Below are 57,671 nucleotides of genomic sequence, written 5' to 3'. Positions count from 1 at the left end.
TAGTGAGTAGGTTCCTTCATTTGGAAATGATTTTGAAATTTTAAAAACAGACATAGCAAAATCAAATGCTTTTTGGTACGCTATTAGTTTTTTAAAATCCATTTACTAATGATTTCGTGATTAAAATATTAAAACACTGCTTACTGAGACTGAAAAATGAGACTAAAAACTACCTCATCCCTTTCATAGCCTGCATCATGGCTTTTCCTTTGCCTCCTTGCATCATTTTCATCATCTTGCTCATTTGATCAAATTGTTTTAACAACTGATTCACTTCTTGAACAGAGGTTCCAGACCCTTTTCCAATACGTTTTTTTCTGCTGGCATTAATAACCGACGGGTTACTGCGCTCCAAAGGTGTCATGGAATGGATAATGGCTTCAATACCTTTAAAAGCATCATCGTCTATATCAATATCTTTCATCATTTTTCCAGCTCCAGGAATCATCCCAATAAGGTCTTTCATATTCCCCATTTTCTTGATTTGCTGGATTTGCTTCAAGAAATCGTCAAAACCAAATTGATTTTTAGCAATTTTCTTTTGGATTTTTCTTGCCTCTTCCTCATCGTATTGCTCTTGAGCTCTTTCCACAAGGGACACAACGTCTCCCATGCCCAGAATTCTATCTGCCATACGAGATGGATAAAACACATCAATAGCTTCCATTTTCTCGCCAGTACCTATAAATTTAATAGGCTTATTAACTACAGATTTAATGGAAATTGCAGCACCACCACGAGTATCACCATCTAATTTAGTTAATATAACACCATCAAAATTCAAGACATCGTTAAAAGCTTTGGCTGTGTTAACGGCATCCTGACCAGTCATGGAGTCGACCACAAACAGTGTTTCCTGAGGCTGTATGGCTTTATGAATGTTGGAAATTTCGGTCATCATGACTTCATCTACAGCCAAACGACCAGCCGTATCTATAATCACAACGTTATGACCATTGGCTTTGGCATGAGCGATACCTGCTTGAGCAATTGCCACGGGATCTGTATTTCCTTTATCGCTATAAACCTCAACATTTATTTGCTCTCCTACTACATGTAATTGATCGATTGCTGCAGGACGATACACATCACAAGCTACCAGTAGAGGTTTTTTTGTTTTTTTGTTTTTAAGGTAATTGGCCAGTTTTCCAGAAAAAGTGGTTTTACCTGAACCTTGCAAACCAGACATTAAAATAATGCTAGGGTTACCAGATAAATTAAGACCAGCTGCATCGCCACCCATAAGTTCGGTTAATTCGTCTTTAACGATTTTAACCATTAACTGTCCAGGTTGAAGGGTAGTCAATACGTTTTGTCCAAGTGCTTTTTCTTTTACTCGAACAGTAAATTCCTTGGCTATTTTAAAGTTAACATCGGCATCTAAAAGCGCTCTACGAACTTCTTTTAAGGTTTCGGCAACGTTTACTTCTGTAATGCTTCCGTGTCCTTTAAGTACGTGTAAAGCTTTATCTAATTTTTCACTTAAATTATTAAACATAGTCTTCTTTCTGTTTTAAGAGGCACAAAAATAGCAATTTCAAGCGTATTTATAAAGTTTAGTTTAGAATTAATTCCATAAAAAAAGCTGCCTTTATAGACAGCTTTTTAACTCTGTTAATCTTATCAATTAACTCAAAACTAAATTTTTAACCACAATCCTTATCCAATACCAGTTCATTATCACTATTGGTAACATCATGCAAAATTAACTGATTGCTGGTACATTCCACTACCAAATAGGTGCCATTGATAATTTGCACATTACCTCCAGAAACATTGGATATGATAACTTCTACGGCATTATTTCCTTGCGATACAGACCAGTTTGCAGTATATTCCTCTGTTCCGTTTGGCATAAAGATCACTGCTTCATTATTGGTGTTAAAAGCAATATTAAACATACTGAAATCACTTCCTGCATAACTTGTAACTGTCCATTCGCAATCTAAAAGCATGCCTTCCACATCTCCTGGTGTACACATACCAGTGTTGTTGCACTCACGTTCCATAACCATGGTATTGGAATTGTTTAAAGCTTCAAACTCCAAACGGCCTTCTTGACAATCAACTACCAACCATTCTCCAGTAATGGCCTGAATGTTTGGTGCTGCAACATTTATAAACTCCAATATTACCCCATTGGCAGACTGAGATGTGGTATAATTTACCGTTATGGTCATGCCATTTCCAGTGATAACCACTTCGGAATCTGAAACAAAATCAAACTCGTACATGATTAAATGGTCGTCTCCATTAAAATTAACCACATACCATAAACAGTTTTGTAAAAAGGCATCCACATCTGCTTCAGAACATCCTGTAGGATTACAATTTTCCACAAACAAATCTATGGTGAAAATATCAAAGTTTGATGGGTTGCTTATAAGCTCTACTCTTACATAAATCATTTCAGCTGGAACAGACATGTTTAAATAAGCCTCTGGATTTGCTATGGCATTTACATTGGCCTGCGCATTCGTTTCGCTTACATGATAGCTTACATTAAATTGATTTGGGCTCTCGCAATTGGCATAAACCGTAGTTAAATTAAACAGTCCTACGCCATTATTCGGGATGTTGTCTGTACTATCGCAAACAGTTAATATAATATTGGCATTAATCTCTTCAACATCTTCAAAACACTCAAACGGGTTTGGTTGGGACGAGCAATCTTGTTCCAAGACCATTTCTACGGTTTGATTGGCTGTTTCCTGAGTTAAAACATAGCGATCATCATCACAATCAACTACCATCCAATCTCCTTCTAATTCTGTAAAATCGGTTAAGCCACTAATTGTTACCACAACAGTTCCATCAACTTCTGAAGCATACCATTCCCCTCCAACAGTTACAGAACCTGTACCAAATATAATTTGCAATAAATTATTATCATTAAAATAAAAATGGTAGCCTAAATAGTCATTATTTACATTATGGGCTGCAATTACCCAATGACATTCCTGTAAGTTTTCTAACACATCCTCTAAGTCACAATCATCCTCACAATTTTCATCAGCAGCATTAATGGCTTCTTCTAAAGCTTGGTTATTGTTTACTTCAACCGTTGAACCATTTGCATATGCTATGGTAACTGGAAAATTCAAACTAGCTAAAACAACGCCATTATCATCATCATCCAAGCCTTCCAAAAAGATATAAAGTTCGTAATCGTTGTCTATTACCACAGTATCTATCACTTGAAAATCCGTATTGTAAATAGAGAATGAAATAGGGTAAACAAAATCGGCACATTCAATAATGTCTTCATCGCTAATGCAGGTTTCAATAAAATCTTCCAAAGCATCAACAGTTTCAATATTCACTTCTGTATAATCGTTTAAAATAATAGTGATCGGGAATAAAAATTCCAGATCATCGTCGTCTGTATTGCTGGCATCAAAAATAGCCTGCAACACATTCAAATCGTCTAAAGTTTCAATGGTAAGGGTTATGCCATTGGCCACAATGGTAACGGGTAAATTAACTGTAAAGCAATCGCTATTATCCAAAAGATCATCAACACTTCCGTCATTGGCAGAAGTATATCTCATAAGATTCGCCAAATTGGATTCTGGCTGAATAATTTCTTGTTCGTTAGGAGGTGTTTCTTCAATTACTTCATCTTGACAAGAAGTAAAAGTAAAAAACAAAACTCCAATAAGTAGGTAGAAAAATTTGATTGGTGCTCTCATAATATATATTTTAATTAAACTCATTTCTTATAAAACAGTTTAAATTTAAAAACTCCTACCTTACCATTGGTTTTTTTATACATTTATAGGCCGAAAATTAAAAAAATGCCCAAAGATCTAAACAATCATATTTGCAATGAAGCGCTTTTTGCAAAGCTATTTAAAACACATGCCAAGAACTTGCATGACTTTTTATATTATAAGTTTGGGGAACGTTTAAATCCTCAAGACAAAGTCCAGGAGGCTTTTATAAAACTTTGGGAAAACTGTAAAAATGTGGAGCCTTCCAAGGCAAAATCGTTTTTGTTTACAGTTGCGAACAATTTAATGCTCAATGCTGTGGCTCATGAAAAAGTGGTGCTGAAATTTCAGGAAACCAGACCCAAATCGTTTACCAATGAGACCCCTGAATTTTTATTGGAAGAAAGTGAATACATGCATAAGCTCCAAAAGGCCATTGCCAATTTAACAGAAGCCCAACGTGTGGCTTTTTTACTAAACCGAATAGAAGGCAAAAAACATAAAGAAATTGCCGATATGCTGGACATTTCCACCAAAGCTGTGGAAAAACGTATTTACGGAGCCTTAAAACAATTACGAAAAGACATTGAAGATATTTAAAACCAAAGGTAGGAAAAACAAGACCTTACTTGTTATATATATGAATAGCTGATTTATGACTAAAGACAAACTCATACAGAAATGGTTACAAGACGACTTGAACCCTCAAGAACTGGAGGCTTTCAAAGCGTTGGAAGATTATGATGCTCTCATGAAACTATCTGAAGGCTTAAAGCATTTTAAGGCTCCAAAGTTTGATGAGAAAGGTGTGTTTGAACAAATTTCCAAAACCATATCACAAAAACCTGTTCAAAAACCTAAAACCTCCTGGTTAAAACCTGTCTTGCGCATAGCTGCCCTATTGGCTATATGCTTTAGTGTTTATTATTACACAACTACCTTAACCACAGATGTCTCAACTTTAACTACCGAAAAAACAACCATAACGTTGCCAGACCATTCAGAAGTGACTTTAAATGCCAAGTCCCAAATCAGCTATAAGAAAAAACAATGGAAAGACACGCGTAAGCTAACATTGGAAGGGGAAGCTTATTTTAAGGTTGAAAAAGGATCCAAATTCAGTGTTGAGACCTCATTTGGAACCATAACCGTTTTAGGCACCCAGTTTTTAGTTGAAAACAGGAACGGTATTTTTGAAGTGATTTGCTACGAAGGCTCCGTAAAAGTAACTTCAGGTATTGCTGATAAAATTTTAAAACCAGGCGACCAATTTTTAGTCCTGGATGGAAAGTTAATAACCAAAGAAAAAGAAGAATCCTCGGCTCCTGCTTGGTTACAAAATGAAAGCGTGTTTAAAAGCATGCCTTACAAATACGTGCTAAACGAGCTGGAAAGACAGTATCAAGTAAGGTTTGATGCACAAAACATAAATAGCAACAGGCTATTTACTGGTAGGTTTGTACATAATGATTTAAATTTGGCCCTAAAGGCTATTACCATTCCTTTAAATATTGAGTACACAACTAAAAATGGCTTGATTGTATTGCATGACAAGTAAACATATTCTTATTTTTTGGTGTTTTTTCCTGAGTGCTTGTAGTTTTCTTCAAGCTCAAAAAACCTATAAGACCAAAGAGTCACTTGCTATCGTTCTCAAAAACATAGAACAAGAATACAACCTGTCTTTTTCTTATGCCGATGCAACCATTGCCAATGTAAAACTCATACCTCCAGCAAAGGACCTTTCGCAAGACAAATTGATTACCTATCTAGAAACCGAAACCCATTTGGTTTTTGAAATCTTGGATGCTAAAAATTTTGCTATAAGACCCATGGCATTTGCCGACATTACCAAAACCCAATATCTGGAAGAAGTGTTACTTACCAATTATTTAACCGAAGGGATTTCTCTACAAGCCGATGGAACCTCTCACGTGAACCTGAAGACCTTTGGTATTTTGCCTGGTTTGATTGAACCCGATGTTTTACAAACCGTTCAAGCTTTACCCGGAATAACCAGTATAGACGAACGCGTCTCCAGCTTGAACATACGTGGTGGCACCAACGATCAAAACCTCATTCTTTGGGATGGGGTTAAAATGTATCAAACCGGTCATTTTTTTGGGCTTATTTCTGCTTTCAACCCTGCACTTATCGATCAAGTGGTAGTTTCAAAAAATGGGTCTCGTGCCCAATTTGGAGATGGTGTTTCTGGTATAATAGACATGCAAACATCTCATGAGGTTTCACAAGAGTTTACTGGAAGCCTTGGCGTCAATATGTTGGCAGCCGATGCTTATGCCATGATTCCCGTATCAGAAAAAATAAGTCTTCAGGTGGCTGGACGACGCGCCATTACAGACTTTTTCACCACACCAACTTACAAACAGTATTTTAAACGCATTTTTCAAGATTCCGATTTAAACAACCCCAACGAAACTGTTATAACTAATAGTGAAAACTTCTACTTTTACGATATTTCCGGTAAACTTGTTTACGATGTTACTAAAAACGATAAAATTGAAATAAGCTTCCTGTCCATTGATAATGCTTTGGATTACGAAGAAACGGCCAAGATTAATAACACAAGCTCTCTAAGCAAGAGCCAATTAACCCAGGGAAGCTTGGCACTAAACACCAAATATACCAGAAATTGGAGCGACAAACTTCAGACCATAGTTCAAGCGTATTTTTCAAGCTACGATTTGTATGCAACCCATCAAGACCTAAGTAACAATCAAAAACTTATTCAAGAAAACGAAGTTACAGATGGAAGTTTTAAAGCTCACTTACGTTACAATGTAGACCCTCAATTAAATTATGAAGGTGGTTACCAATATTCTGAAATTGGCATTGGCAACCTGGAAGACGTTAGCAATCCAGATTATAGGCGCTACATTAAAGAAGTATTGCGAACACATGGTTTTTTTAACGAATTATCTTTTAAGTCAAAATCCGGAAACACAAGGGCTAGATTTGGGTTTCGTGCAAATTATATTGAAAAGTTTTCCGAGATTTATTTTGAACCTCGTGTGAGTTTCAATCAAATTTTTGCTGAAAACTTTAGAGTGGAAGTTCTTGCCGAACTAAAAAGCCAAACCACTTCTCAAATTATCGATTTGCAAAACGATTTTTTGGGCATCGAAAAAAAACGTTGGGTATTAGCCAACAACAACAATATTCCTGTAATTAAAAGCCAACAGTTTTCTACTGGCATCCATTATAACAAAAACAATTGGCTACTCAGTCTGGAAGGTTATCTTAAAAATGTGGACAACATCACGTCCAGAAGCCAAGGGTTCCAAAATCAGTTTCAATACTCCAACAGCATTGGTTCCTACAGGGTTACTGGACTGGATTTTTTAATAAACAAGCAATTTAAACACATCAGTACCTGGTTGGGTTATTCTTTCAGCAAAAACAACTACAGTTTTACCAATTTAAATCAAGGCGAAAAATTTCCAAACAATGTGGATATAAGACATCAATTAAATGCCTCAGGCACTTACACAATAAACCGATTAAAACTGGCTTTAGGCTTTAATTGGCATACTGGAAAACCAACCACTTTCATAGATGTGTCAGCTTCTGAAGCAACAAACAGTTTAATCTATGGTCAACCCAACGCAAACAATGTATCGGATTATTGGCGAACAGACATTTCTGCCATTTATGATATTTTGATTTCAAATCATACCAAAGCACAGATTGGGGCTTCTTTCTGGAACATATTTAACACCAAAAACATCATAAACAGTTATTATGTTATGGATGCCAACAACCAAGTGATTCATGTAGAAAATGTGTCGTTGGGCTTTACTCCCAATGTATCGTTACGTGTCATATTTTAAGAAATTACTCTTTATTTTTATGGTGTTTGTTTTTTTGATGTATTTTACCCGCAAAATAACCTAAGGCAAACGGAAGGAACAAGAGCACAGTAAACAACAAAACCACATACAATAAAATGGTGCCAGTTAGGTCCTTAACATGAATCATGGCTTCATCTACAATTCTTACAGAAATCTGCCCAGCTTCGTCTGCCACTGCTTGCCGTTCCCTTAAAATTATATTATCCAGAGCAATGCGCTCACGTCTTATAATGGTATCTATGGCTTGACGCTCTAAGGCCATGCGTTCACTAACAAAAGCTATTTCCTTGTTAAGCTGAAAAAACAAAAAACGCATATCGTTTGAAAAAGATTTCAAAGCATCGTTTAATTTATCTGGAGTGTTTTCGGCAATATCGCTCAAACGATCCACTTTCATTTCTATGGTTGTCATTACCTCCTTTATTTGCACAGAATCAAACCCCTTTTCTTTCATTAGCAACTAGGTGTTCCATTTAAATTGCTTGCCAGCAGCATCTGTGGAATAACTTAATTTATCGGAAAAATTAGACATTACTTCCGATAGCGAACCAACCGTGGAAAATGCCAAACTATCTGGCACTTTTAAAAACGCGACATAGTCGCTTCTTACTGAATTGTGTTTTAAATTTTGTGCAGATAATGGGTGTTCTTCTGCGTATTGCAAAGCAAATTCTTTATGTTTTTGAAAGATTTCAGGTTTAAAGAACTGGCTGGCTTTGCGTTCTATGTCTTCCACATTGTTCTGAGAGACTTGCAAGACATAAGTGGTATAAGTTCCAAAATAATCTTGCGCTTCGGGAGTTTCCATAAAATTACGCACCTGCAACATATAGGTCCAAGTATCCATTAAAGACAATTTGGGTGAGCTTTGAAACGCAGTGTTTTTAAAGGTGTTTAAGGTTTCTATTTTCCAACGGTAAGCGTGTTTTTGCAAGTCGGTACTGGTTGTGGTTAGAATAATACTATCAGCAGCAAATTCCACTCTATTGGTTGCTTCCTGCACCAAAGACTGAGTAAGCAACCTAATGTTTAATTCTTGCCTGGAAAGTGGCTCTTGGGCAGTTTCTATTTTTAGCAAGGAACAACTGTTCATGGAAACACCTAAAATAGAAACAAAAAGAGCTTATTTAAGAAATTTGTAAGTACTTGTTTGACCACTAAAAACCTTTTTAGTTATAAATATAACAACTAAAAAGCTAATATTTAACAACCAATTCAAAAAAACCAAATAGAGAAATTGATTTTTTGGGTAGATTAAAAAAGTAATTTAATGTTTGCGTAAGAATTTTCCAAGGCTTTTAAGGCCTCTTCCTTGTTTAACCATGCCACTTTGGTAATCCCTTCTGTTTCTTCTGGCTCCAACTTGCCACTATAGGATGTTTTCATTTCAAACCAATAAGTTATTTTAATCCTATTTCTGCCATTGCGTTTAAAAATATGATAAGTGGTTTCCAAGGGTTTAACAATTTCCAGGTTTTTAACACCTGTTTCCTCTTCTACTTCCCTTAAAGCTGTTTTTTCTATGGACTCCTTTTTTTCGGTTTTGCCTTTGGGTAAATCCCATTTATCGTTTCTGTAAATAAATAAAATATCCCCTTTTTCATTAAAGGCCTTTCCTCCTCCTGCAACGACGTTTGGAAGTTTTTTTAGAAATTTTTTCAATAGCTTTTCTTCGTTTTCATGAATTAGCCTAACTTCTTTCAAAGAGGTTTTGTTAAGCTCTTTAACCACCTTGTTCAGGTTAACCGTTTTTAAAGAATAGTTTTTAAACCCTTTTTCTTTTTCAACTTTGGTAGTTAAAATAATAGGCTTATCGTTTACAAAAACTTTGTGCATAATGTGTTTAAAGCTATTATGAAATGTAAAAATAAAAACTTTTAGTTCATAACAATAGATTTCATTAGTAATTATAAATACAATTTCAAATTAAAAATTTAATTAAAAAAGTGTAATTTTGCGCCTATGATTTTTAACAAACATACCGCAAGAAAAACAGCTGAAGTTTTATTGCAAATAAACGCTATTAAGTTAAGCCCAAACAATCCATTTACATGGGCTTCAGGATGGAAATCGCCAATATATTGCGATAATAGGATTGTATTGTCTTATCCTACCATTCGAAATTACATTCGTGAAACCATGGCGAAACAAATTGAAAAACAATATGGCAAACCAGACGTCATTGCCGGAGTGGCTACAGGAGCCATAGGTATTGGCATGTTGGTTGCCGAATATTTGGGAGTTCCTTTTATTTATGTGCGTCCTGAGGCAAAATCCCATGGAAGAAAAAACCAAATTGAAGGTCATGCAGAAAGCGGCCAAAACGTTGTGGTTATAGAAGATTTAATAAGCACTGGAAACAGCAGCTTGAATGCCGTTAAAGCCCTTAAAGAAGCACAATTGAATGTAAAGGGCATGATTGCCATTTTTTCTTATGGTTTTGATGTTGCTGTAAAAAATTTTGAAACCGAAAACATTCAACTACACACTTTAAGCAATTATGAAAGCCTGTTGGAACAGGCTCTGGAAACCAACTACATCACACAAAAAGAACTACAGACATTATCTGATTGGAACGCCAATCCTAGTGAGTGGAACGCTAATTGATATAGATTAATGTGACGTTTAAAAGTTGTTAGACACATACTCAAAATAATATTTTATTGAACCATAACGACCAAACGACACACAAAAACAACAATAACATGAATTTAGAATCACCAACAGTTACAGTAGAAAAATCACCTGAAGCCGTTTTTAATTTTTTATCTAACATTAAAAACTTTAAAAAGCTCATGCCTGAAAACATTAGCAAATTTGAGGTTTTAAGTGACGACACCTTCCTGTTTGCTTTAAAAGGCATGCCAGAAATAGTCTTAAAAAAGAAAGAGCTAATAGCTCCAAACAAAATTGTTTTGGGAGCAGCTGGTGGAAAAATAGATTTTTCTTTAACTGGTTTAATTACTGAACTAGGCGAAGAAAAAAGTGACGTACAATTGTTGTTCCATGGCGAATTTAATGCCATGATGGCCATGATGATAAAAGGACCTATTTCAAAATTTATTGAAACCTTAGCCAGCAACATTCCTGGGTCTATTTAATACAGTAGACTTATTTCTTTTAAATCGAATTCCTTTACAACATTGTCTTCCAACAAGACCTGTAAGTTCCCAGAATTTGAAACCGATTTAATAAAACCTGAAAACATGGAACCTTCAGCATCTTTAAATGTTGAAGGTTTGTCTTTTCTAAACAGTAGCTTTTCGTAAGCATGTTTTATCTCTTGATATTTTCCAGCTTTTAGGGCATCAACATATTCTGTAAGCTGTGCAACAATTTCAAGCATGAGCTCGTCCAAAACAAAAACCTGTCCTGAAATCAAACGCAAAGAAGAGGCTTTTGGCAAATTGGAAAACCCTGTTTGGTTAACATTCAACCCAATGCCTATGATGGTACTATTCAATTGATTTTGTTTTATGACATTTTCAATTAAAATACCACATACTTTCATGTTTTCTGACAAAATGTCGTTAGGCCATTTAATCCTTAATTTGGGTATTGAAAACCGTTCCAAAGCCTTGATTATAGACAACGCAGTTACCATGCTTATGTAAAAACCTTTATCGGCATGAAGCCAAGAAACATCCTTTAACACACTAAACATAAGGTTTTTAGAACCTTCAGACTGCCAAACGGTTCCCATTTGCCCACGACCTTGGGTTTGGTAGTTTGCAACCACAATGGTATTATCAACCAAAGCCTCTTCCATACTTAATTGCTTTAAATAACTATTTGTGGAATCGATGGCATTAAGTTTGATTATACGCATAATAAATGGTTATATTCGTACTGAAAAATCTTATGAAAATTTTAAAGTATAAAGAACTAAAAAATAATAACTTTGCACAAATTAAAAATCATTAATGGCGAAAAAAGAATCTAACGCAGACTTGCTTATAGCAACTATCTTAAGTGGAATTGAAGATGTAAAAGGAGAAGATATCAACATTCTGGACCTTAGGGATATTGAAAACACGGTTTGCGACTACTTTATCATTTGCGAAGGTAACTCTAACACACAAGTTAATGCCATTGTAAATTCCATTCAGAAAAAAGTAAGTAAAGAATTAAAAGACAAACCTTGGCACATAGAAGGCGAAGACAATGCCGAATGGGTATTAATGGATTATGTGAATATTGTTGTACATGTGTTTCAAAAACACATTAGGGAATATTACGACATAGAAAGCCTTTGGGGAGATGCAAAGACAACAGTAGTTGAAACAAAATATTAAAATATATTAATGGCAAATAACAAAAAAGTAAATCCTAAAAAACCAAAATTCAGTCCATACTGGATTTATGGCATCATCATAGTCATTTTCTTAACTATGCAATTATTTAGTGGAAGTAGTTTTCAAGATGCTAGCTTGACAACACCTTCACAATTTATGACCTATTTAAGAAATGGAGATGTTGAAAAAGTAGAAATTGTAAATAGGCGCGAAGCTAAAGTATATTTAACTGCCGAAGCTGAACAAAAAGAGGTTCATAAAAAATCCAAACCTACTTCCTTATTACCATCTGCTACTCAATTACCAAATTATAAGTTTGAATTTGGCGACCTTCAAAATTTTGAAGACGATATTTCCAAAGTTATTGCAGAAGAAAATTTAGATCCACAACCTAAAATTGAATACAAAACCGAACAAAACCTTTGGGGAGATTTCATTATAGGCTTACTTCCTTTTATACTTTTAATAGGCGTTTGGATCTTTATCATGAGACGTATGTCTGGTGGTGGCGCAGGTGGTGCAGGTGGCCAAATTTTCAATATAGGGAAATCACGAGCTAAACTATTTGATGAGAACACAGAGGTTAAAACCACTTTTAAAGACGTTGCTGGTCTGGAAGGTGCCAAAGAAGAAGTGCAAGAGATTGTGGATTTTCTTAAAAACCCTGAAAAATACACCTCTTTGGGAGGTAAAATCCCTAAAGGCGCTTTACTAGTAGGACCTCCTGGAACTGGAAAAACCTTATTGGCAAAAGCTGTAGCTGGAGAAGCCAAGGTACCTTTTTTCTCGCTATCGGGATCAGACTTTGTTGAGATGTTTGTTGGAGTTGGAGCTTCGCGAGTTCGAGACCTATTCAAACAAGCAAAAGAAAAATCACCAGCCATTATATTTATTGATGAGATAGATGCCATTGGTCGTGCTAGAGGAAAAAACAATTTTTCCGGTTCCAACGACGAAAGAGAAAACACCCTTAACCAGCTTTTAACAGAGATGGATGGGTTTGGCACCAACACCAATGTAATAGTTTTGGCTGCCACAAATAGAGCAGATGTGCTGGACAAGGCATTAATGCGAGCTGGGCGTTTTGACAGACAAATATTTGTTGACCTACCAGATGTTCGTGAACGTAAAGAAATTTTTGAAGTCCATTTAAGACCTCTTAAAAAAGCCAAAGATCTGGACATTGACTTCTTAGCCAGGCAAACCCCTGGATTCTCTGGTGCAGATATAGCAAACGTTTGTAACGAAGCAGCTTTAATTGCCGCTAGACAAGGTAAAAAAGCAGTGGACAAACAGGATTTCCTGGATGCTGTAGATAGAATTGTAGGTGGTCTTGAAAAGAAAAACAAAATCATGACCGTTGCAGAAAAAAGAGCCATTGCTTATCACGAAGCTGGTCATGCAACTGTAAGCTGGATGCTGGAGCATGCTGCTCCTTTAGTAAAAGTGACCATAGTACCTCGTGGACGTTCCCTAGGTGCTGCCTGGTACCTGCCAGAAGAACGTTTAATTGTCCACCCAGAGCAAATGCTGGACGAAATGTGTGCTGCTTTAGGTGGTCGAGCTGCCGAAAAAGTGATGTTTGATAGAATCTCTACAGGAGCATTAAGCGATTTGGAAAAAGTAACCAAACAAGCTAGAGCCATGGTTACCATATATGGCTTAAGCGACAAAGTAGGAAACTTGACCTATTATGACTCCTCTGGACAAAACGAATATGGTTTTACAAAACCTTACAGCGAAAAAACAGCTGAGTTAATAGACCAAGAAATCTCTAATATTATAGAGGAACAATATCAAAGAGCAGTAAAGCTTCTTGTTGAAAATAAAGATAAATTAACGCAACTAGCAGAAGTACTCCTTGAAAAAGAAGTTATTTTTAAAGACAACTTAGAAAAGATTTTTGGCAAACGTCCTTTTGAAAAAGAGGAACTTGTTGAAAATAAGAAAGAAACTGTTAAAGAAAACAAAGAACTTAACAAAACAGAAGAAGAATAAAATATCTCTTATATATTTGTTAAGGTTAAGCAAAAATCTTAAATTGACCCTATGGTTAATTTAAGATTTTTTATATTTGAAAAAAAGCCTACTATGCTTAGATTAATAGCTAAAACTTAAATGAGTCTTTTTAGAAAAATTTTTGGTTCCAAATCTGAAAAATCAGAAGAAGAATTAAAGTCCAACGAAAGAGGCAAATACATGCCGGAAATAAAACTACCCGTAGATGAGAGGTTTACCATAAACTTCAAGGCTAATGGTGGCAAGTTTTTGTACTGCGAAAATTTGGATGAGATTTACCATACTCTCAACAACATTATTCAAGAAAACAATTGGGAAGAGAAAAAAGTACTTCTATTTGATTCTAATTTAAAAGATAGATTTAAAGATTTTAATTTACCCACTTCCACTTATACACAAGAGGCCACTTATTTTTTAACCACCTGCGAGAATTTAATTGCAGATGATGGTTCTTTGCTAATCTCTTCTAACCAAATAGCAGAAAAAAGATTGAAAGAACTTCCAGAAAACTTTATTGTTTTTGCTACAACCAGCCAAATAGTTGAAAATATTGGTGAAGGGCTTAAAGGCATTAAATCCAAAAACAAAAAACAAATACCTACAAACATTACAACCATAAAACATTTTAAATCTCAAGAAGAAAAAGACTTTATGTCCTATGGTAGTAGTTCAAAAAATTTATATTTGCTCTTATTAGAAGATTTATAACAAACCAACCCTATTCTAAAAATTAAACATGCTTTTAAACATCTTCTTTTTTTTAGATAGTAAAACAACTACAACCATATGAAAGAAATTCTGGTAAGATCCTTTTCTGGGCTTTTATATGTTTCTTTGTTGGTTTTTTCACTTTACAATAAACATGTTTTCATCCTGTTGTTTTTTCTCTTTGGTTTAATCTGTTTAGCCGAATTAAAAAAACTCATTCAATACAAATCGTTTGTTCCTTTTATAGTCTTTACCGTTTTGTATGGTGTTTTTGGTTACTGGCAATTTGTAATGAAATCAAACGATGGCTTAATAGAAGCCACACAAATACTTCAGGTCATTACCATATTTGTGCAACTGTTTTTAATTAAGGATCTGTTTACAGAAAAGAACATCCCTTTGTTCATTTCAAAAAAAATAATCATTACCACTTTTTATCTTTCCAGTGGATTTGTGTTTTTGGTTTTAATTGCCAATTACCATCAAACCTTTAGCCCATTAATTATTTTGGGAGCCTTTATTTTGGTTTGGACCAACGACACCTTTGCCTATTTGGTTGGAAAAAATTTTGGCAAACAAAAATTGTTTCCAAGCATCTCTCCAAAAAAAACAGTTGAGGGATTTTTAGGAGGATTGTTTTTTGCTAGCGTAGCAAGTTATTTTATTGCTACCTTTACAGAAACTTTAAGTTTTAACCATTGGTTGATTTTAAGTATCATCATAAGTGTCTTTGGAACCCTTGGCGATTTAATAGAATCCAAGTTTAAACGCCAGGCCAATGTTAAGGACAGCGGTATAATCATGCCAGGACATGGTGGTTTATTAGATAGGTTTGACAGTATTATTTTTGCTGCGCCTTTTATATATTTGTTTTTACGTATTATAAATTATGTTTCATAAAGAAGGTCATAAAATCATTTTAGTAACACTTATTGTAATCGTTGCCTTATTTCTACTAACGGATAGTTTTGTAACTATTCCTTGGCTGAGTACGCTATTAATGATTGTTTTTTTAGTTTTTCTAATTTTAATTCTACAATTTTTTAGAAATCCCAAACGTTTTACCCATAGAAATGACGATACAGTTGTGTCTCCTGTAGATGGCAAAGTGGTGGTTATTGAAGAGGTGTTTGAAAAAGAATATTTTAATGACAAACGCTTACAGGTAAGCATATTCATGTCTCCAATCAATGTTCATGTTACGCGTTATCCTATTGGTGGAAAAGTATTGTTCAGCAAATACCATAAAGGGAAATATTTGGTTGCCTGGCATCCTAAGGCAAGCGAAGAAAACGAACGTACCACAGTAGTTGTTGAAAACGCAAGCTTTGGAAAAGTGCTTCATAGGCAAATTGCTGGCGCATTAGCCAAGCGTATTGTAAATTACGCCAAAATAGATCAAATGGTCTTGCAAGGTGAAGATTCTGGGTTTATAAAATTTGGCTCAAGAGTAGATGTGTTTCTACCTTTGAACACAAACATTAAAGTACAATTAAATCAAAAAGTTCGTGGTGGTGAAACCATCATTGCTGAAAAATAATGACTTCAGAAGAATTAGATATTGAATTTAAAGAAGCTGTAGATCTCATCAACGAATATACAGAACCTTTTCCAGCAGATTTTTTGTTGCGTTTATACGCATACTACAAAAAAGCCACAAACGATTACAGCAGACCTAGTAGTAGCAAGCCTTTAATTACGGCTTTTAAGACAAACGCGCTTTTTCAAACGCAAAACATTACTCCAGAAGAAGCAAAAAAAGCCTATATAGAACTTGTTAAAAATTATTTTCTGTACAGAAAGTAACCAATTCCTAAGGCTTAAGACAAACTTAACTTAGTTTTTTAAAACAAATTCCAAAGGCATACCTATGGAACCATTAGGAAAACTAATACCCAACAACGCAGACATGGTTGGAGCTATATCTACAATTTCGGTTCTTTGTAAGGTAGAGCCTTTTATAATGCCTTTACCATAAAACAACAAAGGCACATGAGTATCGTAGTTTAAACCAGAACCATGCGTGGAACCTGTTTTACTGTAGGATATAAAAGCAGGATCGTATACAACCAATACATCTCCAGAGCGCTTTTGGTTATAACCTTTTTCCAACAAATTCTCAATGCCATCCACATAGTTGGATGCTGTTAGCTGGGAAGACGTATATACTTTATAGATATGAGGATACTGAATTAACTCTTGAGCGATGCGCTCTTGCACATGAGCAATATCAAGTCCTAATAAATCTATTTTATCCTTATTTAGGAAAATCTGAAAATTACTCACATTCTCAATCAAATCTGAGGCTTGGTACGTTTTAACCATAAAATCATTTAAACGCTCTTTATACATGTCATTATCCACATATCCTGCAGGTATTCCAGTGCTTTTAAGATAAGAAGGCACGTCTACAGCTGCATGATCTGCTGTTAAAAAAACGGTATAAGCATTTTTTCCTACTTGGGTATCTAAAACGTTGAAAAGACGTTCAAGGTCTTTATCCAATCGAATATAGGTGTCCTGAATTTCTTTAGAGTTCACACCAAAATTATGTCCAACATAATCTGTACTGGAATAGCTTATTGTTAACACATCTGTTATCGCATCCTGTCCCAGCTGTTCTCCATTTATGGCTGCAATTGCAAAATCTGTAGTCAAGGCATTTCCTTGAGGTGTTGCTTTTAAAATATCATAACCTTTATTGTCCTTACTCAAGGCCTTTAAATCGTAGGGAAACGTAGCTGTATCTTTACCTTTAAAACCTCCTTCAAATGTATTTAAATCTGGTCCACTTTCTGTATAACTATCAATATCATAAAATGTGTCCCAAGTAGTTAAATATGAAGCTGCCTTGTTAGATGCATTAAATTGTTTTACCCAATCTGGTAATGTTTCAGTATAAAACGAGCTGGTAATCCAGTGTCCTTCATCTTTTCCCTGAAACCAAAAAGCCATGTTTGCTGTATGGCCAGCTGGTAAGATGGCACCTCTATCTTTTATGGCTATACCTATGGTCTTTCCTTGCATTTGAGTAAAAAGTCTATTTTCATCTGCAAAGGTTGTTGTAGTCATTCTATGTGGAGACATTTTTCCTGCTTTAGATTCTGTTCCAATAGAATTTACGGTAGAATCTCCAGCGCAATATACATAGTCCTTTAATTCTTTATCGTACCAACTGTTTGCTATAATACCATGATATTTTGGAGTGGTTCCTGTATATATGGAAGCATGTCCAGGTCCAGTAAAAGTAGGTACATAATTGTAATGATTGTTTTTACAATTAAACCCTTCACGCATTAGGCGTTTAAATCCACCTTCAGAGTACTTGTTATAAAAACGCGTTAAATAATCGTAACGCATTTGGTCTACAACAATCCCAATGATTAACTTTGGATTGTCTTGAGCAACCGGAATTTTATTGTTTAAAACAACCGTTTCATTTTGAGACTTACATGCAATGCTTATTATTGCGAGACTAAGTACAAGAACTATTTTTTTCATTACAGGAATTCTATTTAAAGTTCAAAAATAGGCATTTTAAAACATCATAATTTAAAATTAAGGTTAAAAAAGTCTTAGTTTTTTATACTTTAGCAATTACAAATTAAAATATGAAATACCTACACAATATTGGTGCTTATTTTATAATGATTAAAGATATGTTTCGCAAGCCTACCAAATGGTCTGTTATGAAAACACTTATCTTTAAAGACATAGACGATTTAATTATCGGCTCGTTAGGTATCGTGGCCTTTATCTCGTTTTTTGTTGGAGGCGTTGTAACCATACAAACAGCTTTAAATATCACAAGTCCCATTATTCCAAAATACTTGGTTGGTTTTGCTACCAGACAATCCATTATTTTAGAGTTTGCCCCAACTTTTATTTCCATTATCATGGCTGGTAAGGTAGGTTCTTTTATAACCTCCAGCATAGGTACCATGCGTGTTACCGAACAAATTGATGCCCTTGAGGTTATGGGGATTAACGCCATTAACTACCTGGTGTTTCCAAAATTCATTGCTTTGATGCTGTATCCTTTTGTAATTTCCATTGCCATGTTCTTGGGGATTATTGGAGGGATGGCTGCCTGTATTTATGGAGGGTTTAGCACTTTAAACGATTACATTACTGGTATTCAGTTGGATTTTATACCATTTCATATTACCTATGCCTTTATTAAAACCATTGTTTTTGCTTTTATATTGGCAACCATTCCGTCCTATCATGGTTTTTTTATGAAAGGAGGTGCTCTGGAGGTAGGTAAAGCTAGTACCACTGCCTTTGTTTGGACAAGTGTGGTTATTATCCTTTTAAATTATATTTTAACCCAACTCCTGCTAAGCTAATGATAGAAGTAAACAATGTCCATAAATCTTTTGGCGATGCCCATATTTTAAAAGGCATATCAACCACGTTTGAAAAAGGAAAAACCAGCTTGGTCATTGGGCAAAGTGGTTCTGGTAAAACCGTGTTTTTAAAATGTTTGTTAGGTTTGTTCCAACCCGAAGAAGGCAGTATTTCTTACAATGGTAAAATATATTCTGAATTGGATGCCGATGAAAAAAGAAACCTTCGTTCCGAAATGGGAATGGTTTTTCAAGGCAGTGCCTTGTTTGATTCCATGACAATTTTGGAAAATGTTATGTTTCCGTTACGTATGTTCACAAAACAAAGTAAAAGTGAAATGCAAGATCGTGCAGATTTTGTACTAAAACGTGTAAATCTTGCCGATGCACACAACAAAATGCCCAGTGAAGCTTCTGGAGGTATGCAAAAAAGGGTTGCTATTGCTCGAGCAATAGTTAACAAACCCAAGTATTTGTTTTGTGACGAACCCAACTCTGGATTGGACCCTAAAACTGCCATTGTTATAGACGATTTAATTCATGAGATTACAGACGAATACAACATTACAACCATCATTAATTCGCATGACATGAACTCTGTGATGCAAATAGGTGAAAAAATTGTGTTTTTAAAAGATGGTCTAAAAGCCTGGGAAGGCTCCAAAGAAACCATATTTAAAACCGATAACGAAGTGGTAACCGATTTTGTTTACTCCTCTGAACTTTTCAAAAAAGTACGCCAAATGTATTTAGAGGAAAGGCAATAAACCTTAATTGACTTTTTATAAATGAATGGTGTTTATCTCTCTAAACCTCCAACCAACTAGTTGGTACGTTTAACCACCAAAGTATCCAGTTTTAATTTAACTTTTAACCAACGTTCCAGTTTGTCTTGCTCTTTGGCTATGTCCTTTTCTTTTAATTTTTCACTGTCCCAAGCCACTAAAAATTCTGGAATGGTATCAACGGTTTTAAAATTGGTCCTAATTAAATTGGCATAACTAAAGGCTGAAATATTCTCGTAATTTATTTTCACTTCTTGAACCACATCATTAAAAGGGATGGTGTTTTTTTCCAATGCAGATAGCGTTTTGACACGGTTCTCCAGGAATTCAATTTTTTGGGTTTGGGAAATTAAATCCACAGAATCCCTGTATCTAATTTGCTCCATATATTTCAAATTGTCGAATTGATCGCCTCTACTTTGATTGAAAACTATCCTGGTGTTTGCCAAAGCCGGATAAGCATTTTTTCTATGTTTTAGCAAATCGATGGTTGACTGTGGCATTTCGTTCAAACCATAGGTGTTAAAGACTATATAAGGTTCGTTTTTGTCGTATTTATAAATAATGTTCTTTTTTATGTACTCATAATCTGGCAAACCACTTAACTCTTTATCCACATAATTTCTGGCGTCGGCATAAAAATTACTTTCCTTTAAAACTTCCACAAAGGTCCATACAGCAGGAACCATAACTATAATTGCCAAAACAGACGCAATTCTTGCTATACGTTTTCTTTTTTTGGAATTGGCATATTTTAGCATTGGAAAACGTAAAGCTTTTAAAATAATAAACGTTGCCAGAGCGATAAATATGGTATTGATAATAAACAAATACATGGCTCCAAAAAAGTAAGGCCAATTTGCCTTTGCCAAGCCATAACCTGCTGTACACAAAGGTGGCATTAAAGCTGTTGCAATGGCTACACCAAAGATGGCAGAAGCAATGGTACCTCTTTTTGTTTTAGCAATTATCAATGCCGAACCACCAAAAAAGGCAATTAAAACATCTCGTATGTCTGGTTTTACCCTTCCTAAAAGCTCAGAAGTATCTTCACTTAATGGAAACAACCAAAAAAACAAAAATGCTGTTAACAAACTCAACACAATCATGATGGCCAAGTTTATCAACGACTTTTTCATGGTATCAATATCGTTAACGGCAACCGAAAGACCAACACCCAAAATAGGACCCATTAATGGAGAAATTAACATGGCTCCAATAACCACTGCAGTAGAATTGGCATTTAAACCTATGGAAGCCACAAATATAGAACAAACCAATATCCAAGCTGTTGCCCCTTTAAAAGAAATGTCCTTTTTAATAGCTTCAATAGTTTCATCTCTATCTGTATCGTCCCTAAAATCGAGAAGTTCATTTAAAAACTTTTTAATATTCTGAAACAGTCCTTTAGCATCTTTTCTTACAGCCTCTTTAGAAGCTTCAACAGCTTGATCTTTTTTAGCGTGCTCTGAAGTTTGATTTTTATTAGCTTCTTCTTCAGAAAAATTAAATTTGTTTTCTTCCATGTTTTGTTAGTTAAAACCTCTATACAAGATGTAAATATATATTATTGAAGCATATATTTTAATATTTTCTTTTAGGTATTTTTTATGCTTATCCCAGAGAGTTCCCAAAGATGTTTTTTACTTTATTGAGCACAATTTTAATATCTTGTTCCTTGGCTTTTGGGTAAATAAGCAACACTTCGTCCTTATCAACTATGATATAATTGTTCAAGCCATCCACTACAACCACTTTGTTTTTTTGGGTCCTTATCATGTTTCCTGAAGCATCTTCCAATAAAGTTCTGGCATTTACAATGGCATTTTGGTTTTGGTCCTTTTCCAATTTATCGTATAAGCTTCCCCAAGTTCCCAAATCGTTCCAATCAAAAGTGGCTGGAATAACATACACATTTTTTGAAGCTTCCATAATGGCATAATCAACCGAAATATTCTCTGCTTTTTCATAATTTTCATTAATAAAATGAACTTCATCTTCGGTATTGTATACAGGAATTCCTTTTTCAAAAAGTTTATATAACTGCTCTTGGTTCTTTTTAAATGCATCTACCACATGTTTTACATGCCACATAAAAATACCTGCATTCCATAGGAAATTGCCTTGTTCCAAGAATTTTTTTGCAGTTTGGTAATCTGGTTTTTCCCTAAACTGTTTTACTTGTTTTATGTCTGTTTCAAAAGTGGTATTGTATTCTATATACCCATAACCAGTATTTGGAAAAGTAGGTTTAATACCCAAAGTCATTAAGGCATCATTTTTTGAGCAATAATCAAAGGCTTGTTGCACATTATCAGTAAAGGCCTGCTCGTCTTCTATCCAATGGTCACTGGGTGCCACAATCATTACAGCATCTGGATTTTCTTTCTGTATTTTTAATGCAGCATATAAAATGCATGGTGCTGTGTTTCTCATGGCAGGCTCCAAGACCACCTGACGCTTGGTAACCTCTGGCAGTTGCTCAAAGACCAAATCGTTATAACGTTCGTTGGTTAATATAAAAATATTCTCTTTTGGAATAAGCTTAGATAAACGTTGAAAGGTTTTTTGAATGAGTGTGTCGCCAGTTCCCAGCATGTCATGAAACTGCTTAGGAAACTCTTGTGTACTAATAGGCCAGAATCTAGAACCGACTCCTCCTGCCATTAAGATGGCATAATAATTTTTATTCATTGAATATGTTATTTTCATTCCCTTAAACCTTGTCTATTGACAAAATGTAAAGGATTTGTTTTATAAATCCATTAACTCCACTTCAGCATTCGGATTGAAAAGATACAATTTTCCGCTATCTATCTCAATACATTCTATGCGTTTTGTTCTTGTATTTCCCTTTTTAAAAACTTTACCGTTGTACAACTTAAACAAGGCGCCATTTGGGACTTCAAACACAAAGGTTTTATCGTTTGGAGCATCGTACTGTTTCAAAGCTAGGGATAAAGCTGCATCTGTATCGCTACTTGCTTTAGGGTTTTTAAAATGTTTGGCCAAAAGCGGCAATAAATCCTTAGGAAAGGTTTGAGGATTCAAAAAAGGGAGCATCAACCTTTGAAACGTATGCTTCCACTCTTTTCCATGTGGTTTAATCCATTTGCCATAAGTATTAAAAGCTTCAAAATGAGCAATCTCATGTATTAAGGTGATTAAAAACCGATGCGAATTTAAATTGGAATTAACCGTAATTTCATGATTTCCGTTGGGCAAACGCTTGTAATCTCCATGTTTGGTTTTTCGTTCACTTTTTACTTTAACCGTTAAACGATCGTGGTTTAAAAGTTTTAAGACTTGTTCAAAAACATGCTCGTTTATATACGGTTTAATAGGATGCTGCATGAGGCAAAAATAGTATTTTATTCCAAAGTTATTGAACTAAGTCCAGTGATAATATGGAAAATGATATGATGCTGAAAAAACAGATTTGACGAAGCTTACACAGTAAATATCAGATTTTTATCGACATTTTTATTTGTCAATAAAACATTTTTACTATTTTCACTTTTCCAAACATCATAATCATACTATGAAACAGCTTCTTTATTTTGCAACCATTAGCTTATTTTTCCTGTCTTGCTCCGATGAAGCAGACGATACAATATATTCTCCAATACCACCAGAACCAACACCTGAAGTCGTTCCAGAATTTTTGCCTAATTTATCTGAACTTAATTTGTTTACTGAAAACTTAAACGATTTAACACCAAGCGATCGGGCTTTTGTGTACAACCTAAACACAACCCTTTTTACAGATTATGCCCATAAACAAAGGCTCCTGGCGCTTCCTGAAGGCACATCCATGGAATATGTGGATGATGGTTTCCCTATCTTTCCAGATAACACGGTTATGGCAAAAACATTTTATTACCTTAACGATGAAAGAGATGCAACCCTAGGAAAACAACTTATTGAAACCCGTATTTTAATCAAGAAAAATGGTGTTTGGGAATTGGGCAATTATAAATGGAATGCCGAGCAAACCGATGCCGTATTAGACAATACCACCAGCAATGTACCTGTAAACTATTTAGATGCTAACGGAAATACTCAAACTGTGGATTATGTTATCCCTTCGGCGCAAGATTGCATAGATTGTCACAACAGCAGCAATGTTATTACACCTATAGGCCCCAGACTTAGAGCTTTAAATGGTAATAACCAATTGGAAAATTGGATTTCCAACAATTACCTAACTGGTTTAACCGATGCATCTCAAGTTTCTGTGTTACCAAATTGGGAAGATGCTGTAAATTATACTTTGGAAGAACGTGCCAGAGCTTATTTTGACATGAATTGCGCACATTGCCATAGCGATGGTGGTTTTTGTGGCGACCAATCTTACTTAAGACTCTCTTATGAGACCCCTTTTGCCAACTCTTATATTTTTGAATCCAAATTAAATATTGATGCAAGAATGTCCATGTATTTCAGTGGCGTTAGCATGCCTTTAATTGGCACTACCATGATGCACCCAGAAGGCTACGATTTAGTGAGGGATTATTTAAATACCTTATAGGTTTTAAAATCTCTCTTTTATTTTATTATTGGAACTATCTTTTAGGAAGCAAATTTCTAAAGGAATTAAACCATTTTGTGTTTTAAGAGTCTTATTATCATAAACATAAAAAATAATTAAAATGAAAGCAATCGCATTTATCACATTGGTATTCATAGCAAGCCTGACACAAGCACAAGAAAAAATGCTGAGCAAACAAAACATGCAGGATTACACGCCTGAAGAAATAGCTCAATTACAAACCAAGCAGCTTACGTTAGATTTAGATTTAGATGAATCTCAACAAAAACAAGTGGAACAATTACATCTTGAAAATGCCAAAGCAAGAAAAGAAAAGCAAGAGCTAAGAAGAAATGAAAATAAAGGCAAGGCCTCTAAAAAAGAATGGACCAAAGAAGAAAAACTTCAAATGAAAAACGACATGCTTGACAAGCAGATTGAAATGAAGAAAAAAATGAAAGAGATTCTTAATGAAGACCAATATGCTAAATGGGAAAAAATGAGCAAAGAGAAAAAAGAACATCGAAAAAAAAGAATGCACAATAAAAAGAAAGCTAGCATGAACGAGCAAAAAAACAATTAAAAAAAAAGCTATCTAAACAAATTAGATAGCTTTTTTTTATAGCTCACTGCATACCTTATCACATGCAACAATGGTTTTATCTAAGTCGTCGTAAGTTAAAGCATCTGTAATAAACCAAGTTTCAAAAGCACTTGGTGCTATATAAACTCCTTGTTTTAACATGCCATGGAAAAAAGCTTTAAAGCGAGCGTTGTTTCCTTCGGCTGCCGTATCAAAATCAACCACTTCAGTTTCAGAAAAATGTATGGAAATCATGGAACCAACACGATTTATGGTATGTGAAATGCGATGTTTTTTCAAGACTTCGGCACATCCTTTATGCAAATATGCGGTTTTGTCAGCCAAACGGGCATATATATCTTTATCCTGATTTAATTCCGAAAGCATGGCGAGTCCAGCTGCCATAGCCAATGGATTTCCACTTAAAGTTCCAGCTTGATACACTGGCCCCAAAGGTGCTAGATGATCCATAATCTCTGCTTTCCCTGCAAAAGCACCAACAGGCAAACCTCCTCCTATAACTTTTCCAAAACAAACAAGATCTGCTTGAATCCCATAGAGTTCTTGAGCACCACCTTTTGCAAGTCTAAAACCGGTCATGACCTCATCAAAAATCAACAGTACATCATGTGCTGTACATAGGTCTCTCAGTTTTTTTAAAAACCCATCTTTTGGTGGTACACATCCCATATTTCCTGCAACAGGCTCTAAAATCACACAGGCAATTTCACCTTTATTAGCTTCCAAAAGCTCTTCAACATGGGCAATATTATTGTAGGTTGCCAACAAAGTATCTTGAGCTGTACCTTTAGTAACGCCAGGACTATTTGGGCTTCCAAAAGTAACGGCCCCACTTCCTGCTTGAATTAAAAACGAATCGCTATGACCATGATAACAACCAGCAAACTTTATTATTTTGTCTTTTCCAGTATAACCCCTGGCCAGCCTTACGGCACTCATACAAGCTTCGGTTCCGGAGTTTACAAATCTAATTTTTTCAATATTTGGAACCATGGACACAGCCAATTGAGCAATTTTTGTTTCTATTTCCGTTGGAGTTCCAAAGGAAGTCCCAAGCTTTGTTTTCTCAATAACTGCATCCACAACCGGTTTGTGAGCATGACCTAATATCATGGGTCCCCAAGAATTTATATAATCTATGTATTGATTGTCATCTTCATCAATTAAATAGGCTCCCATTGCTTTTTTTATAAAAATTGGAGTTCCCCCAACAGCTTTAAAAGCCCTTACAGGCGAATTGACACCTCCTGGAATAACCGTTTCTGCTTCGGCAAACAAAGCACTGCTTCTTTTGTATAACATATGTACTATTAATTGGATTTTACTATTAAGACCTCGCCTATAGTTAAATCATTACTGGTTAAATTGTTTAATCTTTTTAGTTCTTCGACTGTTGTTTGATATCTTTTGGACAAAGAATACAAGGTGTCACCCTTAATGATTATATGGGTATCTTCTGCTTTAACAGCTACTCTAGAAGCTGTTTGGCCAGTAACCACTTCATCGTATTTGTAAAGTTGATAGCGTTCTATCAAACTGATAAGTTTTTCTGGATACCTTCTATCGGTAGCATAACCTGCTGCACGCAATTCTTTGGCCCAGGATTGATAATCGTTAATATTTAATTGAAATAATTTTTGGTAACGGGACCTTCCTGTTAAAAACAATGAATGGTCCCTGTACGAATATTTAGCGTCGTTGTATTTTCTAAAACATTCTTGAGAGGCATCGTCATCATGATAAATTCTAGCTCCAGTCCATTCGTGACATTTAATCCCGAAATGATTGTTGGCTTCCACAGCCAAACGCCCTTTACCAGAAGCAGATTCCAAAATTCCTTGAGCCAAGGTTATACTGGCAGGAATACCATATAAACGCATTTCTTCTTGAGCAATAGGAGCAAAAATGGCTATATAATCATCTGTGGAAGTAGGAACTCTCTCTGGAGTTTTTTCAATTACCACTGTTTCTTTGGGTGTTTCTTTTGGACTATTTGGTTTGGTCCTGGTATCTTTTACAACCCGTTCCGTTTTTGTACTGCCTTTAACACGCTTGGAACTTGTTTTTTTACTTGAACCACAACTAAACACAAACATACTAACAACCAAAAGCCATATAATTTTTTTCATCAATCTTTAATTAAGTATTGGTAATTTCTTTTTTCTTAATGCATCATTCATTCCTTGAATTCCTTGCAAGCCACCTGTATGAATGGCTAAAATTTTAGCTCCTTTCGGAAAATATCCTTGACGCATCAAATCGAAAACGCCATACATCATTTTTCCAGTATAAACCGGATCTAAAGGCAAACCATATTGAGCTTTGAATTCATTAATAAAACTGATTAATTCGGTATTTATTTTGGCATAACCTCCAAAATGATAGTCCGAAATTAAATCCCAATTGGGATTATTTGCAAACTTACTAATTTCTTCTTTCAAAAATTCACCTTTAAGAGCAGGAAAACCAAGAATTTTCTGCGAGGAACCACTTGAATTTATAAGACCGCTAATAGTACCTCCAGTTCCTACTGAACAACATATGAAATCGAAATTTTTATCATTCTCTGTTAATATTTCTTCACAACCTTTTATAGCCAATGTATTGGTGCCTCCCTCTGGAATAAGGTAAAAATCCCCAAACTTGGATTTTAGTGACTCAATAAAATCATTTGTAGCTTTAAGTCTGTAGGATTCCCTTGACACAAAATGAAAGTGCATCCCTTGCTTTTTTGCAAAAGACAAGGTTGGATTGTCAGCGACTTTAGCTACCAATTCTTCACCTCTAATAACTCCTATCGTTTTAAAACCAAACTCGGATCCAGCAGCTGCCACTGCAGCAATATGATTGGAATAAGCGCCACCAAAAGTTAATAATCTTGTTTTTTGAAACCGTTGTGCTTCAAGAATGTTATATTTTAACTTTCTGTATTTATTACCCGAAATAAATGGATGGTTTAAATAATCTGGTTTAATAAAAACCTGTTCCCTAACATGAATGTTCTCTTGATCTTTAATGAAATACACCTATAGCTTAACTTTAAATTTTACCAATTACAAATATAGCAATAGCTAATTGTTAAATCAGGGTTTACAAAATTGATTTTATTTTCATTAATCAACCCATCTTGTCTTGTTTTTAGTACATTTTATCGAAAAGGCCCTTGGTTCATATATTGGCTGAATAAAATATTTATTTTTATGTTAATAATTATTTAATAAAAACAAGATATCATTATTGATTTCAACATTTTAAATGTTAATTTTATGCGTAATCAATATTTATTTTGTAAAAATATATTGAATAATACATTATAAAGATTTCCCAGAATCTACACGCTCAATTTATGTTATTAACAAGAAGCACTTAAGTGCGACTTTATGTTCCCTAACTAATAATAAAACAAGTAAAACATACTTGTTAAGAAATTAATAGCATATGAAAAAAAAAGACACTCTGCTTGGCTTATTGTCATTAGTTAAACCCTTCAAGGTTTTTTACTTAATAATTTTTATATCACTGTTTTCATTAGAAGGATTTGGGCAGACACAATCCAATGCAAAAGAGTTTACTATTAAATCTGAAATGATAGAAATTGAAAACTCTAAAATTAAAGATATTGAAATTACTTGGGATTATTCAGCTTATTCCTACAGAACCAATACAAAATTAGAAATTGAAATTCAACCTTTAAATGCATGCTGGAATGGTCTTGATGGTACTGATCGTTCTGAAAAAATTTTAAAACCAATTAAAGATATTTCAAAACACCCTATTGGAAAACTCCACTTAACATTTGCCGAATACAACACCAAATGCTTTAAATGGCGAGTTAAAACAACCAATACTGTAAATGGTATTGAAAGTTTTACAGACTGGCAATTTGCTAGTTTTCTGTAATTATGAATCCCTCTAATGAATTAATTAAAATGAAAAAAATCATACTCTTTATTACTTTCTGTATCTTTATAAGTAAAAATTATTCACAAGGCATAGATGTATTATCTGCTGAACAGTTTTGCTCTGGAACATCTCAATTATTGTTTCCAAATGTCTATGGAGGAACTAGTACAAGTCCTGTAGGATGTCTAGGCTCTACACCAAATGCCGCATATTTCTTTATGCAGATTGATAACCCTGGCAATCTTATTTTTACAATATCTCAGGAAAATACAGCTGGAACACCCATTGATGTGGATTTTATAGCTTGGGGACCTTTCATAGATATAAACGATGCCAATGCTAATATATCTTTTACAGACTGTCCAACTTGCCCTAACAACACTACAAACCCAACGTTTTATCCTTATGCTCCAGATCAGATAACTGATTGTAGTTTTGATATTGCCCCAACAGAAACCATGTCCATTACAAACGCACTACAAGGACAGATTTATGTCGTTTTAATAACTAATTACAATGGTACACAAGGCAATATCACTTTTCAACAAACAGGTGGAACTGGCACTACAACTTGTGAAAATTCACCTATTTGTGGAAGTAATTTTTATGACACTGGAGGCATAGGAGGCAATTATAACAATAATGAAACAGAGACAACTACTATTTATCCTTACTTTGCAGGTGGAACTGTTACCGTAGATTTCACTACTTTTAATGTTAATACTGGTGATATTTTAACAGTTTACAATGGTCCCAATGCATCTTTTCCAGTATTAGGAACAGTTACTGGAGCTCCTTCTTCTTTCTCTTCTACTAATGCTCTTAATCCATCTGGAGCGTTAACTTTTGTATTTACCAGTAATGCCTCTGGTGTTGCAAGTGGATGGGCTAGTGATATTTCATGTACACCTCCTCCAACACCTCCAACATGCGGTCTTACCTTCTATGATAGTGGTGGTGCTGGTGGCAATTATTCTAACAACGAGTTTCAGACCACAACATTTTTCCCAGATACAGCTGGTGATGCTGTTACTGTTACTTTTACACTATTTGATGTAGAATTTGCTGACGATTTATACATATATAATGGACCTGATGCAGCATCGCCACTATTAGGTGTTTTTAATGGTACAACCATTCCTGGCCCATTTACATCTACACATGCCACTGGCGCATTAACATTCGTTTTTGATAGTGACTTCTCTGTAACTCATGCCGGTTGGGAAGCTAGTATATCATGCGCACCTTATGTTCCTCCTGCCGTTTGTGGTACTACATTCTATGATAGTGGTGGTGCAACAGGAAACTATTTCAATAATCAAAACCAAACAACAACACTTGTTCCTGATATTGCAGGCACAACTATTACTGCAACTTTTACGGCTTTTGATATTGAATCTTGCTGTGACTCTTTAACTATTTATGATGGCCCTAACACAGGCTCGCCTCTATTAGGGGCTTTTACAGGAAATACACTCCCTCCCACCTTCACATCAAGCGACCCCACTGGCGCTCTAACATTTGTTTTTACAAGTGATGGCTCTATCACTCGTCTTGGTTGGGCTGCCGATATTACTTGTGCTCCCATCTCTCCAACTTGTGGTGATACATTCTACGATAGTGGTGGTGGCGCAGGAAATTATGGAAACAATGAAAACGAAACAACTGTTATTGCTCCAATTAACATTGGTGATGCAGTAACTGTTACTTTTAGTGATTTTAACACCCAAGCTAACAACGATGTGCTTTTAGTTTACAATGGTCCTGATGCAACTGCGCCGCTTTTAGCCACGCTTTCAGGAAACTTAACAACTGCTCTGCCTGGACCATATACTTCAACAGATCCTTCTGGCAGTTTAACCTTTGTTTTTACAAGTGATGGAAGTGTTAGAGAAAGTGGCTGGACAGCAGATGTTACCTGTAATATTTTGTGCAATATGTCTATTACCCAAACTCTAGACCCAATTGGTGCAGATAATTGCACATTAAATTACTCTCAACTTTTAGCGAGTTCTTCTGGAAATCCTGGAAGTACAGCTACAATATTCTCAGAAAATTTTAATGGTGCCTCTTTTCCAGCAGGTTGGAATATAGTAAATGGTGCAGCAAGTGCACAATGGATAATATCCAATTCAAATAATGCAGGCGGAACAACAAATGAAGCCATGTTAGATTGGACAACCGGAAGCAATATTACTTCATGGTCTCTTTCATCTCCAGCTATACCAATTACTGGTTATACAAATCTACAGTTAAGCTTTAAACAGGATTTATGGCAATTTGGAACAGATTTTACAATATTTTTGGAAACGTCATCAAATGGGACAACATGGACACCACGATATACTTATGCAAACCCACCTGATTTAACTGAAACTCGAAATGTTGATGTTTCAGCTGAAGATGGTAATAATACGCTTTATTTTAGGTTTAGGTTTACTGGAGATTCATTCGATTTGTTTAGTTGGTCGATAGACGATATTATTATTACTGGAGACTCACCACCTATAGCACCTCAAATAACCTGGTTACCAATTGCTGGTCTATACACTGACCCAGGACTTACTACTGCATATATATCGGGAAGTTTTACAGATACCGTTTATGCAGCTCCAAATGGCACAGTAACTTATACAGCTACAGATCAAAATGGCTGCGCAGCAGATGTAACTGTTACCAGAAACAGAAAAGTATGGAGAGGAACCGTCAATACAGATTGGTATACTCCTGCCAACTGGTCCGATAACGCCATACCTACCTCATCGGATTGCGTTATTATTCCAGACTTAAATACAACGAACAACAATTCTCCTATTGTTATTGGTGGGCCACCAACCCCTCCACCTCCTGGACTTGCCAGATCTTTGAGGGTCATGTCAAATGGCTATTTAGAATTAACTTCTGAATCAAATTTAATTGTAACAGACAATATTTATATTGAAGATGCCATAGCTCCTTATGGTAAGATCATTATTAGGGACGACGGAAATTTAATTCAGATAAACAACTCGCCTCCTAACAATAATGTAGGCAACATACAAATGCAACGAAATGTAAATAGCCTTACCAATTTAAACTATGTGTACTGGTCTTCTCCTGTAAATGGTTTTAACGTCACCAATGTTTCACCAGGCACAAACAATAACCTAATTTGGAACTGGATTCCTACTGTTGCCAGCAATGGCATCGGTCATTATGGCACTTGGCAAAACACTACCGAAGTAATGTTACCAGGAAAAGGGTATATTGTTAGAGGTATTTCAGGAACATCACCAGAAACAACTCCTGCTTTAAACACTGTCGAATTCACTGGTATTGCCAGAAATGGCATTATTTCTCACAACATTACACATGGCAATTATAGTGGAGGTGATTACCCAGGAGCTGGAAATACCATGGCAACCGAATTGGATGATAACTGGAACTTGGTAGGAAACCCATATCCTTCATCCATTTCTGCTACCAAGTTTATAACTCAAAACGCCAGCATTATCAGTACAGACAACCCAAATCCTGCCATCACAGGCACAATTTATTTGTGGAACCATCTTAATTTACCAAGTAATTTAGTCAATGACCCTTTTTATGGTGATTATGTGTATAATTATAATCCAAATAACTATATAGCATTTAATAATACAGGAGCTAATCCTCCAGGTTTTAACGGCAACATAGCTTCTGGACAAGCCTTTTTTGTACTTATGGACCATAATGCATCAACAACTGGGTCCAGTGTCGTTTTCAACAACAACATGCGTTACGACGATACAGATCCACTGAATCCTTCTCCTTACGCAAACAATGAATTTTTCAGAGTCATGCAAAGACCAAAACCTCATGTAAACAGAAATACTATTGAAAGGCACAGGATTTGGTTGGATTTAATTGCACCTAACAATCATGCCAATTCCATTTTAGTTGGCTATGTTGAAAACGCCACCAATGGTGAAGATAGACTTTTTGATGGTTTTGATTTAAGTAAAACTTCCATCAGATTCTACTCTTTAATCAATGAAGACAAAATGTCCATTCAAGGTCGAAGTCTTCCTTTTGATGTAAGTGATACTGTTCCTTTAGGACTGGTAATTCCTGAAAACGGAAACTATACCATTGCCATAAATTCAATAGATGGTTTATTTAGCAATACTAACCAGGACATCTTTTTAGAAGACACTTATTTAAACATCATTCACGATTTAAGAAATACCCCTTACAGTTTTAATTCAAACATTGGGACTTTCAACAATCGATTTATTTTACGATACACCAATAATGCTTTAAACATTACAGAAGAAACCCTGTTGAATGGCTTACTCATTTCAGCACCAAATAACAATTTTATTAAAGTTACTTCTGAACTGGAGCAAATTAAAACCATTTCTATTTTTGATGTCTTAGGTCGTATCCTGTATCAAGATATGAGTGTTAACCAAAAGGAACTTATTATAAACAACCCTTCATTCTCCAATGGCACTTATATTGTAAGGGCCACTTTAAGCAATGGTCTCCAAAAAACACAAAAAATTATATTAAAGTAAAGATTACAAATAACCAACAAAACCCCAAAAAGACCTTGACTCCATATAGTTAAGGTCTTTTTCATTTGTATAGGCTTCCCGTTCAAAAGAAATATTTTTATAAGCTAAATAACAAGACCTATATTGTAGGAACCTCCAAATAAACTCTAAAACATAAAACACAAAAAAAGGAAAAATCAATAATTCCAGTTGCTGCCTTAAATGAATCCGTTCATGATTCATTAACAAAACATCTTCTTTTAAGCTGGCATGTCTTAAAAACACAAAAGGGAACAGGGCAATTCCAGTAAAACCTCTTGGTACTATATATTTTGAAACTACAACCATATTCGAACCATTTAATCACAAGAGCTATTCAAAGCTATAAAAAAATAAATTTCCAATTATAAAACATCTGCTAGAAACCAAACAAGTTACTTTTAGCTTAATACACGATAACTTTTCTAAAATACATTATCTTTGCAACATGAAAAAATTTGTTCCAATAGAAGAAGGCGATTATTACCTAACACCTGAAGGTTATCGCTGTTTTACAGAACAATATCACCTAAAAAGAGGCTATTGTTGCGAGAGTGGCTGCAGACACTGTCCTTATGGATTTAACAATAAAAAACATTGATTACTGAATACTGAACCTATGACATTTAAAGACCAAATACTTGAAGGTATCCCAGAAAACTTACCAAAAGAAAAAGCATACAATCCAAATATCAACCATGCACCAAATAGAAAGAACATTCTAACGGTTGAGGAAAAAAAATTGGCACTTAGCAATGCCCTTCGCTATTTCGATAAAAAACATCACGAAACATTACTTCCTGAATTTAAAAACGAATTAGAAACTTACGGTAGAATTTATATGTATCGGTTTCGTCCTGATTACGAAATCTACGCTAGACCATTAGACCAATATCCTGCAAAATCCAAACAAGCAGCAGCCATCATGCTCATGATTCAAAACAATTTGGATCATGACGTAGCACAACATCCTCATGAGTTGATTACCTATGGTGGGAATGGAGCTGTTTTTTCAAATTGGGCCCAATACAGGCTTACCATGAAGTATCTAGCGGAAATGACAGATGAACAAACTCTTGTTATGTACTCTGGTCACCCAATGGGATTGTTTCCAAGCCATAAAGACGCTCCAAGGGTTGTGGTTACCAATGGCATGATGATCCCTAATTATTCCAAACCAGATGATTGGGAAAAATTCAATGCTTTGGGTGTCACACAATATGGACAAATGACAGCTGGAAGCTATATGTATATTGGTCCTCAAGGTATTGTTCATGGAACAACCATAACCGTTTTAAATGGGTTTAGAAAAATTAACAAACCTCCTAAAGGACATTTGTTTGTAACTTCTGGTTTAGGTGGTATGAGTGGTGCACAACCAAAAGCTGGTAATATTGCTGGTTGTATAACGGTTTGTGCCGAAGTAAATCCTAAAATAACCCAAGTGCGCTTGGATCAAGGATGGATAGACGAAAAAATAACAGATTTAAACACTTTAGTTAATAGAGTTAAAAAAGCAAAAGCTGAACAAGAAACAGTTTCCATCGCCTATTTAGGAAATGTTGTGGATGTATGGGAAAAATTCGATGAAGCAAATATTAGCATAGATTTAGGTAGCGACCAAACTTCACTTCACAACCCTTGGGCTGGAGGCTATTACCCTGTTGGTCTATCATTTGAAGAATCCAACCATATGATGGCAAACAACCCAGAACTTTTTAAAGAAAAAGTTCAGGAGACTCTACGCAGACATGCCAAAGCCATTAACAAACACACAGAAAAAGGAACTTACTTTTTCGATTATGGAAATGCTTTTCTATTGGAAGCTTCTCGGGCAGGAGCAGATGTCATGGCAACAAACCCAAGTATAGGTCGTGAATTTAAATACCCTAGCTATGTACAGGACATTATGGGACCTATGTGTTTCGATTATGGTTTTGGACCGTTCCGTTGGGTTTGTGCCTCCGGAAAACCTGAAGATTTAGAAAAAACAGATGCTATTGCCTGTCAAGTTCTGGAAGAGATTAAGATGAATTCCCCTAAAGAAATCCAGCAACAAATGGCAGACAACATCCATTGGATCAAAGGAGCTCAAGAAAACAAATTGGTAGTTGGTTCTCAAGCAAGAATTTTATATGCTGATGCTGAAGGACGAATGAAAATTGCAGAAGCTTTCAATAACGCAATTGCAAAAGGAGACATTGGTTATGTGGTTTTGGGTCGGGACCATCATGATGTTTCTGGAACAGATTCGCCTTATAGAGAAACAAGTAATATTTATGATGGTTCACGCTTTACTGCAGACATGGCCATACATAATGTAATTGGAGACAGCTTTAGAGGAGCCACTTGGGTAAGTATCCATAATGGTGGAGGTGTAGGTTGGGGAGAAGTTATCAATGGCGGATTTGGTATGGTTCTTGATGGTAGTAAAGATGCAGAAAGACGCTTAAAATCAATGCTTTTCTGGGATGTCAACAATGGGATTTCCAGACGTAGTTGGGCAAGAAACAACGAAGCTATTTTTGCCATTAAAAGAGCTATGGAAGTAGAACCTAATTTAAAAATCACACTTCCAAACTTAGTTGATGAAAAGTTACTAAATTCGTTATAACTTAAAAACATTCAAGCTATGAAAACCCTATGTGAAACTCCAAAAGAATTGAGCGTTTCAAGTCTTTTAAACAAACATTTTTTATTTGTACTTTTTGCCTCACTTTTATTACTCACTTCTTGTTCTTCTGTAAGAGTGGCATCTGATTACGATAAAGAAGCTGATTTTACCAAATACAAAACTTTTGCTTTTTATAAACCCGGAATTGATAAAGCAGAAATAAACGATTTAGACAAACGAAGAATGCTTCGTGCCATAGAATCTGAAATGTTAGCTAAAGGATTTACAAAATCTGAAACCCCAGATTTATTGGTGAGTATTTTTACCAAATCAAGAGAGAAAGTAAACGTACAAAGTTCAGGTTATTACCCATATGGTTATGGTTGGGGCTGGAGCCCTTATTATTGGGGCAATTACAATACCGTTACAACTTCAACCGAAGGTGTTTTATACATAGATTTAATTGATGCCAACAAAAAAGAACTTGTTTGGCAAGGCGTAGGCACAGGTTATTTAAGTCAGAACACCAGCAAAAAAGAAGAACGCATTAATGAATTTGTAGCCTCCATTATGGAAAAATATCCTCCTGGAGCTGAACAAAACTAACAAAAAAAGGACTCAAATATTTTTGAGTCCTTTTTTTTTATGATATATAAAACATCTATTTTTTATCTGTGACCAGAGATGCTTGATACATTTGGAATTGTTCTGGAGTTAATATTTTTTTGAAATTTGCCTGAACCTTTTCGTTAATGGCCTTCATACGTTCATGCTCAACAGACTCTGAAACTTTATTTTTATTCAACTCAATGATATTTTTTTCAGCGTCTACCAATACATCAAACATAGCACCTTGCTGTTTTCCTGTTAATTTTAAAAGCTGATGCAATTCATATGTTTTTTGTTTTGCAACAACTTCAGGATTATCCTGTCTATCTGCTTCTTGAGCTAATGAAAACTGCATGCCGATAAAAAAAATAGCTATAAAGCTAAGTAAAGAAAAATATTTTTTCATGATAGTTTTTAGTTAAAATTGTTTTAAAAAATAAATATACAAAAATTATCAATATACATTCATTCCTTCTTCATTATCTCATAATAAAACTGAAGTATTTAATTATTTCACTTAAAATTTACCCAGTCTGCATGGACTTTTAATGACAATTCAAGAAAAAATCAAAACAAAAACCAAAAAAGCATTAATTATCAGAATATTAGATTACCTTTGTCGCTTAATTAAATAAATTATTATTATGAGTACTGGTACAGTAAAATTTTTTAATGACTCTAAAGGTTTTGGATTCATAACAGAAGAAGGAAACAATAAAGAGCATTTTGTTCACATTTCTGGCTTAATCGACGAAGTAAGAGAAGGCGACCAAGTTGAATTCGATTTAACAGAAGGTAAAAAAGGATTAAACGCGATAAACGTAAAAGTTATCTAATTATATACTTTTTAAGACTTAATTAAAAAGAGCCTATCACAATGTGATAGGCTCTTTGTTTTAACATATAGTTGTATAAAAATCAAGTATAATTCCTGTATCTACATTTCATCAGGATTATCTTCTTTGACCTTTATTTTGGTATCGCCATCGTCGCCTTCTTTAATTTTCACCTTTTTGTCTTCGGTTTCCATTTTGATTTTAGTATCATTGGCACGATCTTTTACTTCAATATCTGCATCTTTTTCTTGCATCTCTTCAATTAATTCCTCTTTTTGGGTTTTATTCTCATCTCTACAGGATGTTAAAGAAATGGCCATAAACAATGCCATAAATGCCATAAAAATTACTTTTTTCATAATATTAAATTTTAGTGTTGGTTAAATGTAACCATCATGCTCCTTAAAATTTAACTCAATTCAATAATTTAATAACTCATTTATTGCTAACATCACTTTTTCTGTGGAAGGGATCATGGTCTGTTCCAAAGTGGCATTTAATGGAATGGCAGGCATGTTTTCGCTTCCAATGGTCATGACTGGAGCATCTAGGAATTTGAAACATTTTTCTTGAATTTTTCCAGCCAAAGCACTCGCAAAACTGTTATTGCTAGGTTCTTCTGTCACTACCAAACACTTGCCTGTTTTTTTAACCGATTTCATTATGGTATCTTCATCCAATGGGAATAAGGTACGCAAATCTATGATCTCAATTTGAGTTTTCATATCCAGCTCTTTAGAAGCATTCATGGCCCAATGCACTCCCATTCCATAAGAGACAATGGTTAGGGTTTCTTCCTGTTCCTGTTTCCATATTTCCTGTAACACCCATGCTTTGCCAAAAGGCAGTACATAATCTTCTGCTGGCTCTACAGAAGTAGCACCTTGTGTTCCTGGGACTTTAGACCAATACAAGCCTTTATGCTCAAGAATAACCACTGGATTTGGATCGTAATACGCAGCCTTCATCAAACCTTTTAAATCGGCACCATTGCTTGGATAGGCTATTTTTATCCCTCGAATATTTGTAATTACACTTTCAACGGAAGACGAATGATAAGGGCCTCCACTTCCATAGGCACCAATAGGCACACGTAAAATCATGCTTACAGGCCATTTTCCGTTGCTTAAATAACAACTTCTGCTGACTTCTGTAAACAACTGATTTAATCCTGGCCAAATATAATCGGCAAACTGAACCTCAACTATGGGTTTTAGGCCAACAGCGCTCATCCCAACAGTTGAACCTACTATGAATGCTTCTTGAATAGGTGTATTAAAAACCCTATCGTCTCCAAATTTTTGAGCTAAAGTGGCAGCTTCCCTAAAGACACCTCCAAGTCTTCCTCCCACATCTTGTCCATAAAGCAAGCACTCTTTATGCTTTTTCATAAGTTCTTCAACTGCGAACAAGGCACAATCTACCATCACTACTTTTTCGGCTCCTTTTGGCGAACGTTCCCCTGTTTCTTCTGTTATGGGTGTTGGTGCAAAATCGTTAGTGAACAAGTCTTCTGGTTTGGGTTCTTCTGCTTTTAATGCTTTTTCAAAATCCGATTGTACCTTTGCTTTTACTGATTGTTCCAATTGATCTATTTCTTCTGAAGTGAATCCGTTATCCAACAACTGTTGTTTGATTACTGGGTAAGGATCTCTAGAGCGAGCTTCTTCTAAATCGTCTCGATACCATTCCATCCTAACACCAGATGTGTGGTGATTTAACAACGGTACTTTTGCATGTACCAAAAATGGACGACGTTCTTCGCGTATGGTTTTAATAACTTTTTCCAGTGCGAGGTAACTTTCCGTAAAATTGGCTCCATCTATGGAAATAGCTTCCAAACCTTTAAATCCCTTAGCGTACTCAAAGGCATTTTGCGCTCTGGTTTCAGCTGCATTAGCCGAAATATCCCAACCGTTATCCTGCACTAAATATAAAATGGGCATTTGTTTTAAAGCTGCCATTTGGAAGGCTTCAGCAACTTCACCTTCTGTAACAGAGGCATCGCCTAATGAGCAAACGGTTATTGGTTTTTCCTGTGAGTCTTGGACTGTGCTTAAGGTGATATTGGGATTGCTTAAATTTTGTTTTTCAAGGTATTGTATTCCCATGGCCACTCCTGTTGCTGGAATGGCTTGCATTCCTGTTGCCGAAGATTGGTGAGGGATTTTTGGTTTATCTTGGTCTTTTAAACTGGGATGTGAATAATAGGTTCTTCCTCCTGAAAAAGGGTCCTCTTTTTTAGCTAAAAGTTGCAACATTAAATCATAAGGCTGTAAACCAAAAGACAGCAGCATGGCGTCGTCCCGATAATATGGAAATGCATAATCTTGAGGTAGCAATAGCATGCCTAACGCTGTTTGCACTGCTTCATGCCCTCTGGAAGTAGCATGTACATATTTGGAAACCTGTTTAAAGTTATCCTCATATAGTTCTGCCATGGTTTTGGCAGTATACATATTTAAAAACCCTTTTTTGAGTGTATTTTTATTTATTTTTTTTGCCATGGGTTGTGTTTTTATTGATGTTTTTACACTAATTTGATTCAGTTACTTTGCTTTAAGGATTGAGGCATTGTTGGAGCTCCTTGAAAAGAGCGACTGCCGAAAGCCTGACCCTTTAGGGGAAAGCCCTAAACCAAAACCTCGTTTACTTTCACCATCCAATGGAAGGTGTCCTTAATTTTTCCTGTTTTTATAGCATTTAAGGTATTGTTTATGTCCAAGCCCACTGGACTTTCGTTGGAAACATGGATTACGTGTCCATTTAAACCAATTTCTTGAATATAGGCAATTCCTACTGCTGTTCCAGTACCAAAGGCTTCTTCCAGAGTACCGTTTTTTGAGGCTTCTTTTATTTCGTCTATGGAGATTGGGCGTTCTATTACCTCAAAGCCTTTGGACTTTAATAGTTCCATGACACTAATACGTGTAATCCCGTCTAAAATAGCTCCATCTCGTCCTGGAGTGATTATTTTACCGTTTATTTTGAAAAAAATATTCATGGTCCCAACTTCTTGAATGTATTTGTGTTCGATGGCATCCAACCACAATACTTGGTCGTAACCTTTGGCTTTTGCCAATTCTGTTGGCCGAATGGCTGCTGCATAATTTCCTGCTGCCTTAGCCTCGCCAGTCCCTCCTGCAACAGCTCTTATGTATTTTTTTTCTGCCCATAATTTAATTCTTTTACTAAAAAAGGGTCCAGCTGGTGAGGCTATAATGATAAATTTATAGTGTGTGGCTGCCCGCATACCAATAAATGGTTCATCGGCATACATAAAAGGGCGTAGATACAAAGCACTTCCATCCTGGGGTGGAATCCAATTTTTCTCCAAGGCTACCAATTGTTTTAAACCTTCCACAAAAAGCTTTTCTGGAAAATCTGGCATGCCCATTCTATCTGCACTAAAGTTTAAGCGTTCAGCATTTTTTTGAGGTCTGAACAACATAGGGTTTCCATGTTGGTCTACAGTGGCTTTCATGCCTTCAAAAATAGCTTGTCCATAATGCAAAGCCATAGCAGCAGGATGGGTTGCAATGGGTTGCAATGGCTCTATTCTTGGGTTAATCCATTGACCCTGTTCATAATCACAAACAAACATATGGTCTGTAAAGGTGGTTCCTAATGGAATGTTGTTGAAATCTAAAGCATCCACTTTTGATTTTTTTACTTTGGTAATTGAAATGTTGTTAGACATTTTTTTTATATTTTTTTGATTTGAGATTCCTAGACAAACTTGGAATGACAAAAAATTATTAAATCAGAACTTATACTTTGATTATTGATATTCTTATGTTCTTTCTCTCGTTATAAAAGATTCCTGGTATTACAGAAATAAGTTATATTTTTCTATTGATGTCAAACTGTTCAAAATAATCGGCTACACGACGCACAAAGCTTCCTCCCAAAAAGCCGTCTACCACTCTATGGTCAAAAGACAAGGATAAGTACATCATACTTCTAATGGCTAATTCATCACCTTTTTCGGTTTCTATCACTTCTGGTCGTTTTTTAATAATTCCTAAAGCAAGTATAGCCACTTCTGGTTGATTGATTATGGGTGTTCCCATCACACTTCCAAAGGTTCCTACATTGGAAATGGTAAAGGTGCTTCCTTTAATATCATCGGCTCCCAATTTATTTTCCCTAGCTTTTTCGGCAAGTTTATTGACAGTTTCTGCAAGCTCCTTTAAATTTTTGGTATCTGCGTTTTTTACCACTGGAACAATTAAATTGCCACTTGGCAAGGCCGTGGCCATACCTATGTTTATATCTTCCTTTACAATGATGTTATTGCCATCGACCGAAGCATTGATGTTGGGAAAATCTTTTACGGCTTTGGCAATTGCTTCAACAAATAAAGGTGTAAAGGTTAGGCGTTCGCCATATGTTTCCTGAAATGCTTTTTTATTGGTGTTTCGCCAATTGACCATATTGGTTAAATCTGCTTCCACATAAGCTGTTACATGTGGCGACGTGTGTTTGGAATACACCATATGATCTGCTATCATTTGGCGCATTCTATCCATTTCCACAACTTTCCCTTTGCCTTTATCGAAAGTTAACTGTGGAATTCTATAAGCCGTAGGATCTTGGGTTACAGTTTGTGCAAATTTGTATGGCCTCCCATCTTCTATATAATTAAACACATCGCTTTTACGCAATCTGCCCTCATGTCCTGTTGCAGGAATTCGGGCCAACTCTTCAAAACTGATATGATGTTCTTTAGCAATTTTTATAACTAAGGGTGAAAAAAAGATGTTTTTGTTCGATTCCGAAAAGGACTTTGCATGAGAATCCTTGGCTGCACTTGGAATGACAGCAGGTTTCTTTTTAATTTCTTTTTTTACTTTAAGGCGTTCTTCGTCCCTATAGTTATCGGGACTCTCTAGGGCAGGCTGTTTTTTTGAAGGTTTTACTTCATCTGAAACTTCCAACATTGCAATCACTTCTCCAACAGGCACTACATCTTTGGCTTGATACATGGTTTTTACCAAGGTTCCAGATGCTGGAGCTGGTACCTCATTATCCACTTTATCGGTTGCAACCTCTAGGATGATATCGCCTTCTTCAAATGAATCGCCTTCGGAGACCAACCAGTTAATGATAGTTCCTTCTGTAATACTCTCGCCCATTTTGGGCATTTTTAATTCAAACTTGGACATACATATTTTATTCTGTCATTGTGAGCTCGCTATCTTCAAAATGACATTATTATTTCTTCATAAAATCTCGCAAAGTATCATAAAATGATTCTTGCATTTTCATATTTTCCGGAACCTCTCTTAAAGGCTCTACTTCTTTTAGAGTCTCATGGCAATCTGCTGGTAATTGTTGATATAATTGTGTGCCTTTGGTTTTCCATGCTATCATGTCATTTGAAACTTCTTTAATTACTTTTGCTGGATTGCCAACCACCAAACTTCGTTTTGGGATCATGGTTTCGGCTTTCACAAAGGCCATGGCTCCAACAATACTTTCGTCGCCAATTTCGGCATCATCCATAATTACGGAATTCATTCCTATTAAACAATTCTTACCCAGATTTGCTCCATGGATAATAGCTCCATGACCAACATGTGCACTTTCTTTAAGTGTGATGGATTTTCCTGGAAACATGTGTACTGTGCAGTTTTCCTGCACATTTACGCCATCTTCCAAAATAATTTGTCCCCAGTCACCACGAATGGCAGCACCAGGACCTATGTAACAGTTTTTACCTATAATAACATTTCCAGTTACGGCAGCCAATGGATGCACGAAACTGGATTCGTGAACAACTGGTGTGTAACCTTTGAAGCTGTAAATCATAATAAAAAGTTTTTAGTTGGCAGAGAATAAGTATCAAACCCTCCTTCCATGCTATAATAATTCATGTATTTTTATCCTTAAGATGTTTCATTAAAGCTGATAACATTTTATTAATTTCAACAAGTAATGACCAATTATTTTCACTTTCTTTATAGGTAATATAATTTCGTAAATACGCTTTTGTTGTTGCTTCCTCACATTCGCGAGAACTATCCCTTGCAATCTTCAAATAATTTAAAAAACCAGCATCTGAACTTCCTGAACCTTCAGCAATGTTAAAGGTAACTGAATCTGCAACACGTGCAAACTGAAATGATAGTCTATAATCTTCAATTTTAGTAAAATTATTAAGTTATTTATGCACCAATTCACCATATTCAATAGCCTTCTGATACACTATCAACTCTTCAAAATTAAAATGATATTGACTTTTCATTTGGAATATATTTTCAATTAAACTACTAGTCCTTATTACCTATTAGTCTTTACTTCCCTCTAAAATCTACTTTCAAATCACTTAAACCCTTTTAGTTTTTCCCTTGTAAACTCACTTAATACTAAACGTCCACTGATAGCTGCGCGATCGGCTAATAAAGCATCCCAATCTTCTGTTCCCTGCCAAAAAATACTTTTCATCTCTTTCATGGCTTCAACATTATAGGTGCACAAATTTTCAGTAAACTCTTTTACAGCTTCATCTAATTCTTCAGTGCTATCGTAAACCTGAGTAAACAAGCCTTTTTGTTTAGCCCATTTTGCCGGATAAAATGAGTTAGCGTCTATAGCAATTTGCGACATGGCACTTAAACCCATTTTTCGTTCTATGGCTGGACCAACTACAAATGGACCAATCCCAATGTTCAATTCACTTAACTTTATGGCTGCATATTGTGTGGCCATACAATAATCGGTTGAAGCTGCCAATCCAACGCCTCCTCCAACGGTTTTACCTTGTATGCGTCCAATAATGAATTTTGGACATTTACGCATGGCGTTTATAACGTTGGCAAAACCTGAAAAGAAAATTTTTCCAGTTGCGTCATCGTTAATGTTAATAAGTTCCTTAAAACTGGCTCCAGCACAAAACGTGCGCTCGCCACCACTCTTCAGCACCAAAACTTTAATGTCTTTATTGTTTCCTGCTTCGGTAATGGTTTGAGCTAATTTTGTCAATAAATCTCCTGGTAAGGAGTTGTGGGCAGGATGAAAAAACTCTATGTACCCTACTTGGTTTATTATATCTAATTTAACATAAGGGTTAGTCATAATTTTGCTTTTTTTATTGAACCTACTAGTTTTTATAAACTTTGCAGGTTGTTAATCTCATATTTTAATTTAGGCCTTTCGGTTTTTTGAATCCAGAACCGTCGGGACTGAAAAGTTTGTTTCGTTTTTATATTAACCCAAACTGTTCAAAATGATGATTTAAATGTTTTCTTTCCAATAAATACCACTCGTATCTATTCAACTCTCCAAAAACCATATTGTTTAATTTAGCATCTGGACGATCCTTAAAATACTCTAAATATTTTTCTCTTTGAGCCTTGAATTTTTCAATGGCTGTAGCTAAATCAGGATGTTTTAAATCCTCTAGTTTATCTTTTTCCAAAAGAGGAAAATGGGTGTTTTTTGGAAATTTTTCATAGTTATACAAACTGGCATGTACTTTTTCTAAAATCTTTTCAGGTGTAGCCACTTCAAAATCCTGAATCTCGCCTGAAGCAATTTTATAGGTAAATTCCAAATGCTCTATCATATGCTGTGGTGTCATAATGCCCCATTTTGGCTTAACATTATCGGTTAATTTTGATAAACAGTCATTGATTTTATCTTCTGTCATTTCAACAAAAACCTGTTGTTTTTTCTGTACCATGGTTAGAATGGTAGCAAAAGCAACCAATTCGTCGTTTAACGCATCAAATACCTCTACATACCATTTTACAATACCACTTGGGTGTTCAGCAGAAGCGACATCTCTATCCACCTTTTGTTTACAAGTTAAACGCACGTAAACAGTATCATTATGGTACAAAGGACGTAAGAAACGACACTCTTCCAGTCCATAATTTGCTGCTACTGGCCCTTTATTTGGATAAACAAACAATCCTGCAGCTGCAGAAATAATAAAATAGCCATGAGCTGTCCTTTTTTCGAAAATACTTCCGTCTAACGACGTGATATCTGTATGAGCATAAAAATGATCCCAGGTTAGATTGGCAAAATTGATGATATCTGTATCCGTAAAAGTTCGGTTATGTGTTTTAAGCGACATCCCTGGCTGAATGTCTTCCCAATGGTATTTAAATGGATGTTGTTCTGCCTCTTTATATGTTGCATTTTGTTGATAAATTCCCGTGATTTCAGTTAAAGTAGTTGGTGTACCTTGGATGGCTGTTCGTTGTAAATAATGTTTGATGCCTCGCATACCTCCCATTTCTTCTCCTCCTCCAGCACGACCAGGACCTCCATGTACCAGATTGGGCAATGGGGAACCATGACCTGTACTTTCTTTTGCCATATCACGATTAATAACTAAAATACGTCCATGATGACTTGCTGCATTGATCACATATTCTTTGGCAATTCTATCATTGTTGGTTGCGATGGATGATACCAAGGAGCCTTTCCCCATTTGCGCCAAAGTAATGGCTTCGTCAAGGTTCTTATAAGGCATGATGGTACTTACTGGACCAAATGCTTCTGTTTCGTGAACAGATAAATTTTTAAAAGGATGGTCTTCACGAAGCAAAATAGGACTTAAAAATGCGCCTTTTTTAGCATCGGCTCCAATAGTTTCAATTTTATCTAAATCGCCATAAACGATACTGGCAGTCTTAGCCAGTTCCTGAACACGATCTTTAACTTCTGTTACTTGTTCTTTACTCACCAAGGCTCCCATCCTCACCTCTTTGAGACGTGGATCTCCTATAGTGATTTTTTCCAAGGCTTTTCCTAATGCTATTTGAACATCTTCCACAAGATCCTGTGGCACAATAATTCTACGGATTGCCGTACATTTTTGTCCGCATTTTACGGTCATTTCATTTCTTACCTCTTTTATGAATAAATCGAATTCAGGTGTTCCAGGAATAGCGTCTTCGCCTAAAACAGATGCATTTAAAGAATCGGCTTCCATATTAAATGGCACAGATTCCTCGATAATACGCTTATGTGATTTTAATAATCTACCTGTGCTTGCCGAACCTGTAAAGGTTACGACATCCTGGGATTCCACGGTATCCAAAATGGTTCTTGCAGACCCTGTTATTAACTGTAAGGCGCCTTCAGGAAGAATACCAGAAGTAATAATCTCACGTACCACAGCTTCGGTTAAAAACGAGGTGTTTGTTGCTGGTTTTACAACTGCTGGCACACCTGCCATCCAGTTTACAGCGCATTTTTCAAGCATGCCCCAAACCGGGAAATTAAAGGCGTTGATATGTATGGCTACACCACGTTTTGGCACCATAATATGATGTGCCATAAAACGTCCACCACGAGATAAATCGATAGGATCTCCTTCTACGTGATAGGCTTGGTTAGGAAATAATTTTCTTAAAGATGCGTTGGCAAACAAGTTCCCAAATCCTCCTTCAATATCAATCCAGCTATCTATTTTTGTTGCTCCTGTTCTATAACTTATCTCATAAAAATCGGCTTTCTTTTTAACCAGGTACAGTGCTAATTTTTTAAGCATGTTACCACGTTCTTGAAAGGTCATTTTGCGTAATTTTTCACTTCCTATGGTTCTTCCGTAATGCAAAATTTCAGCAAAATCCAAACCTTCTGTATCTGAAAGCCCTACAACTTCACCAGTGATAGCATCAAACATTGGGACCCCTTGTCCTTTACCTTCCATCCATTGCCCTGTGACGTAATTCTGTATTTTTTTCATAGTATTCAATTGAGATCTCTCGACCATGATCGAGATGAGATCTATTATAAAGTTACATTTTCAATTATAGCAGCATAGCCTTGGCCAACACCAATACACATGGTAATTAATGCATAACGTTTTTGTTGTTCATGCAATTCCAAAGCTGCAGAATATGCGATTCTTGTACCAGTTACACCAAGAGGATGACCTATCGCAATGGAACCACCATTAGGGTTTAATCTTGGATCATTGTCGGCAAGTCCCCAAGCTCTTGTACAAGCCAATGCTTGAGCAGCGAAGGCTTCGTTTAATTCTATAATGTCCATGTTGTCCATGGTCAACCCTGCTTTTTCCAATGCTTTATTTGAAGCCTCTACTGGTCCAATTCCCATAATCCTGGGTTCTACACCAACTACTGCTGAACTGACAATTCTTGCCAATGGTTTTAAATTGTATTTTTTTACAGCTGCTTCTGAAGCAATGATTGTTGCAGCAGCTCCATCATTCAATCCTGAAGAATTTCCAGCTGTGACGCTTCCTCCTTCAGCTTTAAAAGCTCCTCTTAATTTGGCCAAAACCTCTAAAGTTGTTCCTGGTTTCACAAATTCATCTTTTGAAAACAGTATTGGATCTTTTTTTCTTTGTGGAATTTCAACTGTTACAATTTCTTTGGCTAAACGACCGTTTTCTTGTGCTTTTGAAGCTTTCATTTGGCTCCAATAAGCAAATTTATCTTGATCTTCGCGAGAGATATTATATTTTTCCACCAGATTTTCAGCAGTATTTCCCATGCCATCTGTTCCATACATTTTTTGCATTTTCGGATTGACAAAGCGCCAGCCAAAACTGGAATCGTACATTTTGGCATCAGTTCCAAAACCTTTTGAAGGTTTTGCTATAACGTATGGGCCACGTGTCATGTTTTCTACACCTCCAGAAATAAACACATCGCCATCTCCAGCTTTTATGGCTCTATTGGCATGTATGATAGCGGAAAGTCCAGAACTGCACAATCTGTTAACTGTTTCTCCAGGAACTGTATATGGCAATCCTGCTAAGAGTGATGCCATTCTAGCCACATTCCGATTGTCTTCCCCAGCTTGATTGGCACAACCCAATATCACATCGTTGTAGGCTTCTTTGGGGATGTTTGGGTTTCTTTTTACTATTTCTTCAATGACCAAGGCAGCTAGATCGTCTGTACGAACTGCTGATAATGTGCCTTGATAACTTCCTATTGGAGTACGAACTCCATCTATGATATATGCTTCTTTCATAAGTTTTATATTTCCCCTAAAATGGGAATCTTATTAAAATGTATTCTATTTTAACCCTACAAGTCCCAACGCTTCGGGATAAAACCTTGCAGGATTTGTTGATTTTTAGATTTTAGTTAGTTTAATATTACCGAAAACGTATCTCCCAATCTTATATCTCCAGTATGATAACCTTTCATAAACCACTCCATACGCTGTTGCGATGTTCCATGAGTAAAACTATCTGGCACAACATCTCCTTGAACTCTCTTTTGTATGGCATCGTCTCCAACAGCATTGGCCGCACTTAGTGCTTCGTCAATATCTCCAGCTTCTAGATATTCTTGGTTGTGATGCGCCCAAACACCAGCATAAAAATCAGCTTGAAGTTCTTGAGCGACCGAAAGTTTATTGGCTTCAACTTTATTGGTTTGTTGTTGCAATTGTCTTACTTTTTGTGAGGTTCCAAGTAGGGTTTGAATATGATGTCCAATCTCGTGAGCTGTAACGTAAGCAATGGCAAAATCGCCACCTTGAGCGCCAAAACGTGTTTTAAGTTCATCGAAAAAAGTTAAATCCATATATAATTTTTGATCTGCTGGACAGTAAAAAGGCCCAGAGGCAGAGCTTGCATTTCCACAGCCACTTCTTACAGCATCAGAAAAAAGTACCATGGTTGGTTCTTTGTAATCTCCTAGATTATTGTCTCTAAAAATTTGGTTCCATACGTCTTCAGTGTCTGCCAAAACAGTTGCTACAAAATCCCCTACTTCCTTTTCTTGGGCTGTGAGTTCTCTTTCTTGAACCTGTTGTGTGGTTTGTCCTTGGTTAATTTGTTCTATAATAGGAGCTATTTGCTGACCTGTTTCGCCACCAAAAAGTTGCAAGAGTATCACAATTACTGCAACAATGCCTCCACCTGCAGCTAGTTTACCTTTGGTTCCCATGCCACGACGATCGTCTAAATTTTTACTTTGTCTTCTTCCTTGCCATTTCATAATTACACTATTTAATGATTGCTTTTATTCTTGCCAGTCTTTACTTGTTCTATAAACGACGCCTTTAAATAAAGCTACAAGCTCCTGACCTCTTTTAACTTCAATAATATTGAAACCTAATTTATTTTTAACATTTTCTATAACAGATTCTGCCACAATATAATCGCCTTCGTTTAATGCTTCGATGTGATTGATACTTGTTTCAATTGAAACGGCATATTTCCCATGTGTGTTTGCAGCAAACCCGAAAGCTGTATCTGCTAAGGCATAGCTAATACCTCCATGGGCTTTATACATACTGTTTAGCATCTCTTTTCTAATGGTCATACCAACTTTACAACGTCCTATTTCACATTCCAGGATTTCGATACCTAGCCATTGGCTGAAAGCATCTTGTGATAACATTTTGTTTGGGATGAGTTTGCCTTTCATTTAAAAAAAGTTTTATTTTCGTTGTTCATTTTTCTCAGCAACGGACTACAACGATACCTATCTTCATGATATTCATTGTATAATTCATCCATTTTTGAAACACACCAATCCATGCCTTTTTCGTCTGCCCAAGCCAACAGTCCTTTTGGGTAATTGACCCCTTTGGTCATGGCATTATCAATATCTTCAGCCGATGCGATATTTAAAAACAAAGCATCGGCTGCTTCGTTGATGAGCATGACCAAAATACGATTGAATATAAGTTGTTTAAGAGGTTCTTCGTTTTCTGGCTGAATGACAGAATCACGCTGAATGAGATGTCCGTTTTTATCATAATCATAATAGCCTTTACCTGATTTTCTCCCTAGATATCCAGCTTCTGCAAAGCGTTTTTGTGTGAACGCTGGTTTATATCTTGGATCGAAATAAAAGGCTGTAAAAACGGTTTCAGTTACAGTATAATTGACATCGTTTCCAATAAAATCCATAAGTTCAAAAGGTCCCATTCTGAAACCTCCTATATTTTTCATGGCTGAATCTATAGTTTCAAAACTCGCTATCCCTTCTTCATAAATACGTAAGGCTTCACCATAAAATGGCCTGGCCACCCGGTTGACTATAAAACCAGGTGTGTCTTTAGCCACAGCAACGGTTTTTTTCCAATCCTTAATGATTTTCACTGATGTTTCAAGGACTTCCTGCGAGGTTTGAATAGCAGGAACCACCTCCACCAATTTCATTAATGGCGCAGGATTGAAAAAATGAATTCCAATACAACGCTCTGGTTTTTGCAATGAAGAGGCTATGGACGCTATGGACAAGCTGGAAGTGTTTGATGCTATAATACAAGCATCAGACACATAACTTTCCAGTTCTGAAAACAAGTTTTTCTTTATTTCAAGATTTTCAACTATGGCTTCTATTGTAAGATTGGAATCTGACAAATCTTTTAACGTTTCTACATAAGAAATGTTTGCTTGGATTCTATCTTTTTCAGAGGTGACAATTCTACCTTTTTCAACTAATCTTGCCAATATTTTTTCCAAGGCAACTCTGGCTTTATCCAAAGCTGCTTGGTTGGTATCGAATAACTTTACTTTGCATCCAGAAGTTGCAGCCACTTGAGCAATGCCACTTCCCATGGTTCCACTTCCGATTATTCCTATGTTCATATCTTTTCTTTTCTTAAAAAACCTTGCAGGTTGGACAATAAATTTATTTACCGATAAAATTTGGTTTTCTTTTTTCTATAAAAGCTGCGACACCTTCGGCATAATCTTCTGTTCCTGCTGCCTCTATTTGATATTTTGATTCTAAAGCCAATTGCTGATCTAGGTTATTGGTAAGAGACTGGTTTAAACTTTTTTTGATTAATCCCAAGGCTTTGGTTGGCATATTCGCCATTTTATAAGCCAATTTATTTACTTCGTCTTCGAAAGTTTCTAAAGGGATCACTTTGTAAATCATGCTCAAACGCTCAGCTTCATCTGCAGGGATTTTATCTCCCAACATGGCTAAAGCCGATGCTTTTTGAAAACCTATGAGTCTAGGCAAAAAAAAGGTTCCAGCACTATCCGGTATCAGTCCTATTAAACTAAATGCTTGTATAAAGCTCACTTTTTCATGAGCAACAACCACATCACAAGCCAAGGCTATGTTTGCTCCAGCTCCTGCTGCCACACCATTGATAGCTCCTATGATTGGTTTTTCAATGTTTCTGATTCGAGTTATTATGGGATTATAATGTTCTTCCAGAATTTTTTTAAATCCTGGGTTTAATTCTGGAGATGTTACTTCTTTTAAATCTTGACCTGCACAAAAAGCTTTACCATTTCCAGTTAAAACAATGGCTCTAACAGTGTTATTGGATTCACAATCATCTAATATGCTTTGTAAACTTAAAGCCATATCCCGATTGAAACTATTAAATACTTCTGGTCTGTTAAGCGTAATGAACGCTATATTGTTTTCAATTTTTAGTAGTATTGAATTATTGCTCATACCTTATTTTATTTGTCATTGCAAGGACGAAGGACGTGGCAATCTCAAAATAAGATTCTTCGCTTCGTTCTGAATGACATTTACTTTAAACATTTAAAATAGTCAAAAGGTTCCTGACAGTCTTCACATTGAAACTGTGCTTTACAAGCTGTTGAACCAAACTGACTAACTAATCTTGTGTTTGTAGATCCACATTGTGGACATGCCACTATTTTTTTATTTCCCAAAAGAGCTTCTTTATCAGCCTCTGGACTTAAAGGAGCTGCAATACCGTATTCTTCCAAAGCTTTTCTACCTCTTGGAGTAATCCAATCGGTTGTCCAGGCTGGAGCCAAAATCAATTCAATTTCAGAATGGTATCCTGCTTTTTTTAAAGCAACTTTTATATCGTCCCCAATGACATCCATAGCTGGACAGCCACTATAGGTTGGTGTTATTTGAACCTTTACAACGTTGTTTTGAATGACAGCAGAACGAACCACTCCCATATCCATAATTGAAAGAACCGGAATTTCAGGATCTGAAACCTGTTCTAGAATTGGAATTAGAATTTGGTCGATATGTTGTTTTTCTGTTACCATTAATGAGATGCTTCTACAAGTTCAGCATGATGTTTTTTTTAAGGGATTTCTGTCTGTGCATGAATTCCTTACCATTCCATATTAGGATAGGTACGTTGCATATATTGCAGATCTGCCAATAAATAACCCATGTGTTCTGTATGAATTCCGTGTTTTCCTCCTTTTTGAAAATATTTGGATTCAGGGATTTTTAGGGTTGCTTCTTCCAAAACTTCAGCTACTTTTTTATAATATGTGTCCTTAAGTTTAGTAACATCTACCCCAACTCCTTCAGTAACCATTGCGATATCTGCTTCTGTTTGACGAAACAATTCGTCTGTATATGTCCATAAATCATCTATAGCTGTTTGCATTTTTTGATGGCTTTCTTCTGTACCATCTCCCAAACGTTTTATCCAATCTGAAGAAAAACGTTGGTGATAGCTTACTTCTTTTATAGATTTTATGGCAATGGCAGATAAAGTAATATCTGTACTTTTTTGAAGTTCATTTAAAAAGAGGAAGTGATACACATCGAATAAAAACTGACGTCCCATACTATAAGCAAAGTCTGTATTTGGTTGTTCCACCAATAATACATTTAAATACTCATGTTCCAATCGAAGCATTGCTATATCATCTTCAGTTTTTCCATTCCCTAATATTTTTGCCGCATACTGATAGTAGCTTCTTACTTGCCCTAACAAATCCAATGATAAATTAGTGCAAGCTATGTCTGTTTCAAGACTTGGTCCATGACCAGTTAATTCTCCTAACCTTTGCCCAAGAATTAAGGAATTATCTGCAATACCCAAGATATATTTATATAAGTTTTCTTTCATTTGAACTTGAATTTGAAGTTTAACTTGAAAAACTTCAATTTATATTTTTAATTCTTGTTATCCCTAGTTTTTAAAAAAACAGGAATACCACATGTAACACAAACCATTAAGTTTAAGATTCCTGCTTTCTGAGGAATTTTACATATATTTTACCTCATCAGGCAATTCATAAAATGTTGGATGACGATACACTTTATCTTGAGCTGGTTCAAACATTTCACCATTATGCTCTGGATTTGAGGCTGTAATATGTTTGGACTCTACAACCCAAATACTTACACCTTCATTTCTTCTAGTATATACATCCCTTGCGTTTTCTAATGCCATTTCAGCATCGGCAGCATGTAGACTTCCAAAATGGCGATGTTCTAATCCGTTTTTACTTCTTACGAAGACTTCCCAAAGTGGCCAATTTTTTGTTGTTGACATGATTATTGTTGATTGCTGATTGTTGACTGTTGATTGTTGATTTTAAAATCTCAAATCGATAATCTTCAATCATAAATTATTATACGACTTGTTTTTCTTTTCTTTTTTGTTGTTTTTCGGCATACGCCATGGCTGCATCACGAACCCATTCGCCACGCTCCCAAGCTCCAACCCTTGCTTTCATACGTTCTTTATTGCATGGTCCATGGCCTTTAACAACCTGCCAGAATTCATCCCAATCAATTTCGCCAAAATCATAACTTCCTTTTTCTTCATTCCATTTTAAATCTGGATCTGGTATGGTTAAACCTAAAATATCTGCTTGAGGAACCGTTTGATCTATAAATTGCTGACGCAATTCGTCATTGGATTTTCGTTTTAATTTCCATTTCATGGACTGCTCTGTATGAACTGATTCTGCATCAGTAGGTCCCAACATCATTAAACTAGGCCACCACCAACGGTTAAGGGCATCTTGTGCCATAGCTTTTTGTTCTGGTGTTCCATTAGCCAACTTAAGCATGATTTCATACCCTTGACGTTGGTGAAAACTTTCTTCCTTGCAAACACGAACCATGGCTCTAGCATATGGACCATAGGAGGTATTGCACAATGGTACTTGATTGATAATGGCTGCTCCATCTACCAACCAACCAATGGCTCCCATATCTGCCCATGTGATGGTAGGATAATTGAAAATTGAAGAGTATTTTGCTTTTCCTGAATGTAATTGCTCGTAGAGTTCGTCTCTGGAAACCCCTAGGGTTTCGCAAGCAGAGTACAGGTACAAACCATGACCAGCTTCGTCTTGAATTTTAGCCAATAAGGCTACTTTTCTTCTTAATGAAGGTGCTCTGGTGATCCAATTTCCTTCTGGAAGCATTCCAACCACTTCAGAATGTGCGTGCTGGGATATCTGCCTGATATGTGTTTGACGATATTTTTCTGGCATCCAATCTTTTGGTTCAATTTTCTCGTCACGCGCAATACGTGCCTCAAATTGAGCTTCTAAATTCTTTATTTGTTCTTCTCCCATAAGACTCACCTCAACTCTTTCTTAAAGAGTTTACTAGGATTTGTTTTTAAATTAGTATTATAAACCTACAAGTCCCAACGCTTCGGGATTGAAAATCTTGCAGGAACTTTCTATTATGCTGCTTTCCATCAACAGCTACAATTTCATTTATACGTCAAAATCTACCACTACTTTTTTACTGGTTGGCACAGCTTGACAACTTAACACAAAATTCTGTGCCACTTCTTTTTCCTCTAGCGCATAATTTATTTTCATTTTTACTGAGCCTTCCTTCACTTGACATTTACAAGTACTGCAAACGCCACCTTTACAGGCAAAAGGCAAATCGGCTCCAGCAGCAAGTGCACCATCCAATATGTTGTCGAAATCATCGTCCATAACAAAATGGAATTCTTTTCCTCCATCTATTATGGTCACTTCGGTTCCATCTGTTTTTTCTTCTAAAATTTCAGCTATATGTTTATTCTCTTCTTCGCTGCTTCCAGAGAAAAACAACTCATAATGTATTTTTTCTTTAGACAGTCCTGCTTTTTCAAGCTCGTTGCGAATCAAGAATATCATGTTTTGAGGACCACAAATAAACGCATGAGCCGTATCTGGAATATCTATGAAGGTTTTTGTTAATATAGCCAGTTTTTCCTCATCAAAGCGTCCATTTAAAAACGGGATGTCTCGTTGCTCTTTGGTTAAAAAATAGAAAACCTGAAAGCGATCGAAAAATTCATTTTTAAGCTGCTCAATTTCTTCTTTAAAGATAATGGATTTTACAGTGCGATTCAAGTAAAACAGCTTGAATGTACTATTTGGTTCCAAATGCAGATGTGTTTTTATAATGGATATCATGGGTGTTATTCCACTACCTGCTGCAAAGGCTATGTAATTTTTTGAACTTTCGGGTTCGCACTCCACATAAAACTCTCCATGTGGCGGCATCACCTCCAACTCGTCCCCTTTTTTTAATTCATTGAAGGCATAATTTGAAAAAACACCTTGACGAATGGTTTTTACCGCTACTTTCCATTGGTTGTCAAAGGGGCTGGTACACAGAGAATAGTTTCTGCGTATGTCCTGACCGTTAATGTTTTTTCGTAGTGTAAGATGTTGACCTTGTTTGAATTTGAATTTTTCTTTTAAATGGTCTGGAACTTCAAAAGATATAACAACTGTATCTTTTGTTTCCTTATATATGTCTGCAACTTTTAATTTAAAAAAATCTGCCATAATTATGTCTGACTTAAGACTCTGCGCAAATTAGCTTGCTACAGACATCTTTTTAAGTTTAATAAAACACTTTCCGACGCCTTGCGCCATCTTCCTTAAGGGAAAGCCAACTAACGCTTGTTAGTTAGGTTTACAAATTTACAAAATAAATTTGAATCTTTTTTGCCTATTTCCGCCCCTTAGTTTTAAGTTAAGGAATGGGTTGGTCTTTTATGAAAATAAACATTACAACCATAGGTTGTATTACTAGCGAATACCTTCAATAAGCACATTGCTTAATTGGGCACTAAGTTTTTTTACGTTGATAGCATCTTTGTTCGGGATCCAAATATATAAGGAACGTAATGTGGACAACATGGAAAACAACATAACCTCAACGTTTTTGTTTGAAATTTCGCCATTTTGTATGCCAGATTTTAAAATACTTCTAAAATTTTCTTCATAATTCAAGCGTAATTCAAGATAATAATCCAATTGTTCTTCCAGATGCATCCAGTCGTTATTTAGGGACGCCATACCAAAGGTATTTTGGCTCGTAATGGACACGTGCAGTTCTACAATTTTGTTTAATTTTTCCACACAAGTATTATTGGACATCTTAATTTGTTCCATGCCTTGCGTAAATGCTTCAGCCAAAGAAATAATAATCTCTTTCAGGATTTCCTGTTTGGAACTGATATGGTTATACAAACTTGCAGCTTTTATTCCCATGGCTGTTGCCAAATCTCTCATGGTTACAGCGCTATAACCCTTTTCTTTAAAAAGTTTGGCTGCCGTTTTAATAATTTCGTCTTTACGTGTAATCTCTTTCATGTGCTTACATCTATTATCTATTAACAGTCACATGGAACACCCTACTTTCAGACAACTTAGCGATATAAGCTTTGATCAAGGATGTTTCAAAATAGAGGCTGAAGATACTTAAAAAATAAGTTGTAACTCTTGTTACATTTATTTTGAAATAAATTAAAGTACTTTGTAAAAAAATAAATTATGGGATTATTGGATTTTTTAACAGGTAACAAAACTGATAAAATTAAGGATTTTCAATCTAGAAAAGCCATTATTATAGATGTAAGAACCAAAGCTGAATTTAGCCAAGGCGCAATTCCTGGTTCTAGGAATATTCCGTTGCAAATGCTTAATGATAAAATTGAAGACATTAAAAAAATGAACAAACCTGTTATTGCCTGTTGTGCCAGTGGCATGCGTTCTGCCAGTGCAGCTTCTGTTTTAAACAAGCATGGTATTGAAGCCGTTAATGGTGGAGGCTGGAGCAGTTTGCAAAAAAAACTTTAGGTCTTTTTCTCAAAGCAAGTCAGCCTCTCTTGAGGCAAGGCCATTTAATTTTTCTAGACTTCTAGATTTTGAAATCCGTTGGAAGAATCAATGGGGTTGTGATTGTACTGCAGTGTCCAACCCAATGAATTGGTAAGGATATAGAATTTTGACAATTCACTGATCAATCTGTTTTTGGCATTTAATTTAAAGGTTGAAGCGTTTACCTTTTTCATTAAAGATTTAGTTACTGTTTCTTTAATGGCATTGTAGTCTTTGACTTCAAAAGGATTTAGGTAATCTGCCTGGACATCATAATACTCAAAATCGGGATTGATCTTTATTTCTTCTTCTGGAACACTTGTAATGTTTAGTGTTTTGGTTGCTTCATCAATTTGATATTCAATTTTACTTAAGTCGTATGCAATGGTTACATCTGCATTGACCACTACCAATGCTTTTTTTTCAGCATTGACCAAATCGGCAAAAACTTGTAGGCTTCCCCAAAAATAGGACAGTTATAAATTCTAATT

General features: G+C 35.8%; 58 protein-coding genes (1 of these 58 running past the window's edge). 22 read left to right on the top strand and 36 right to left on the bottom strand.

The genetic code is table 11. The features are described from left to right. From D778_RS00310 to D778_RS14055, 3 genes are all read right to left on the bottom strand, one after another. Positions 1 to 102: the 5' portion of a four helix bundle protein gene (locus D778_RS00310; RefSeq protein ID WP_007646537.1), read on the bottom strand. Its footprint begins 270 nt before the window's first position; only the first 102 of its 372 coding nucleotides appear in the window; it begins with the start codon at positions 100 to 102; its stop codon lies off the left edge, out of view. A 67-nt stretch (positions 103 to 169) separates the two neighbouring features. Next, the gene (ffh, locus tag D778_RS00305; RefSeq protein ID WP_007646534.1) at positions 170 to 1,498 is read right to left on the bottom strand and encodes a signal recognition particle protein; all 1,329 of its coding nucleotides are present in this window, start codon (positions 1,496 to 1,498) and stop codon (positions 170 to 172) included. Between the two features lie 148 nt (positions 1,499 to 1,646). Continuing rightward, positions 1,647 to 3,692, bottom strand: coding sequence for a hypothetical protein (locus tag D778_RS14055; protein ID WP_007646532.1), 2,046 nt, complete (start codon positions 3,690 to 3,692; stop codon positions 1,647 to 1,649). 105 nt (positions 3,693 to 3,797) lie between these two features. Between D778_RS14055 and D778_RS00295 the strand changes: the two genes are divergently transcribed. The 3 genes from D778_RS00295 to D778_RS00285 are packed head-to-tail and all read left to right on the top strand — an operon-like array spanning position 3,798 to position 7,564. After that, on the top strand, positions 3,798 to 4,313 hold the full coding sequence (locus D778_RS00295; protein ID WP_007646525.1) for an RNA polymerase sigma factor: 516 nt from the start codon (positions 3,798 to 3,800) through the stop codon (positions 4,311 to 4,313). Between the two features lie 55 nt (positions 4,314 to 4,368). Beyond that, complete coding sequence (locus D778_RS00290) at positions 4,369 to 5,271, top strand: FecR family protein (RefSeq protein WP_007646523.1); 903 nt, start codon at positions 4,369 to 4,371, stop codon at positions 5,269 to 5,271. Next, positions 5,261 to 7,564: a TonB-dependent receptor plug domain-containing protein gene (locus tag D778_RS00285; protein ID WP_007646521.1), complete on the top strand. Its 2,304-nt coding sequence runs from the start codon at positions 5,261 to 5,263 to the stop codon at positions 7,562 to 7,564. Before D778_RS00290 ends, D778_RS00285 begins: the two co-directional genes overlap by 11 nt. A gap of 4 nt (positions 7,565 to 7,568) precedes the next feature. Here D778_RS00285 and D778_RS00280 read toward each other — a convergent pair whose 3' ends face one another. The 3 genes from D778_RS00280 to D778_RS00270 all read right to left on the bottom strand — a co-directional run bounded on the left by D778_RS00280 (position 7,569) and on the right by D778_RS00270 (position 9,421). After that, complete coding sequence (locus D778_RS00280) at positions 7,569 to 7,997, bottom strand: hypothetical protein (protein WP_007646520.1); 429 nt, start codon at positions 7,995 to 7,997, stop codon at positions 7,569 to 7,571. A gap of 48 nt (positions 7,998 to 8,045) precedes the next feature. Further along, the gene (locus D778_RS00275) at positions 8,046 to 8,663 is read right to left on the bottom strand and encodes a hypothetical protein (protein ID WP_155949846.1); all 618 of its coding nucleotides are present in this window, start codon (positions 8,661 to 8,663) and stop codon (positions 8,046 to 8,048) included. Between the two features lie 176 nt (positions 8,664 to 8,839). Further along, positions 8,840 to 9,421: an NUDIX hydrolase gene (locus tag D778_RS00270; protein ID WP_007646516.1), complete on the bottom strand. Its 582-nt coding sequence runs from the start codon at positions 9,419 to 9,421 to the stop codon at positions 8,840 to 8,842. 126 nt (positions 9,422 to 9,547) lie between these two features. On the opposite strand from D778_RS00270, the gene pyrE reads away from it, so the two are divergent. Further along, complete coding sequence (gene pyrE, locus D778_RS00265) at positions 9,548 to 10,192, top strand: orotate phosphoribosyltransferase (RefSeq protein ID WP_007646515.1); 645 nt, start codon at positions 9,548 to 9,550, stop codon at positions 10,190 to 10,192. 98 nt (positions 10,193 to 10,290) lie between these two features. After that, complete coding sequence (locus D778_RS00260) at positions 10,291 to 10,686, top strand: SRPBCC family protein (RefSeq protein ID WP_007646514.1); 396 nt, start codon at positions 10,291 to 10,293, stop codon at positions 10,684 to 10,686. Here the strand turns inward: D778_RS00260 and D778_RS00255 are convergent. Then, a complete protein-coding gene (locus D778_RS00255; protein ID WP_007646513.1) occupies positions 10,683 to 11,414 on the bottom strand; it encodes a biotin--[acetyl-CoA-carboxylase] ligase in 732 nt (243 codons plus the stop codon). The two genes, D778_RS00260 and D778_RS00255, sit on opposite strands and share 4 nt — an antisense overlap. 94 nt (positions 11,415 to 11,508) lie before the next feature. On the opposite strand from D778_RS00255, the gene rsfS reads away from it, so the two are divergent. The 6 genes from rsfS (at position 11,509) to D778_RS00225 (ending at position 16,413) form a co-directional block, all read left to right on the top strand. Continuing rightward, positions 11,509 to 11,880 (top strand): ribosome silencing factor, encoded by a 372-nt coding sequence (gene rsfS, locus D778_RS00250; RefSeq protein WP_007646512.1) that lies wholly within the window; start codon positions 11,509 to 11,511, stop codon positions 11,878 to 11,880. A 9-nt stretch (positions 11,881 to 11,889) separates the two neighbouring features. Next, complete coding sequence (ftsH, locus tag D778_RS00245) at positions 11,890 to 13,878, top strand: ATP-dependent zinc metalloprotease FtsH (RefSeq protein WP_007646506.1); 1,989 nt, start codon at positions 11,890 to 11,892, stop codon at positions 13,876 to 13,878. Positions 13,879 to 13,998: 120 nt separating this feature from the next. Then, positions 13,999 to 14,607, top strand: coding sequence for an LUD domain-containing protein (locus D778_RS00240; protein ID WP_007646505.1), 609 nt, complete (start codon positions 13,999 to 14,001; stop codon positions 14,605 to 14,607). A 78-nt stretch (positions 14,608 to 14,685) separates the two neighbouring features. Further along, a complete protein-coding gene (locus D778_RS00235) occupies positions 14,686 to 15,507 on the top strand; it encodes a phosphatidate cytidylyltransferase (RefSeq protein ID WP_007646504.1) in 822 nt (273 codons plus the stop codon). Then, positions 15,497 to 16,147 carry a phosphatidylserine decarboxylase family protein gene (locus D778_RS00230; RefSeq protein ID WP_007646502.1) on the top strand — a complete coding sequence of 217 codons (651 nt, stop codon included), beginning with the start codon at positions 15,497 to 15,499 and terminating at the stop codon, positions 16,145 to 16,147. The genes D778_RS00235 and D778_RS00230 overlap by 11 nt, the downstream gene beginning before the upstream one ends. Next, on the top strand, positions 16,147 to 16,413 hold the full coding sequence (locus D778_RS00225; RefSeq protein WP_007646500.1) for an acyl-CoA-binding protein: 267 nt from the start codon (positions 16,147 to 16,149) through the stop codon (positions 16,411 to 16,413). Before D778_RS00230 ends, D778_RS00225 begins: the two co-directional genes overlap by 1 nt. 30 nt (positions 16,414 to 16,443) lie before the next feature. Here the strand turns inward: D778_RS00225 and pafA are convergent, their stop codons facing one another. Continuing rightward, positions 16,444 to 18,108, bottom strand: a complete 1,665-nt coding sequence (pafA, locus tag D778_RS00220; protein WP_007646498.1) for an alkaline phosphatase PafA — start codon at positions 18,106 to 18,108, stop codon at positions 16,444 to 16,446. 110 nt (positions 18,109 to 18,218) lie between these two features. Between pafA and D778_RS00215 the strand changes: the two genes are divergently transcribed. Both D778_RS00215 and D778_RS00210 read left to right on the top strand, forming a co-directional pair. Next, complete coding sequence (locus D778_RS00215; protein ID WP_007646497.1) at positions 18,219 to 18,956, top strand: MlaE family ABC transporter permease; 738 nt, start codon at positions 18,219 to 18,221, stop codon at positions 18,954 to 18,956. After that, positions 18,956 to 19,723, top strand: a complete 768-nt coding sequence (locus D778_RS00210; protein WP_007646496.1) for an ABC transporter ATP-binding protein — start codon at positions 18,956 to 18,958, stop codon at positions 19,721 to 19,723. The genes D778_RS00215 and D778_RS00210 overlap by 1 nt, the downstream gene beginning before the upstream one ends. Positions 19,724 to 19,779: 56 nt before the next feature. Here D778_RS00210 and D778_RS00205 read toward each other — a convergent pair whose 3' ends face one another. From D778_RS00205 to D778_RS00195, 3 genes are all read right to left on the bottom strand, one after another. Then, positions 19,780 to 21,267 carry a DUF389 domain-containing protein gene (locus D778_RS00205; protein ID WP_007646495.1) on the bottom strand — a complete coding sequence of 496 codons (1,488 nt, stop codon included), beginning with the start codon at positions 21,265 to 21,267 and terminating at the stop codon, positions 19,780 to 19,782. A gap of 88 nt (positions 21,268 to 21,355) precedes the next feature. Then, positions 21,356 to 22,435 (bottom strand): mannose-1-phosphate guanylyltransferase, encoded by a 1,080-nt coding sequence (locus D778_RS00200; RefSeq protein WP_007646494.1) that lies wholly within the window; start codon positions 22,433 to 22,435, stop codon positions 21,356 to 21,358. A 60-nt stretch (positions 22,436 to 22,495) separates the two neighbouring features. Further along, entirely contained in the window at positions 22,496 to 23,095 is a 600-nt protein-coding gene (locus D778_RS00195; RefSeq protein ID WP_007646485.1) for a SprT-like domain-containing protein, read from the bottom strand. Positions 23,096 to 23,282: 187 nt separating this feature from the next. Here D778_RS00195 and D778_RS00190 point away from each other — a divergent pair, with 187 nt between their 5' ends. Together D778_RS00190 and D778_RS00185 are read left to right on the top strand one after the other, a co-directional pair. Then, a complete protein-coding gene (locus D778_RS00190) occupies positions 23,283 to 24,272 on the top strand; it encodes a hypothetical protein (RefSeq protein ID WP_007646483.1) in 990 nt (329 codons plus the stop codon). A 121-nt stretch (positions 24,273 to 24,393) separates the two neighbouring features. Next, positions 24,394 to 24,855, top strand: coding sequence for a hypothetical protein (locus D778_RS00185; RefSeq protein ID WP_007646481.1), 462 nt, complete (start codon positions 24,394 to 24,396; stop codon positions 24,853 to 24,855). Between the two features lie 36 nt (positions 24,856 to 24,891). On the opposite strand, the gene hemL is transcribed toward D778_RS00185, so the two are convergent. From hemL to D778_RS00170, 3 genes are read right to left on the bottom strand one after another with little or no spacing between them, the layout of a single operon-like run. Further along, positions 24,892 to 26,178: a glutamate-1-semialdehyde 2,1-aminomutase gene (gene hemL, locus D778_RS00180; protein ID WP_007646479.1), complete on the bottom strand. Its 1,287-nt coding sequence runs from the start codon at positions 26,176 to 26,178 to the stop codon at positions 24,892 to 24,894. 8 nt (positions 26,179 to 26,186) lie between these two features. After that, positions 26,187 to 27,005, bottom strand: coding sequence for a glucosaminidase domain-containing protein (locus D778_RS00175; RefSeq protein WP_007646477.1), 819 nt, complete (start codon positions 27,003 to 27,005; stop codon positions 26,187 to 26,189). Between the two features lie 6 nt (positions 27,006 to 27,011). Then, on the bottom strand, positions 27,012 to 27,902 hold the full coding sequence (locus D778_RS00170) for a 1-aminocyclopropane-1-carboxylate deaminase/D-cysteine desulfhydrase (RefSeq protein ID WP_007646475.1): 891 nt from the start codon (positions 27,900 to 27,902) through the stop codon (positions 27,012 to 27,014). 412 nt (positions 27,903 to 28,314) lie between these two features. On the opposite strand from D778_RS00170, the gene D778_RS00165 reads away from it, so the two are divergent. Beyond that, positions 28,315 to 28,776 (top strand): hypothetical protein, encoded by a 462-nt coding sequence (locus D778_RS00165; RefSeq protein ID WP_040491088.1) that lies wholly within the window; start codon positions 28,315 to 28,317, stop codon positions 28,774 to 28,776. A gap of 29 nt (positions 28,777 to 28,805) precedes the next feature. Beyond that, on the top strand, positions 28,806 to 33,317 hold the full coding sequence (locus D778_RS00160) for a CUB domain-containing protein (RefSeq protein ID WP_162138283.1): 4,512 nt from the start codon (positions 28,806 to 28,808) through the stop codon (positions 33,315 to 33,317). A 3-nt stretch (positions 33,318 to 33,320) separates the two neighbouring features. Here the strand turns inward: D778_RS00160 and D778_RS00155 are convergent, their stop codons facing one another. Continuing rightward, positions 33,321 to 33,644: a hypothetical protein gene (locus D778_RS00155; protein WP_007646472.1), complete on the bottom strand. Its 324-nt coding sequence runs from the start codon at positions 33,642 to 33,644 to the stop codon at positions 33,321 to 33,323. 139 nt (positions 33,645 to 33,783) lie between these two features. Here D778_RS00155 and D778_RS14590 point away from each other — a divergent pair, with 139 nt between their 5' ends. Genes D778_RS14590 through D778_RS00145 form a run of 3 tightly spaced genes read left to right on the top strand, consistent with a single transcriptional unit; the run spans position 33,784 to position 36,555 of the window. Beyond that, entirely contained in the window at positions 33,784 to 33,936 is a 153-nt protein-coding gene (locus tag D778_RS14590) for a DUF5522 domain-containing protein (RefSeq protein WP_007646471.1), read from the top strand. Positions 33,937 to 33,954: 18 nt separating this feature from the next. Then, complete coding sequence (locus D778_RS00150) at positions 33,955 to 35,949, top strand: urocanate hydratase (protein ID WP_007646469.1); 1,995 nt, start codon at positions 33,955 to 33,957, stop codon at positions 35,947 to 35,949. Positions 35,950 to 35,967: 18 nt separating this feature from the next. Beyond that, on the top strand, positions 35,968 to 36,555 hold the full coding sequence (locus tag D778_RS00145; RefSeq protein WP_007646467.1) for a DUF4136 domain-containing protein: 588 nt from the start codon (positions 35,968 to 35,970) through the stop codon (positions 36,553 to 36,555). A gap of 55 nt (positions 36,556 to 36,610) precedes the next feature. Here D778_RS00145 and D778_RS00140 read toward each other — a convergent pair whose 3' ends face one another. Continuing rightward, positions 36,611 to 36,964, bottom strand: coding sequence for a hypothetical protein (locus D778_RS00140; RefSeq protein WP_007646462.1), 354 nt, complete (start codon positions 36,962 to 36,964; stop codon positions 36,611 to 36,613). Positions 36,965 to 37,202: 238 nt separating this feature from the next. On the opposite strand from D778_RS00140, the gene D778_RS00135 reads away from it, so the two are divergent. Next, on the top strand, positions 37,203 to 37,394 hold the full coding sequence (locus D778_RS00135) for a cold-shock protein (RefSeq protein WP_007646460.1): 192 nt from the start codon (positions 37,203 to 37,205) through the stop codon (positions 37,392 to 37,394). A gap of 101 nt (positions 37,395 to 37,495) precedes the next feature. Here the strand turns inward: D778_RS00135 and D778_RS00130 are convergent, their stop codons facing one another. The 19 genes from D778_RS00130 to D778_RS00040 form a co-directional block, all read right to left on the bottom strand. After that, complete coding sequence (locus D778_RS00130) at positions 37,496 to 37,753, bottom strand: hypothetical protein (RefSeq protein WP_007646455.1); 258 nt, start codon at positions 37,751 to 37,753, stop codon at positions 37,496 to 37,498. 60 nt (positions 37,754 to 37,813) lie between these two features. After that, on the bottom strand, positions 37,814 to 39,901 hold the full coding sequence (locus D778_RS00125; protein WP_007646449.1) for an alpha-ketoacid dehydrogenase subunit alpha/beta: 2,088 nt from the start codon (positions 39,899 to 39,901) through the stop codon (positions 37,814 to 37,816). Positions 39,902 to 40,026: 125 nt separating this feature from the next. Further along, the gene (locus tag D778_RS00120) at positions 40,027 to 41,094 is read right to left on the bottom strand and encodes a branched-chain amino acid aminotransferase (RefSeq protein ID WP_007646447.1); all 1,068 of its coding nucleotides are present in this window, start codon (positions 41,092 to 41,094) and stop codon (positions 40,027 to 40,029) included. Between the two features lie 142 nt (positions 41,095 to 41,236). Further along, the gene (locus D778_RS00115; RefSeq protein WP_040491086.1) at positions 41,237 to 42,562 is read right to left on the bottom strand and encodes a dihydrolipoamide acetyltransferase family protein; all 1,326 of its coding nucleotides are present in this window, start codon (positions 42,560 to 42,562) and stop codon (positions 41,237 to 41,239) included. Positions 42,563 to 42,611: 49 nt separating this feature from the next. Then, a complete protein-coding gene (locus D778_RS00110) occupies positions 42,612 to 43,208 on the bottom strand; it encodes an acyltransferase (protein WP_007646439.1) in 597 nt (198 codons plus the stop codon). A 61-nt stretch (positions 43,209 to 43,269) separates the two neighbouring features. Beyond that, the gene (locus tag D778_RS00105; RefSeq protein ID WP_238307525.1) at positions 43,270 to 43,542 is read right to left on the bottom strand and encodes a four helix bundle protein; all 273 of its coding nucleotides are present in this window, start codon (positions 43,540 to 43,542) and stop codon (positions 43,270 to 43,272) included. A 179-nt stretch (positions 43,543 to 43,721) separates the two neighbouring features. Then, entirely contained in the window at positions 43,722 to 44,474 is a 753-nt protein-coding gene (locus D778_RS00100) for an enoyl-CoA hydratase/isomerase family protein (RefSeq protein ID WP_007646434.1), read from the bottom strand. Between the two features lie 127 nt (positions 44,475 to 44,601). Further along, on the bottom strand, positions 44,602 to 47,103 hold the full coding sequence (gene paaZ / locus D778_RS00095; RefSeq protein ID WP_040491084.1) for a phenylacetic acid degradation bifunctional protein PaaZ: 2,502 nt from the start codon (positions 47,101 to 47,103) through the stop codon (positions 44,602 to 44,604). A 44-nt stretch (positions 47,104 to 47,147) separates the two neighbouring features. Further along, positions 47,148 to 48,362: a 3-oxoadipyl-CoA thiolase gene (locus D778_RS00090; RefSeq protein ID WP_007646427.1), complete on the bottom strand. Its 1,215-nt coding sequence runs from the start codon at positions 48,360 to 48,362 to the stop codon at positions 47,148 to 47,150. A 116-nt stretch (positions 48,363 to 48,478) separates the two neighbouring features. Continuing rightward, positions 48,479 to 49,339 (bottom strand): KPN_02809 family neutral zinc metallopeptidase, encoded by an 861-nt coding sequence (ypfJ, locus tag D778_RS00085; protein ID WP_007646425.1) that lies wholly within the window; start codon positions 49,337 to 49,339, stop codon positions 48,479 to 48,481. Positions 49,340 to 49,363: 24 nt separating this feature from the next. After that, positions 49,364 to 49,771, bottom strand: a complete 408-nt coding sequence (locus tag D778_RS00080; RefSeq protein WP_007646420.1) for a PaaI family thioesterase — start codon at positions 49,769 to 49,771, stop codon at positions 49,364 to 49,366. After that, entirely contained in the window at positions 49,768 to 50,943 is a 1,176-nt protein-coding gene (locus D778_RS00075) for a 3-hydroxyacyl-CoA dehydrogenase NAD-binding domain-containing protein (protein ID WP_007646419.1), read from the bottom strand. The genes D778_RS00080 and D778_RS00075 overlap by 4 nt, the downstream gene beginning before the upstream one ends. Positions 50,944 to 50,986: 43 nt before the next feature. Beyond that, on the bottom strand, positions 50,987 to 51,772 hold the full coding sequence (locus D778_RS00070) for an enoyl-CoA hydratase-related protein (protein ID WP_007646417.1): 786 nt from the start codon (positions 51,770 to 51,772) through the stop codon (positions 50,987 to 50,989). 80 nt (positions 51,773 to 51,852) lie between these two features. After that, positions 51,853 to 52,353, bottom strand: a complete 501-nt coding sequence (gene paaD / locus D778_RS00065; protein WP_007646415.1) for a 1,2-phenylacetyl-CoA epoxidase subunit PaaD — start codon at positions 52,351 to 52,353, stop codon at positions 51,853 to 51,855. A 68-nt stretch (positions 52,354 to 52,421) separates the two neighbouring features. Beyond that, on the bottom strand, positions 52,422 to 53,174 hold the full coding sequence (gene paaC / locus D778_RS00060; protein WP_007646413.1) for a 1,2-phenylacetyl-CoA epoxidase subunit PaaC: 753 nt from the start codon (positions 53,172 to 53,174) through the stop codon (positions 52,422 to 52,424). 138 nt (positions 53,175 to 53,312) lie between these two features. Beyond that, positions 53,313 to 53,603, bottom strand: a complete 291-nt coding sequence (gene paaB, locus D778_RS00055; RefSeq protein WP_040491081.1) for a 1,2-phenylacetyl-CoA epoxidase subunit PaaB — start codon at positions 53,601 to 53,603, stop codon at positions 53,313 to 53,315. Positions 53,604 to 53,682: 79 nt separating this feature from the next. Continuing rightward, positions 53,683 to 54,639 (bottom strand): 1,2-phenylacetyl-CoA epoxidase subunit PaaA, encoded by a 957-nt coding sequence (paaA, locus tag D778_RS00050; RefSeq protein WP_007646409.1) that lies wholly within the window; start codon positions 54,637 to 54,639, stop codon positions 53,683 to 53,685. Between the two features lie 147 nt (positions 54,640 to 54,786). Next, positions 54,787 to 55,860, bottom strand: a complete 1,074-nt coding sequence (gene paaE, locus D778_RS00045; protein WP_007646406.1) for a 1,2-phenylacetyl-CoA epoxidase subunit PaaE — start codon at positions 55,858 to 55,860, stop codon at positions 54,787 to 54,789. A gap of 246 nt (positions 55,861 to 56,106) precedes the next feature. After that, complete coding sequence (locus D778_RS00040; RefSeq protein ID WP_007646405.1) at positions 56,107 to 56,673, bottom strand: TetR/AcrR family transcriptional regulator; 567 nt, start codon at positions 56,671 to 56,673, stop codon at positions 56,107 to 56,109. A gap of 180 nt (positions 56,674 to 56,853) precedes the next feature. On the opposite strand from D778_RS00040, the gene D778_RS00035 reads away from it, so the two are divergent. Further along, the gene (locus D778_RS00035; protein ID WP_007646404.1) at positions 56,854 to 57,159 is read left to right on the top strand and encodes a rhodanese-like domain-containing protein; all 306 of its coding nucleotides are present in this window, start codon (positions 56,854 to 56,856) and stop codon (positions 57,157 to 57,159) included. 53 nt (positions 57,160 to 57,212) lie between these two features. Here D778_RS00035 and D778_RS00030 read toward each other — a convergent pair whose 3' ends face one another. Next, complete coding sequence (locus D778_RS00030; RefSeq protein ID WP_007646403.1) at positions 57,213 to 57,617, bottom strand: DUF4230 domain-containing protein; 405 nt, start codon at positions 57,615 to 57,617, stop codon at positions 57,213 to 57,215. Between the last annotated feature and the right edge of the window lie 54 nt (positions 57,618 to 57,671).

This window comes from Xanthomarina gelatinilytica (assembly GCF_000348685.1).
GTDB classification, from domain to species: Bacteria; Bacteroidota; Bacteroidia; order Flavobacteriales; family Flavobacteriaceae; genus Xanthomarina; species Xanthomarina gelatinilytica.
The sequence above is the reverse complement of the archived record's forward strand: the minus strand, read 5'-3'. Positions and strand labels throughout refer to the sequence as shown.

Bases quoted from the DNA above. Each gene is read 5' to 3' on its own strand.
- ffh (WP_007646534.1), bottom strand. From the start codon at position 1,498: ATGTTTAATAATTTAAGTGAAAAATTAGATAAAGCTTTACACGTACTT.
- D778_RS14055 (WP_007646532.1), bottom strand. From the start codon at position 3,692: ATGAGAGCACCAATCAAATTTTTCTACCTACTTATTGGAGTTTTGTTT.
- D778_RS00295 (WP_007646525.1), top strand. From the start codon at position 3,798: ATGCCCAAAGATCTAAACAATCATATTTGCAATGAAGCGCTTTTTGCA.
- D778_RS00290 (WP_007646523.1), top strand. From the start codon at position 4,369: ATGACTAAAGACAAACTCATACAGAAATGGTTACAAGACGACTTGAAC.
- D778_RS00285 (WP_007646521.1), top strand. From the start codon at position 5,261: ATGACAAGTAAACATATTCTTATTTTTTGGTGTTTTTTCCTGAGTGCT.
- D778_RS00280 (WP_007646520.1), bottom strand. From the start codon at position 7,997: ATGACAACCATAGAAATGAAAGTGGATCGTTTGAGCGATATTGCCGAA.
- D778_RS00270 (WP_007646516.1), bottom strand. From the start codon at position 9,421: ATGCACAAAGTTTTTGTAAACGATAAGCCTATTATTTTAACTACCAAA.
- pyrE (WP_007646515.1), top strand. From the start codon at position 9,548: ATGATTTTTAACAAACATACCGCAAGAAAAACAGCTGAAGTTTTATTG.
- D778_RS00260 (WP_007646514.1), top strand. From the start codon at position 10,291: ATGAATTTAGAATCACCAACAGTTACAGTAGAAAAATCACCTGAAGCC.
- D778_RS00255 (WP_007646513.1), bottom strand. From the start codon at position 11,414: ATGCGTATAATCAAACTTAATGCCATCGATTCCACAAATAGTTATTTA.
- rsfS (WP_007646512.1), top strand. From the start codon at position 11,509: ATGGCGAAAAAAGAATCTAACGCAGACTTGCTTATAGCAACTATCTTA.
- ftsH (WP_007646506.1), top strand. From the start codon at position 11,890: ATGGCAAATAACAAAAAAGTAAATCCTAAAAAACCAAAATTCAGTCCA.
- D778_RS00240 (WP_007646505.1), top strand. From the start codon at position 13,999: ATGAGTCTTTTTAGAAAAATTTTTGGTTCCAAATCTGAAAAATCAGAA.
- D778_RS00235 (WP_007646504.1), top strand. From the start codon at position 14,686: ATGAAAGAAATTCTGGTAAGATCCTTTTCTGGGCTTTTATATGTTTCT.
- D778_RS00230 (WP_007646502.1), top strand. From the start codon at position 15,497: ATGTTTCATAAAGAAGGTCATAAAATCATTTTAGTAACACTTATTGTA.
- D778_RS00225 (WP_007646500.1), top strand. From the start codon at position 16,147: ATGACTTCAGAAGAATTAGATATTGAATTTAAAGAAGCTGTAGATCTC.
- pafA (WP_007646498.1), bottom strand. From the start codon at position 18,108: ATGAAAAAAATAGTTCTTGTACTTAGTCTCGCAATAATAAGCATTGCA.
- D778_RS00215 (WP_007646497.1), top strand. From the start codon at position 18,219: ATGAAATACCTACACAATATTGGTGCTTATTTTATAATGATTAAAGAT.
- D778_RS00210 (WP_007646496.1), top strand. From the start codon at position 18,956: ATGATAGAAGTAAACAATGTCCATAAATCTTTTGGCGATGCCCATATT.
- D778_RS00205 (WP_007646495.1), bottom strand. From the start codon at position 21,267: ATGGAAGAAAACAAATTTAATTTTTCTGAAGAAGAAGCTAATAAAAAT.
- D778_RS00200 (WP_007646494.1), bottom strand. From the start codon at position 22,435: ATGAATAAAAATTATTATGCCATCTTAATGGCAGGAGGAGTCGGTTCT.
- D778_RS00195 (WP_007646485.1), bottom strand. From the start codon at position 23,095: ATGCAGCATCCTATTAAACCGTATATAAACGAGCATGTTTTTGAACAA.
- D778_RS00190 (WP_007646483.1), top strand. From the start codon at position 23,283: ATGAAACAGCTTCTTTATTTTGCAACCATTAGCTTATTTTTCCTGTCT.
- D778_RS00185 (WP_007646481.1), top strand. From the start codon at position 24,394: ATGAAAGCAATCGCATTTATCACATTGGTATTCATAGCAAGCCTGACA.
- hemL (WP_007646479.1), bottom strand. From the start codon at position 26,178: ATGTTATACAAAAGAAGCAGTGCTTTGTTTGCCGAAGCAGAAACGGTT.
- D778_RS00175 (WP_007646477.1), bottom strand. From the start codon at position 27,005: ATGAAAAAAATTATATGGCTTTTGGTTGTTAGTATGTTTGTGTTTAGT.
- D778_RS00165 (WP_040491088.1), top strand. From the start codon at position 28,315: ATGAAAAAAAAAGACACTCTGCTTGGCTTATTGTCATTAGTTAAACCC.
- D778_RS00160 (WP_162138283.1), top strand. From the start codon at position 28,806: ATGAAAAAAATCATACTCTTTATTACTTTCTGTATCTTTATAAGTAAA.
- D778_RS00155 (WP_007646472.1), bottom strand. From the start codon at position 33,644: ATGGTTGTAGTTTCAAAATATATAGTACCAAGAGGTTTTACTGGAATT.
- D778_RS14590 (WP_007646471.1), top strand. From the start codon at position 33,784: ATGAAAAAATTTGTTCCAATAGAAGAAGGCGATTATTACCTAACACCT.
- D778_RS00150 (WP_007646469.1), top strand. From the start codon at position 33,955: ATGACATTTAAAGACCAAATACTTGAAGGTATCCCAGAAAACTTACCA.
- D778_RS00145 (WP_007646467.1), top strand. From the start codon at position 35,968: ATGAAAACCCTATGTGAAACTCCAAAAGAATTGAGCGTTTCAAGTCTT.
- D778_RS00140 (WP_007646462.1), bottom strand. From the start codon at position 36,964: ATGAAAAAATATTTTTCTTTACTTAGCTTTATAGCTATTTTTTTTATC.
- D778_RS00135 (WP_007646460.1), top strand. From the start codon at position 37,203: ATGAGTACTGGTACAGTAAAATTTTTTAATGACTCTAAAGGTTTTGGA.
- D778_RS00130 (WP_007646455.1), bottom strand. From the start codon at position 37,753: ATGAAAAAAGTAATTTTTATGGCATTTATGGCATTGTTTATGGCCATT.
- D778_RS00125 (WP_007646449.1), bottom strand. From the start codon at position 39,901: ATGGCAAAAAAAATAAATAAAAATACACTCAAAAAAGGGTTTTTAAAT.
- D778_RS00120 (WP_007646447.1), bottom strand. From the start codon at position 41,094: ATGTCTAACAACATTTCAATTACCAAAGTAAAAAAATCAAAAGTGGAT.
- D778_RS00115 (WP_040491086.1), bottom strand. From the start codon at position 42,562: ATGTCCAAGTTTGAATTAAAAATGCCCAAAATGGGCGAGAGTATTACA.
- D778_RS00110 (WP_007646439.1), bottom strand. From the start codon at position 43,208: ATGATTTACAGCTTCAAAGGTTACACACCAGTTGTTCACGAATCCAGT.
- D778_RS00100 (WP_007646434.1), bottom strand. From the start codon at position 44,474: ATGACTAACCCTTATGTTAAATTAGATATAATAAACCAAGTAGGGTAC.
- paaZ (WP_040491084.1), bottom strand. From the start codon at position 47,103: ATGAAAAAAATACAGAATTACGTCACAGGGCAATGGATGGAAGGTAAA.
- D778_RS00090 (WP_007646427.1), bottom strand. From the start codon at position 48,362: ATGAAAGAAGCATATATCATAGATGGAGTTCGTACTCCAATAGGAAGT.
- ypfJ (WP_007646425.1), bottom strand. From the start codon at position 49,339: ATGAAATGGCAAGGAAGAAGACAAAGTAAAAATTTAGACGATCGTCGT.
- D778_RS00080 (WP_007646420.1), bottom strand. From the start codon at position 49,771: ATGAAAGGCAAACTCATCCCAAACAAAATGTTATCACAAGATGCTTTC.
- D778_RS00075 (WP_007646419.1), bottom strand. From the start codon at position 50,943: ATGAACATAGGAATAATCGGAAGTGGAACCATGGGAAGTGGCATTGCT.
- D778_RS00070 (WP_007646417.1), bottom strand. From the start codon at position 51,772: ATGAGCAATAATTCAATACTACTAAAAATTGAAAACAATATAGCGTTC.
- paaD (WP_007646415.1), bottom strand. From the start codon at position 52,353: ATGGTAACAGAAAAACAACATATCGACCAAATTCTAATTCCAATTCTA.
- paaC (WP_007646413.1), bottom strand. From the start codon at position 53,174: ATGAAAGAAAACTTATATAAATATATCTTGGGTATTGCAGATAATTCC.
- paaB (WP_040491081.1), bottom strand. From the start codon at position 53,603: ATGTCAACAACAAAAAATTGGCCACTTTGGGAAGTCTTCGTAAGAAGT.
- paaA (WP_007646409.1), bottom strand. From the start codon at position 54,639: ATGGGAGAAGAACAAATAAAGAATTTAGAAGCTCAATTTGAGGCACGT.
- paaE (WP_007646406.1), bottom strand. From the start codon at position 55,860: ATGGCAGATTTTTTTAAATTAAAAGTTGCAGACATATATAAGGAAACA.
- D778_RS00040 (WP_007646405.1), bottom strand. From the start codon at position 56,673: ATGAAAGAGATTACACGTAAAGACGAAATTATTAAAACGGCAGCCAAA.
- D778_RS00035 (WP_007646404.1), top strand. From the start codon at position 56,854: ATGGGATTATTGGATTTTTTAACAGGTAACAAAACTGATAAAATTAAG.